General features: G+C 71.5%; 56 protein-coding genes (1 of these 56 running past the window's edge). 23 read left to right on the top strand and 33 right to left on the bottom strand.

Annotated features, from left to right (window positions below; all coding sequences use genetic code 11):
* Window positions 1-243, top strand: partial view of an SDR family NAD(P)-dependent oxidoreductase gene (locus tag DSC45_RS23230; protein ID WP_119293855.1) — the end only. Its footprint begins 537 nt before the window's first position; 243 of the gene's 780 nt are visible here — the last part of the coding sequence; its start codon lies off the left edge, out of view; it ends in the stop codon at window positions 241-243.
* A 209-nt stretch (window positions 244-452) separates the two neighbouring features.
* The gene (locus tag DSC45_RS23235; RefSeq protein ID WP_119293856.1) at window positions 453-1373 is read left to right on the top strand and encodes a LysR family transcriptional regulator; all 921 of its coding nucleotides are present in this window, start codon (window positions 453-455) and stop codon (window positions 1371-1373) included.
* Between the two features lie 178 nt (window positions 1374-1551).
* Here the strand turns inward: DSC45_RS23235 and DSC45_RS23240 are convergent, their stop codons facing one another.
* From DSC45_RS23240 to DSC45_RS23255, 4 genes are all read right to left on the bottom strand, one after another.
* Window positions 1552-2349 (bottom strand): oxidoreductase, encoded by a 798-nt coding sequence (locus DSC45_RS23240; protein ID WP_162929313.1) that lies wholly within the window; start codon window positions 2347-2349, stop codon window positions 1552-1554.
* Between the two features lie 168 nt (window positions 2350-2517).
* Window positions 2518-3399 (bottom strand): class I SAM-dependent methyltransferase, encoded by an 882-nt coding sequence (locus DSC45_RS23245; RefSeq protein ID WP_119293857.1) that lies wholly within the window; start codon window positions 3397-3399, stop codon window positions 2518-2520.
* On the bottom strand, window positions 3396-3776 hold the full coding sequence (locus DSC45_RS23250; RefSeq protein WP_119293858.1) for a VOC family protein: 381 nt from the start codon (window positions 3774-3776) through the stop codon (window positions 3396-3398). Before DSC45_RS23250 ends, DSC45_RS23245 begins: the two co-directional genes overlap by 4 nt.
* A 1-nt stretch (window position 3777) precedes the next feature.
* On the bottom strand, window positions 3778-4005 hold the full coding sequence (locus DSC45_RS23255; protein ID WP_119293859.1) for a ribbon-helix-helix domain-containing protein: 228 nt from the start codon (window positions 4003-4005) through the stop codon (window positions 3778-3780).
* Window positions 4006-4137: 132 nt separating this feature from the next.
* On the opposite strand from DSC45_RS23255, the gene DSC45_RS23260 reads away from it, so the two are divergent.
* Window positions 4138-4764, top strand: coding sequence for a TetR family transcriptional regulator (locus DSC45_RS23260; RefSeq protein ID WP_119293860.1), 627 nt, complete (start codon window positions 4138-4140; stop codon window positions 4762-4764).
* On the top strand, window positions 4761-5198 hold the full coding sequence (locus DSC45_RS23265) for a DUF6069 family protein (RefSeq protein ID WP_240434793.1): 438 nt from the start codon (window positions 4761-4763) through the stop codon (window positions 5196-5198). The genes DSC45_RS23260 and DSC45_RS23265 overlap by 4 nt, the downstream gene beginning before the upstream one ends.
* 272 nt (window positions 5199-5470) lie before the next feature.
* Here DSC45_RS23265 and DSC45_RS23270 read toward each other — a convergent pair whose 3' ends face one another.
* Entirely contained in the window at window positions 5471-5821 is a 351-nt protein-coding gene (locus DSC45_RS23270; RefSeq protein ID WP_119293861.1) for a winged helix-turn-helix transcriptional regulator, read from the bottom strand.
* A 49-nt stretch (window positions 5822-5870) separates the two neighbouring features.
* On the opposite strand from DSC45_RS23270, the gene DSC45_RS23275 reads away from it, so the two are divergent.
* Window positions 5871-6803 (top strand): NAD(P)-dependent oxidoreductase, encoded by a 933-nt coding sequence (locus DSC45_RS23275; protein WP_119293862.1) that lies wholly within the window; start codon window positions 5871-5873, stop codon window positions 6801-6803.
* 196 nt (window positions 6804-6999) lie between these two features.
* Entirely contained in the window at window positions 7000-9399 is a 2400-nt protein-coding gene (locus tag DSC45_RS23280) for an ATP-binding cassette domain-containing protein (RefSeq protein ID WP_119293863.1), read from the top strand.
* A 63-nt stretch (window positions 9400-9462) separates the two neighbouring features.
* On the opposite strand, the gene DSC45_RS23285 is transcribed toward DSC45_RS23280, so the two are convergent.
* Window positions 9463-9912: a nuclear transport factor 2 family protein gene (locus DSC45_RS23285; RefSeq protein ID WP_119293864.1), complete on the bottom strand. Its 450-nt coding sequence runs from the start codon at window positions 9910-9912 to the stop codon at window positions 9463-9465.
* A 199-nt stretch (window positions 9913-10111) separates the two neighbouring features.
* On the opposite strand from DSC45_RS23285, the gene DSC45_RS23290 reads away from it, so the two are divergent.
* Both DSC45_RS23290 and DSC45_RS23295 read left to right on the top strand, forming a co-directional pair.
* A complete protein-coding gene (locus DSC45_RS23290; RefSeq protein WP_119293865.1) occupies window positions 10112-10681 on the top strand; it encodes a PadR family transcriptional regulator in 570 nt (189 codons plus the stop codon).
* Window positions 10668-11447 carry an SGNH/GDSL hydrolase family protein gene (locus DSC45_RS23295; RefSeq protein WP_119293866.1) on the top strand — a complete coding sequence of 260 codons (780 nt, stop codon included), beginning with the start codon at window positions 10668-10670 and terminating at the stop codon, window positions 11445-11447. Before DSC45_RS23290 ends, DSC45_RS23295 begins: the two co-directional genes overlap by 14 nt.
* Before the next feature lie 25 nt (window positions 11448-11472).
* On the opposite strand, the gene DSC45_RS23300 is transcribed toward DSC45_RS23295, so the two are convergent.
* From DSC45_RS23300 to DSC45_RS23310, 3 genes are read right to left on the bottom strand one after another with little or no spacing between them, the layout of a single operon-like run.
* Window positions 11473-11979 (bottom strand): cupin domain-containing protein, encoded by a 507-nt coding sequence (locus DSC45_RS23300; protein WP_119293867.1) that lies wholly within the window; start codon window positions 11977-11979, stop codon window positions 11473-11475.
* A gap of 44 nt (window positions 11980-12023) precedes the next feature.
* Window positions 12024-12275, bottom strand: a complete 252-nt coding sequence (locus DSC45_RS23305; RefSeq protein WP_119293868.1) for a hypothetical protein — start codon at window positions 12273-12275, stop codon at window positions 12024-12026.
* Window positions 12276-12315: 40 nt separating this feature from the next.
* Window positions 12316-12993, bottom strand: a complete 678-nt coding sequence (locus DSC45_RS23310) for a TNT domain-containing protein (protein WP_240434794.1) — start codon at window positions 12991-12993, stop codon at window positions 12316-12318.
* A gap of 163 nt (window positions 12994-13156) precedes the next feature.
* Here DSC45_RS23310 and DSC45_RS23315 point away from each other — a divergent pair, with 163 nt between their 5' ends.
* Window positions 13157-13963 carry a hypothetical protein gene (locus tag DSC45_RS23315; RefSeq protein WP_162929314.1) on the top strand — a complete coding sequence of 269 codons (807 nt, stop codon included), beginning with the start codon at window positions 13157-13159 and terminating at the stop codon, window positions 13961-13963.
* 157 nt (window positions 13964-14120) lie between these two features.
* Here DSC45_RS23315 and DSC45_RS23320 read toward each other — a convergent pair whose 3' ends face one another.
* Window positions 14121-14669, bottom strand: a complete 549-nt coding sequence (locus tag DSC45_RS23320) for a GreA/GreB family elongation factor (RefSeq protein ID WP_346426673.1) — start codon at window positions 14667-14669, stop codon at window positions 14121-14123.
* A 385-nt stretch (window positions 14670-15054) separates the two neighbouring features.
* The gene (locus DSC45_RS23330) at window positions 15055-15621 is read right to left on the bottom strand and encodes a YdeI/OmpD-associated family protein (RefSeq protein ID WP_119293872.1); all 567 of its coding nucleotides are present in this window, start codon (window positions 15619-15621) and stop codon (window positions 15055-15057) included.
* 685 nt (window positions 15622-16306) lie between these two features.
* Between DSC45_RS23330 and DSC45_RS36945 the strand changes: the two genes are divergently transcribed.
* Window positions 16307-16723 carry a hypothetical protein gene (locus DSC45_RS36945; RefSeq protein WP_346426674.1) on the top strand — a complete coding sequence of 139 codons (417 nt, stop codon included), beginning with the start codon at window positions 16307-16309 and terminating at the stop codon, window positions 16721-16723.
* Between the two features lie 52 nt (window positions 16724-16775).
* On the opposite strand, the gene DSC45_RS23340 is transcribed toward DSC45_RS36945, so the two are convergent.
* A complete protein-coding gene (locus tag DSC45_RS23340) occupies window positions 16776-17573 on the bottom strand; it encodes a TetR/AcrR family transcriptional regulator (RefSeq protein ID WP_346426675.1) in 798 nt (265 codons plus the stop codon).
* A gap of 303 nt (window positions 17574-17876) precedes the next feature.
* Between DSC45_RS23340 and DSC45_RS23345 the strand changes: the two genes are divergently transcribed.
* A complete protein-coding gene (locus DSC45_RS23345) occupies window positions 17877-18905 on the top strand; it encodes an ABC transporter ATP-binding protein (protein ID WP_119293873.1) in 1029 nt (342 codons plus the stop codon).
* A complete protein-coding gene (locus DSC45_RS23350) occupies window positions 18895-19641 on the top strand; it encodes an ABC transporter permease (protein WP_119293874.1) in 747 nt (248 codons plus the stop codon). The genes DSC45_RS23345 and DSC45_RS23350 overlap by 11 nt, the downstream gene beginning before the upstream one ends.
* A gap of 57 nt (window positions 19642-19698) precedes the next feature.
* Here the strand turns inward: DSC45_RS23350 and DSC45_RS23355 are convergent, their stop codons facing one another.
* Both DSC45_RS23355 and DSC45_RS23360 read right to left on the bottom strand, forming a co-directional pair.
* Entirely contained in the window at window positions 19699-20616 is a 918-nt protein-coding gene (locus DSC45_RS23355) for a GntR family transcriptional regulator (RefSeq protein WP_119293875.1), read from the bottom strand.
* Window positions 20617-20838: 222 nt separating this feature from the next.
* Window positions 20839-21552, bottom strand: coding sequence for an HAD family hydrolase (locus tag DSC45_RS23360; RefSeq protein WP_346426676.1), 714 nt, complete (start codon window positions 21550-21552; stop codon window positions 20839-20841).
* A 224-nt stretch (window positions 21553-21776) separates the two neighbouring features.
* Here DSC45_RS23360 and DSC45_RS23365 point away from each other — a divergent pair, with 224 nt between their 5' ends.
* A complete protein-coding gene (locus tag DSC45_RS23365) occupies window positions 21777-21965 on the top strand; it encodes a hypothetical protein (protein ID WP_119293954.1) in 189 nt (62 codons plus the stop codon).
* Window positions 21966-22009: 44 nt separating this feature from the next.
* Here DSC45_RS23365 and DSC45_RS23370 read toward each other — a convergent pair whose 3' ends face one another.
* The 3 genes from DSC45_RS23370 to DSC45_RS23380 all read right to left on the bottom strand — a co-directional run bounded on the left by DSC45_RS23370 (window position 22010) and on the right by DSC45_RS23380 (window position 25006).
* On the bottom strand, window positions 22010-23257 hold the full coding sequence (locus DSC45_RS23370; protein ID WP_119293876.1) for a GNAT family N-acetyltransferase: 1248 nt from the start codon (window positions 23255-23257) through the stop codon (window positions 22010-22012).
* Between the two features lie 71 nt (window positions 23258-23328).
* Window positions 23329-24330 carry an asparaginase gene (locus tag DSC45_RS23375; RefSeq protein ID WP_119293877.1) on the bottom strand — a complete coding sequence of 334 codons (1002 nt, stop codon included), beginning with the start codon at window positions 24328-24330 and terminating at the stop codon, window positions 23329-23331.
* Window positions 24331-24394: 64 nt separating this feature from the next.
* A complete protein-coding gene (locus DSC45_RS23380; protein ID WP_119293878.1) occupies window positions 24395-25006 on the bottom strand; it encodes an RsiG family protein in 612 nt (203 codons plus the stop codon).
* A 185-nt stretch (window positions 25007-25191) separates the two neighbouring features.
* On the opposite strand from DSC45_RS23380, the gene dtd reads away from it, so the two are divergent.
* The gene (dtd, locus tag DSC45_RS23385; RefSeq protein ID WP_119293879.1) at window positions 25192-25653 is read left to right on the top strand and encodes a D-aminoacyl-tRNA deacylase; all 462 of its coding nucleotides are present in this window, start codon (window positions 25192-25194) and stop codon (window positions 25651-25653) included.
* 51 nt (window positions 25654-25704) lie between these two features.
* Here dtd and DSC45_RS23390 read toward each other — a convergent pair whose 3' ends face one another.
* The 3 genes from DSC45_RS23390 to DSC45_RS23400 form a co-directional block, all read right to left on the bottom strand.
* Complete coding sequence (locus tag DSC45_RS23390) at window positions 25705-26691, bottom strand: CAF17-like 4Fe-4S cluster assembly/insertion protein YgfZ (RefSeq protein ID WP_119293880.1); 987 nt, start codon at window positions 26689-26691, stop codon at window positions 25705-25707.
* A 68-nt stretch (window positions 26692-26759) separates the two neighbouring features.
* Complete coding sequence (locus DSC45_RS23395) at window positions 26760-27215, bottom strand: Fur family transcriptional regulator (protein ID WP_119293881.1); 456 nt, start codon at window positions 27213-27215, stop codon at window positions 26760-26762.
* A gap of 120 nt (window positions 27216-27335) precedes the next feature.
* On the bottom strand, window positions 27336-27908 hold the full coding sequence (locus DSC45_RS23400; protein WP_119293882.1) for a heme-binding beta-barrel domain-containing protein: 573 nt from the start codon (window positions 27906-27908) through the stop codon (window positions 27336-27338).
* 299 nt (window positions 27909-28207) lie between these two features.
* On the opposite strand from DSC45_RS23400, the gene DSC45_RS23410 reads away from it, so the two are divergent.
* A complete protein-coding gene (locus DSC45_RS23410; RefSeq protein ID WP_119293884.1) occupies window positions 28208-28570 on the top strand; it encodes a DsrE family protein in 363 nt (120 codons plus the stop codon).
* An 89-nt stretch (window positions 28571-28659) separates the two neighbouring features.
* A complete protein-coding gene (locus DSC45_RS23415) occupies window positions 28660-29223 on the top strand; it encodes a dihydrofolate reductase family protein (RefSeq protein WP_119293885.1) in 564 nt (187 codons plus the stop codon).
* A 30-nt stretch (window positions 29224-29253) separates the two neighbouring features.
* Here the strand turns inward: DSC45_RS23415 and DSC45_RS23420 are convergent, their stop codons facing one another.
* From DSC45_RS23420 to DSC45_RS23450, 7 genes are all read right to left on the bottom strand, one after another.
* Window positions 29254-29514 carry a DUF3099 domain-containing protein gene (locus tag DSC45_RS23420; RefSeq protein WP_119293955.1) on the bottom strand — a complete coding sequence of 87 codons (261 nt, stop codon included), beginning with the start codon at window positions 29512-29514 and terminating at the stop codon, window positions 29254-29256.
* Between the two features lie 121 nt (window positions 29515-29635).
* On the bottom strand, window positions 29636-29926 hold the full coding sequence (locus DSC45_RS23425) for a DUF1416 domain-containing protein (RefSeq protein ID WP_119293886.1): 291 nt from the start codon (window positions 29924-29926) through the stop codon (window positions 29636-29638).
* 28 nt (window positions 29927-29954) lie between these two features.
* The gene (locus tag DSC45_RS23430; RefSeq protein ID WP_119293887.1) at window positions 29955-30791 is read right to left on the bottom strand and encodes a sulfurtransferase; all 837 of its coding nucleotides are present in this window, start codon (window positions 30789-30791) and stop codon (window positions 29955-29957) included.
* Window positions 30792-31280: 489 nt separating this feature from the next.
* Complete coding sequence (locus tag DSC45_RS23435) at window positions 31281-32009, bottom strand: LmeA family phospholipid-binding protein (RefSeq protein ID WP_119293888.1); 729 nt, start codon at window positions 32007-32009, stop codon at window positions 31281-31283.
* 116 nt (window positions 32010-32125) lie between these two features.
* Window positions 32126-33580 (bottom strand): hypothetical protein, encoded by a 1455-nt coding sequence (locus tag DSC45_RS23440; RefSeq protein ID WP_119293889.1) that lies wholly within the window; start codon window positions 33578-33580, stop codon window positions 32126-32128.
* A gap of 10 nt (window positions 33581-33590) precedes the next feature.
* On the bottom strand, window positions 33591-33845 hold the full coding sequence (locus DSC45_RS23445) for a MoaD/ThiS family protein (protein WP_119293890.1): 255 nt from the start codon (window positions 33843-33845) through the stop codon (window positions 33591-33593).
* Between the two features lie 125 nt (window positions 33846-33970).
* Entirely contained in the window at window positions 33971-34885 is a 915-nt protein-coding gene (locus tag DSC45_RS23450) for an alpha/beta hydrolase (protein ID WP_119293891.1), read from the bottom strand.
* Window positions 34886-35202: 317 nt separating this feature from the next.
* Between DSC45_RS23450 and DSC45_RS23455 the strand changes: the two genes are divergently transcribed.
* From DSC45_RS23455 to DSC45_RS23470, 4 genes are all read left to right on the top strand, one after another.
* Window positions 35203-36021, top strand: coding sequence for a winged helix-turn-helix transcriptional regulator (locus DSC45_RS23455; RefSeq protein ID WP_119293892.1), 819 nt, complete (start codon window positions 35203-35205; stop codon window positions 36019-36021).
* Between the two features lie 242 nt (window positions 36022-36263).
* Complete coding sequence (locus tag DSC45_RS23460; RefSeq protein ID WP_119293893.1) at window positions 36264-37286, top strand: LacI family DNA-binding transcriptional regulator; 1023 nt, start codon at window positions 36264-36266, stop codon at window positions 37284-37286.
* A gap of 176 nt (window positions 37287-37462) precedes the next feature.
* A complete protein-coding gene (locus DSC45_RS23465) occupies window positions 37463-38455 on the top strand; it encodes a S1C family serine protease (RefSeq protein WP_119293894.1) in 993 nt (330 codons plus the stop codon).
* Between the two features lie 145 nt (window positions 38456-38600).
* Window positions 38601-39815: an FAD-dependent monooxygenase gene (locus DSC45_RS23470; RefSeq protein WP_119293895.1), complete on the top strand. Its 1215-nt coding sequence runs from the start codon at window positions 38601-38603 to the stop codon at window positions 39813-39815.
* A 61-nt stretch (window positions 39816-39876) separates the two neighbouring features.
* On the opposite strand, the gene DSC45_RS23475 is transcribed toward DSC45_RS23470, so the two are convergent.
* The 6 genes from DSC45_RS23475 to DSC45_RS23500 form a co-directional block, all read right to left on the bottom strand.
* A complete protein-coding gene (locus tag DSC45_RS23475) occupies window positions 39877-40605 on the bottom strand; it encodes an ABC transporter ATP-binding protein (RefSeq protein ID WP_119293896.1) in 729 nt (242 codons plus the stop codon).
* Window positions 40605-41390 carry an ABC transporter ATP-binding protein gene (locus tag DSC45_RS23480; protein ID WP_119293897.1) on the bottom strand — a complete coding sequence of 262 codons (786 nt, stop codon included), beginning with the start codon at window positions 41388-41390 and terminating at the stop codon, window positions 40605-40607. The genes DSC45_RS23475 and DSC45_RS23480 overlap by 1 nt, the downstream gene beginning before the upstream one ends.
* Window positions 41387-43450 carry a branched-chain amino acid ABC transporter permease gene (locus DSC45_RS23485; protein ID WP_119293898.1) on the bottom strand — a complete coding sequence of 688 codons (2064 nt, stop codon included), beginning with the start codon at window positions 43448-43450 and terminating at the stop codon, window positions 41387-41389. The genes DSC45_RS23480 and DSC45_RS23485 overlap by 4 nt, the downstream gene beginning before the upstream one ends.
* Window positions 43451-43455: 5 nt before the next feature.
* Complete coding sequence (locus DSC45_RS23490; protein WP_240434795.1) at window positions 43456-44673, bottom strand: ABC transporter substrate-binding protein; 1218 nt, start codon at window positions 44671-44673, stop codon at window positions 43456-43458.
* A 101-nt stretch (window positions 44674-44774) separates the two neighbouring features.
* A complete protein-coding gene (locus DSC45_RS23495) occupies window positions 44775-45176 on the bottom strand; it encodes a roadblock/LC7 domain-containing protein (protein ID WP_119293899.1) in 402 nt (133 codons plus the stop codon).
* A complete protein-coding gene (locus tag DSC45_RS23500; RefSeq protein WP_119293900.1) occupies window positions 45176-47614 on the bottom strand; it encodes a sensor histidine kinase in 2439 nt (812 codons plus the stop codon). The genes DSC45_RS23495 and DSC45_RS23500 overlap by 1 nt, the downstream gene beginning before the upstream one ends.
* Before the next feature lie 428 nt (window positions 47615-48042).
* On the opposite strand from DSC45_RS23500, the gene DSC45_RS23505 reads away from it, so the two are divergent.
* The 3 genes from DSC45_RS23505 to DSC45_RS23515 all read left to right on the top strand — a co-directional run.
* Entirely contained in the window at window positions 48043-48771 is a 729-nt protein-coding gene (locus tag DSC45_RS23505) for a response regulator transcription factor (protein ID WP_119293901.1), read from the top strand.
* A 23-nt stretch (window positions 48772-48794) separates the two neighbouring features.
* Window positions 48795-50219, top strand: a complete 1425-nt coding sequence (locus tag DSC45_RS23510) for a HAMP domain-containing sensor histidine kinase (RefSeq protein ID WP_119293957.1) — start codon at window positions 48795-48797, stop codon at window positions 50217-50219.
* Window positions 50220-50256: 37 nt separating this feature from the next.
* On the top strand, window positions 50257-50721 hold a 465-nt coding region (locus DSC45_RS23515), incomplete at its 3' end, for an NUDIX hydrolase (RefSeq protein WP_119293902.1).

Raw genomic sequence — 50721 nt, forward strand, 5'->3', positions numbered from 1 at the left:
GTGGTGTGCCCCGGAGTCGTGGCCACCGAGTTCCACTCCTCGCAGGGTCTGGACCTGAGCGCCGTACCCCGGATGAGCCCGGAGGACGTCGTCAGCGGCGCGCTGCGCGGACTGGAACTCGGCGAAACCGTCAGCGCCCCCGGCGTCGAGGACCGCCGGCTCCTCGACGACGTCTTCGCCGCCGACCTGGCGGCCTTCGCTGGCCAGAGCCCTGAACTCGCGGCCCGCTACCGGGTCGGCTGACCCGGCCGGGAATCCCCGGGGGCCGGACCGGGTTACGTGCTCTACGGAAGTTCTCCCACGAGCTCTGCCGAAGCTCTCCCGCGAGTGCCGCGGAAGCTCTCCCGCAAGCTCCGCGGAGCCTCCCGCAAGGACTACGGCAGTTCTCCCGCGAGGACCACGACTACTACCGCCGGTGAGCCCCGGTCCACCGCGGTGAGGGGACCGGGCCGATGAGCCTTCGCCAGTACGAGTACGCCCTGGCCGTCGCCGAACAGGGCTCGGTGACGGCGGCGGCGGAGCTGCTGCACGTCGCACAGCCGTCGGTGTCCCAGCAGATCCGCAGCCTGGAGCGGGAACTGGGCGTCGAGCTCTTCGCCCGCACACCGGGCGGACTGGTACCCACGGTGGTCGGTCGCGCGTTCCTGCGGGAGGCGGAGCTCGCGGTGAGCGCGTCCCGCAGGGCGCGGGCGACGGCCCGGGCGGGGGCCGACGAGCTGGTCGGTGAGCTGGTCGTCGCGGTGCAGATGGGCTTCGGCGCACGCCAGTTGCCGCGTGCGCTCGGTTCGCTGCGGCGCCGCTTCCCGCGTCTCGAGGTCACCGTCTTCGAGGAACCGAGCTCCGCCGAACTGGAGCAGCTCGGACGCCGGGGCGTCCTCGACCTCGTCCTGATGGCGGCGTGCGAGCGCAGCCCCGCCGACGCACACCGGCTCGGCAACGAGGAGTTCGTCGTGGTCCTTCCCGCCGAGCATCCTCAACTCGCCATGGAGCGCGTCGAGTTGAAGGCTCTGCAGGGAGAGCCCTGGGTACGGTTCGACCGCGACAGTGCACTCGACGGCGTACTGCTCGAGGTGTTGCGGGAACACGAACCGGCCCCGACCACGGTCGCCCGCGTCTCCCAGACAGCCACGGCCGTGCGCTGGGCCGCCCACGGGCTGGGGGCGACACTCGTCCCGGCCTCCGCGGTGCCCCGCGACCAGGTGCACCTCGCGCGCCCGGTCTCCCCGCTCGTGTCCCAGCCCGTGATCGCCGCGCTGCGGACCCACGCCGGCCCGGCGGAGACGGCGCTCCTCGAATTCCTGCGCCGGGAGACCTGGTCCGGATCGGCCGACTGCTCGCATGCGCGGGCACCGGCACCGGCACCGGTCTTCTGAAGCTTCGGATTCGGAGGGTTCGGCTGAATCCGAGGGTACGGCGGATTCGGAGCGTTCGGCGGATTCGGAGGTTCGGAAATCCGGGCGGCGCGCGAATTGCTGCCGCCCGGGGAAAATCCCTCCGCAGGACCTCCGAATACCCGCCGACATCGGCATGCATGCCCGAATTTCCCGCGGATCACTTCCTGGGGAATTCGCCCCCGTCCACCACAAGATTGCTCCCGGTCAGCCAGCCCGCCCCGCCGGACACCAGGAAGAGCACCGCGTGCGCGATGTCGTCGGGCTGCCCCTCGCGCCCGAGCGGCGGGGTGTCGGCGGCGTTGGTCTGGGCCGGCGCCTCGCCCGCACGTGCGGAGACCTCGGCCCACTGCTCCCGGGTCGTCGCGCCGCCAGGGGTGGCGACGCGGCCGGGAGTGACCGTGTTGACCCGGATCCCGTGCGGGGCCAGCTCGAGGGACTGCCCACGGCTGTACGTCTCGAGGGCCGCCTTCGCCGCCACGTAGTGCAGGAACTGCCCGACCGGGGTGAGGACCGCGGCCGACGAGACGTGCACGATCGCCCCCGAACCGCGCTCCCGCATGCCCGGCACGAGCAGCGAGTCGAGGCGCACCGACGCCAGGAAGTTCAGGTCGAGGGCGTCCCGCCACTCCTCGTCGGGGATGGCCGCGGCCGACTCGTGCGGCCGCGCTCCCCCCACGTTGTGCACCACGATGTCCACCCCGCCGAACCTGTCCTGCACGGCCGCGGCGACCTCCTCGGCACCGGCCCGCGTGCTGACGTCGGCCGTCACGAACTCCGCCCCTTCGGGCACCGTGGTCGCTGCCGACCTTGCGGTCGTGAGCACTTCGGCCCCGGCGTCCAGGAGCCGGCGCACCACGGCCGCTCCGATTCCGCGGGAACCGCCCGTGACGAGTGCCCGCTTCCCCTTGAGTTCCTGAATTCCCGAACCGTTCTCGACCCCGGTAATTGTGGTCATGCCACCGCCCCTCTCGATCGCGTAATCAAGCGCCCGTTTCCCGAGCCGTTTCACCGTACGTACGCGAAATGAGGCGGGGCAAAGACCAAATATGAGCAGGACCTATAGGGGATTCCTATGCGGCGGGCCGGAGGGTGCCCGCAGCCGCTACTGCTCCCGGCGGTGCGGTCAGGCGGTGGCCAGCAGCAGATCCTCGCCGCTCGACGGGCGCAGGCCGTCGGTCCGCCCCGCGAAGTAGCGCTCGCCGAGCGAACCTCCCGAGACATGCCGGACGTCCGCGAAGCCCGCTTCGCTCGCGAGCGCGAGCATCTCGGTCGGTGTGTAGAAGCTGACGAACGGTGTCCCCGACGCCTGCGCACCCTCCTCGCTCCGGCGCAGACCGGGGCGATCGGCGGCTTCCAGCAGTTCCGGCGGCAGCAGGAAGGTCATCGCGAGCAGCGACCCGGGCGCGAGTCCGGCGACCTGGCGCAGGGTGGCCGCGGTGGCGTCCTTGGTGAGGTACATCGTGACGCCGGTGGAGACGACCACCGCAGGCCGGCCCGGATCGAATCCGGCCGCCGCCAGCTTCCGCAGCCAGTCCTCGTTCCGCTCGAAGTCGACGGGTACCAGGTGCAGCCAGTCCGGGATGCCGAGTCCGAGTTCGTCCAGGCGGCGGCGCTTCCAGGCCTGTGGACCCGGCTGGTCGACCTCGAAGACCCCCAGGCGGGAGGCGACTTCGGGCCGGCGCTGGGCGAACGTGTCCAGGCCGGCGCCGAGCACGACGTACTGCGTGATGCCGCCGTCGGCCTGCTCGACGATCAGATCCTCGATGAACCGGGCGCGGGCCACGATCGACGCCCGGAACCCGCTGGTGGCTCCCGGATCCATGTCCGGGCGCCGCAACCAGTCGGCCCCGGGGTCCACGAGACTGAGCCCGACCTCGTCCTCGAGTACGTGGGGCGGTCGGTCGACGCGGAGGTGCGCGGCGCGCCAAAGGGCCGTCCGCACCGCGGTGTTGTCGGGCTCCCCGGCCAGGGGCGCGTCCTGCGCTCCGGCCCCCTCCCCCGTCATGACGCGTCCGTCGCGGCCGGTGCCTGCAGGCTCCACACGCGCCCGTCGGGGTCGCGTACGGTCATCTCCCGGGTGCCGAAGTGGGTGTCCTCGAACGGCGTGACCACCTCGACGCCCGGGCCCGGCCGGAAGGCCTCCGCGTCCGGCACTCGCATCACGATCTGCGTCCGGGGCTCCTGATCCTCGGGAACCTCGGCGATGAAGAGGTACGGGCCGTCGCCGTTGCGGAGCCGCCCGGAGTTGTGGTCGGTCTCGAGATCGAGGTCGTAGCCGAGGCCCTGGAAGAACTTCGCGGCGCTGCCCCAGTTGTGCGTGGTGAGGAAGACCGCCTCGATCCCTTCGGTTCCTGCCGTGCCGTCGCTTTCTGCGGGGGCCATGTCAGCTCTCCTTCTCACTGTCGCTGTCGCTGTCGCTGTCGTCCTCGTCCTCGTTCCCGCTCTCGTCGGGGTGCTCCTGCCGCCCGGGAGTGTCGTCGAGATAGGCGCGCAGAGCGTCGGCGACCAGCGCCGACAGCGACGAACCCGACTCGATGGCGCGGTACTTGACCTGCTTGATCAGCCCGATCGGCAGGTACACGTTGAACTGCTTGACCTCGTCACCAGCCATGAGGCAATGCTAGCAATCTAGCAAGCTATATACGACAGCACCACGCGATCCGCCCGACCCAGAGCCCGGAGTGAGGATTCACTCCGCTTCATCCATTGACGGAGTGAGTACTCACTCCGTAGCGTCGGTGGCATGACGAAGACACCTGCACCCCGTCGCCGCGCCCCCGGCATGAACCCCGGGCAGCGGCGCGAAATGATCATCCAGGCCGCCATCCCCCTGATCGGCGAATACGGAGCGGCCGTCACCACCAGCAAGATCGCGGCCGCCGCGGGGATCGGCGAGGCCACGATCTTCCGGGTGTTCGCGGACAAGGACGAGTTGCTCGCCGCCTGCGTCGCCGCGGCCGTACGACCGGATCACGCGGAGAGCCAACTGGCCTCCATCTCCCTCGAACAACCGCTGGCCGACCGCCTGGCCGAGGCCGCCGAGGCCCTGCAGGCTCACCTCGCCCGCATCGGCATGGTGGTCGGCTCCCTGCACGCCTCCGGTCATCGCCGGCGCGAGCGGTCGTCCGGCGAACAGCCCAGAGGCGCGGGCCGCGACGAGTCCCTGGCCGCCCTCCGCGCCTCGGTGGCCGAACTCCTGGCCCCCGACCGGGACTCGCTGCGCCTGCCTGCCGAACAGATCGCCGCACTCTTCCTCGGCCTGCTCTTCACCCAGCCACGCCAGGACGACGAACCCCAGCTCACCGCACCGGAGTTGGTCGACGTCTTCCTCAACGGCGCTCTCACCGCACGCCCGGGTGAGTCCTCATGACGGCGGACACGGGGACCGTCGCCACGTCCACCCGTCGTCGGCGCCGGGCGGGGGTCGTGCTCGCCGCGACGGGCGCCGCACTGGCCGGCCGGCTGCTCGCGGACCCGCTCCTCGGGCAGGACTTACGGATCACCGAGGGTGAGGGGTCATCTCAACAGGTCCTGGAAATAGGCCTGTTCCCGGTGATCGTGGCGTCCCTGCTCATCGGCGCGGCAGGCTGGGCGGCGCTCGCGGCGCTCGAACGGTTCACCCGGCGGGCACGTCCGGTGTGGACCGGGGTGGCCCTGCTCGTGCTCGTCGCCTCGTTCCTGCCGCTCACCGGCACCGGCATGTCCGGCGGCACCCGCGCCTCGCTGGCCCTGCTGCACCTCGCGGTGGCCGCGGTCCTCATACCGGGGCTGCTGGGCCGCCTGCCTCGATCGTCCACCGGGTAGCCGAACTACCGGCAAGCCGAACAACCGGACAGCCGGACGCGATCCTGCTCGCGAGGCGCCGCCCCGTAGCCGCTCTCAGGGTCCCGGGCCCCGGGCCCCGCCCCATGTAGCCACTTTTTTGTGGGTACTTGGCGGCGGCTCCCGGCCGGGGGACGCTTACGGGGCGGCCGACGAAGCGAGCGGGACGCAGCGACGGGACGTGCCGGCACCGCAACGGAGAGAGGGGAAGCGAACGGTGAACCGCGGCAGGACCGACCGGACCGCGGCCGGAGTCACGAGGTCCCGGTCGCCCCGGCGAGTCGCTCCAGACGCCGGTGGCCCCAGTCCGAGACAGGGGCCAGAAGCACGGAGAGCTCCCGGCCGGAGTCCGTCAGGGAGTACTCGGTCTTGAGCGGAAGTACGTCGTGGACCTCGCGGTGTACGAGCCCGTCGCCCTCCATCTCGCGCAGCGCCTGAGTCAGCACCTTCTCGCTGAGCCCGGGCAGCTGCCGGCGCAGCTCGCTGGGACGGCACGGGCCCGACTCCAGGATCCAGAGCAGCGCCGTCTTCCACTTCCCGTCGACCACGGCGATCGCGGCGGTCACCCCGCACACGTCCGGGTCCTGGGCTCGACCGCGCGTCATTGCTGCCCCTTTCATCACCAATTGCCTTATATTTTACGGGAGTTGCATCATGCCATCGCACGAGCACGAGCCCCAGCCCCAGCCCCGTCCGGGCTCCGCACCGCCCGACGCCCGCCCCTCCACCGTCACGGTACTGGGGCTCGGTCCGATGGGCCGGGCGCTCGCGGCCGCCTTCCTGGACGCCGGCCTCGACGTCACCGTCTGGAACCGGACACCGGGCCGTGACCGCGAGCTCGTCGAGCGCGGAGCGACCGGGGCGGACAGCGCGGAGGCAGCGGTCGCGGCGAGCGGGCTGACCGTCGTCTGCGTGGTCGACTACGACGCCGCGGACGCCGTGCTGCGCCGCGCCCCGGTCGCCGACGCGCTGAAGGGCCGTACGGTCGTCAATCTCTGCGCCGACACCCCGGGCCGGGCACGGGACACCGCCGTCTGGGCGGCCGAGCACGGTGTGCGCTACCTGGACGGCGCGATCATGACACCGACCACGACCATCGGAACGCCGCACGCCGTGTTCCTGCACAGCGGCCCCCGCGAGCTCTACGACGAGCACCGCGCCGTCCTCGACCTCCTCGGCGGCACCCACACCCACCTCGGCACCGACATCGGCCGGGCGGCGGCGTACGACGTGGCGCTGCTCGACATCTTCTGGACCGCGATGTCCGGGTACGCCCACGCGCTGGCGCTCGCGAAGGCGGAGGGGGTGAGCGCGCGCGAGCTGGCCCCGTTCGCCCAGGGCATCGGTGCGATCCTGCCGCCGCTCTTCGAGGAGCTGGCGACGGACGTCGACGACGGCTCCTTCTCCGGCGAGGGCAACCCGATCACCTCGGCGGTGTCGACCATGGCGCACGTCGTGAGCCTGTCCGAGGCCCACGGCATCGACGCGGCCGTGATGCGTGCCGCGGAGGGCCAGGCCCGGCGGGCGATCGGCCGAGGCCACGCCACGGACGGGTTCAGCCGCGTCACGCAGATCGTGGCTCGCTGACCTCCGGACCGCCCCGGAACCCCGTCCCGAGCCCCTCTCCCCTTCGATCACGAATCGAGAAGCGCACCCCACCCGTGCCCGCATACCGTGTGGAGCACGGGCAGCACCACGCGCCCGCGGCGCCGTCCAGGCGCCGCGGGGGCCCGGGGACACGTCCGCGAGCGCGGACCGCACGACACAGGGAGAGACAACGCGCATGGCCAAGAGGACGGACATCCAGTCGCCCGCGACGCACGCCGCCGACCGCCACGACCTGATCCGCGTGCACGGAGCGCGTGAGAACAACCTGAAGGACGTGAACATCGAGATCCCCAAGCGCCGTCTGACGGTGTTCACGGGCGTCTCCGGCTCGGGCAAGAGCTCGCTGGTGTTCGACACGGTCGCCGCCGAGTCCCAGCGGCTGATCAACGAGACGTACAGCAGCTTCGTGCAGGGCTTCATGCCGAACGTGGGCCGGCCCGAGGTGGACGTACTCGACGGCCTGACCACGGCGATCGTCGTCGACCAGCAGCCGATGGGCGCCGATCCGCGCTCCACGGTCGGCACCGCCACCGACACCAACGCGATGCTGCGCATCCTCTACAGCCGGCTCGGCAAGCCGCACATCGGCGGGCCCGGCGCGTTCGCGTTCAACGTCCCGTCGGTGAAGGCGGCGGGCGCGATCACTGTCGAGAAGGGCAACAAGAAGGCGGTCAAGGCGACCTTCTCGCGCACCGGCGGCATGTGTCCGCGCTGCGAGGGCCGCGGCTCGGTCTCCGACATCGACCTGAGCCAGCTCTACGACGACTCCAAGTCGCTCGCCGAGGGCGCCTTCACCATCCCCGGCTGGAAGTCGGACAGCTTCTGGACCGTGCGGGTGTACGCCGAGTCCGGCTTCGTCGACCCGGACAAGCCGATCGCCAAGTACACCAAGAAGGAGCTGGACGACTTCCTCTACCACGAGGCGGTCAAGGTCAAGGTCGACGGCGTCAATCTGACGTACGAAGGCCTGATCCCGAAGGTGCAGAAGTCGTTCTTCTCCAAGGACCGGGACGCGCTGCAGCCGCACATCCGGGCCTTCGTCGACCGGGCGGCGACCTTCACCGAATGCCCCGAGTGCGACGGCACCCGGCTCGCCGAGGGCGCCCGGTCCTCGAAGATCAAGCGCAAGAGCATCGCGGACCTGTGCCGGATGGAGATCAGGGACCTGGCCGAATGGGTGCGCGGACTCGACGAGCCGTCCGTGGAGCCGCTGCTCAACGCGCTGCGGCACAGCCTCGACTCGTTCGTGGAGATCGGGCTCGGTTACCTCTCCCTCGACCGGCCGACCGGCACCCTCTCCGGCGGCGAGGCGCAGCGCGTCAAGCTGATCCAGCACCTGGGATCCTCGCTCACCGACGTCACGTACGTCTTCGACGAGCCGACGATCGGACTGCACCCGCACGACATCCAGCGGATGAACAACCTGCTCCTGCGCCTGCGCGACAAGGGCAACACGGTCCTCGTCGTCGAGCACAAGCCGGAGACGATCGCCATCGCCGACCATGTGGTCGACCTCGGCCCCGGCGCGGGTACCGAGGGCGGCACCGTCTGCTACGAGGGCGCCCTCGACGGCCTGCGCACCGCGGGCACGGTCACCGGCCGCCACCTCGACGACCGCGCCACGCTCAAGGACAGCGTGCGCAAGGCCGAGGGACAGCTGCCGATCCGCGGCGCGAAGACCCACAACCTGCGCGGCGTGAACGTCGACATCCCGCTCGGCGTGCTCTGCGTGGTCACCGGCGTCGCGGGCTCGGGCAAGAGCTCGCTCGTGCACGGTTCGCTCGTCAAGGACCCGGCCGCGGCCGAGGCGGGTGTGGTGTCGATCGACCAGAGTGCGATCCGCGGTTCGCGGCGCAGCAATCCGGCTACGTACACGGGGCTGCTCGAGCCGATCCGCAAGGCGTTCGCCAAGGCCAACGGGGTCAAGCCGGCCCTGTTCAGCGCCAACTCCGAGGGCGCCTGCCCGAATTGCAACGGCGCCGGGGTGACGTTCACCGACCTCGGCTTCATGCAGAGCGTGTCCAGCCCCTGCGAGGAGTGCGAGGGGAAGCGGTTCCAGGCCTCGGTCCTCGAGTACCACCTGGGCGGGCGGGACATCAGTGAGGTGCTCTCGATGTCGGTGGACGAGGCGGAGGAGTTCTTCGGGGACGGCGAGACACGGCTGCCCGCCGCGCACCGGATCCTGCGGCGCCTCTCGGACGTCGGCCTCGGCTACCTCACGCTCGGACAGCCGCTCACCACGCTGTCCGGCGGCGAGCGCCAGCGTCTCAAGCTGGCCACGCACATGGGCGAGAAGGGCGGCGTCTACATCCTGGACGAGCCCACCACCGGCCTGCACCTCGCCGACGTGGATCAGCTGCTCGGCCTGCTCGACCGGCTGGTCGACTCCGGGAAGTCGGTGATCGTCGTGGAGCACCACCAGGCCGTCATGGCGCACGCCGACTGGATCATCGACCTCGGTCCCGGCGCGGGCCACGACGGCGGGAAGATCGTCTTCGAGGGCACGCCGGCCGAGCTGATCGAGGACGGCTCGACGCTGACGGGCGAGCACCTCGCGGAGTACGTGAAGAGCTGAACCCGCACGACCGCCGCGGTCCCCGGGGGAGCTCGCCTCGGGACCGTATCCGTGCGGCAGGAGTCAGTTGCGGGGCTCCGGGGCCGGTGCGAGTCCGTCCGCGACCAGCCCCGCGAGGACCGCCTGACCGAGTGCCTGGACGGCGGACTGCGGGCGGACCATGACCGTGAACTCCTTGATGAGGCCTGCCTCGTCGAACTGGAGCAGGTCCATGCCGTGGATCTGTTTCCCTTCCACCGTCGCCCTGAAGATCAGGATCTCCGACGGCGTCGTACTGCCGTCGTGGCTCGTCTCCGCGGAGCCCTCGAACTCGCCGACGTACCGGAAGTCCTCGAAGGTGCGAAGCAGTACGCCGAAGAGGCCGAGCACGGCCGGCCTGCCGTCGAACGGGGTGAACTTCACCGGGCTGTAGAGCCGCACGTCCTCGGTGAACAGGTCCTCGAGCGCGCCGAGTTCCCGCTTCTCGACCGCGGTGCGGAAACGCGCGGCGGTGGTCCTGGCGCTGTCGTCCATGATCCGGTTCTCCCTCGCTCGTGCTTGGCGTGCCCGTACTCGCTACGGGGTGCCCGTACTCGGCGGGCCCGTGCTTGGCTCGTACGCGGCTTGTACTCAAGGAATTGAATAGTCAGATTCTTGAGTATGATGCATGGGAAGGCCCGGAAGGGAAAGGGCCCGCGTCACCGAGCACACCCCGACACCGAGGAGCCGCCCGATGGCCCTGCGACATGCCGTGCTCGCGGCACTCGTCGACGGCGAGTTCAGCGGATACCAGCTGGCCAAGGCGTTCGACATCGGCGTCGCGAACTTCTGGCACGCCCTGCCCCAGCAGCTCTACGCCGAGCTGACCAAGCTGGAGAAGGAAGGCCTGGTCACCGGCCGGCAGGTGGTCCAGGAGACCCGGCCCAACAAGCGCGTCTTCCGGGTCACCGACACCGGTCTCGCCGAGTTGGAGAGCTTCGCCGAGGCCGCGGCGAAGCCCTCGTTCATCCGCGACGACCTGCTCGTCAAGATCTACGCGGCCGACCGCATCGACAGCGGCACCCTCATCGAGCAGCTGGCGGAACGGGCGTCCGCCGCCGAGGCCAAGGCCGCCCTTCTGAACTCGCTGCTCCTGCAGATGCGCGGCGCCCAGGACGAGGACGAGTTCCTGCGCTCCGGTCCCCGCATCGGCCCCTACCTGACCTGCCTGCGCGGCCTCGCCTTCGAACGCGAGCACCGCGACTGGTGCCTGCGGACCGCCGCGGTCCTGAGCGAGAGGCGGACGACCCGTGCCGAACACTGACTACCTGCGCTACGTCGCCCTCGGAGACAGCCAGACCGAAGGGCTCGGCGACGGCGACGAGACCACCGGCCTGCGCGGCTGGGCCGACCGCCTGGCCGAACACCTAGCCGCCACCAACCCCGGTCTGCAGTACGCGAACCTGGCCGTACGAGGACGGGTCGCGGCCCAGATCCGCGCGGAGCAGCTCGGTCCGGCTCTCGACCTGCGTCCCGACCTCGCGAGTGTCGTCGCCGGGGTGAACGACCTGCTGCGCCCCCGGTTCGACGCGGCCGAGGTGGTCGGGCAGGTGGAGGAGATGTTCGCCGCCCTGACCGGTGCAGGGGCCCGGGTGGTGACCCTGACCTTCCCCGACGTGACGCGCATCGCGCCGCTGGCCCGGCCGGTGCGCTCCCGGGTCCTGGACTACAACGCCCACGTCCGCGCGGCCGCCGCCCGCCACGGGGTCCTGGTCGCCGAGACCGCGCTGCATCCCGCCGCCGCCGACCGGCGGCTGTGGAGCCCGGACCGCCTGCACCCGGGCCCGCTCGGCCACGAGCGGATCGCCGCGGCAGCCGCGCACGCGCTCGGCCTGCCCGGCAGCGACGACTCCTGGACCCTGCCGCTGCCGCCACTGCCGGCGCCTGCGGCACGGCAGGTGGTGGCGGCGGAGCTGCGGTGGGTGGCGACGTTCCTCGGGCCTTGGCTGGGGCGGCGGGTACGCGGCCGCTCCTCCGGCGACGACCTCCTCGCGAAGCGTCCGCAGCTGCTGCCGATGGACGTTCGCTAGGTCGGGACCTGCGGGGCGGCCCGGGTCAGGTCCGGTCCGCAGCTCTCGCCTCGGCCCAAGTGGCGCTCTGGAGAAAGTAGTTGTCGTAGATCTCCTGGACCTCGAGCAGGCTCTCCGGGGTGACCTCGCCCAGTGCGATGCGCTGCAAGTGGCGGAAGTACTCGAAGCGTTCGACACCCGGGGTGATCACGATCAGCAGGTCGGCATCGCAGCCGGGGGCGGCGGCGAAGGCGTGCGGCAGGCCCGGCGGCACCACGACGAGGTTCCCGCGCTCGGCCGTGACGACCTCGTCGCCGGCGAGCAACTGGGCCTCGCCGTCGAGGAGGTAGAACATCTCGGCGGAGTTCTCGTGCCGGTGCGGGCTCGCCCCGTCCGCACCGCCCTCGAGGGTGACCCGCTGAGTGGAGAGCGCGCCTCCTGTCGCACTGCTGTCGGCCAGCAGCCGGACAGTGGTGGGCGCGCGTCCGATCACCTCCGCATCGCTCGAGCGGACGATCACGGACGCATCGAAGTCCGGAACCACCAGTGACATATCGGCTCGTACTCCCTTCTGTTGCCGCACGCCCTCACGTGCGCTCACTCGGCGGCCGGGGGCCCCAGCAGAGTCCACAGATGGCCGCAGGCCGCGGCCTGTGTGGCGTGTTCGGCGACGGGCTGGTGGGTGCCGCGTTCGTAGACGCCGGTTTCCCAGCCGCCGTCCGGCAAGGATCGGAGGTAGACGAAATCGGTTGGAGTGGGGGCGGGTTCATGGACGCCCTCGATCCAGTAGTGCCCGGCGGGCACCCCGGCCTCCCGGAGTGCCCGCGCGAGTGTGCCGCGGTCGGTCATGACGTGCTGCAGCGCTCGGCCCCGCGGCGGACGGCGACGGTCATGCGGTGGGTACGCGGGTGAGGTAGCCGTGCTCGAGCAGCCACTTGACGTTGAGCCGCTCGCCGTCGCCCGGGTCGAGGAAGGCCGCGTCGAGCTTGATCTGCCGACCGCCGCCCGGCTGCTCGAACCAGGGCGCGATGGAGCCCTCCCAGACAACGAACGGCCGGGTCACCCGGTACACGTGATAGTCGCAAGGGAAGCCCGCCTCCCGGGTGTTGAGGTTCTGCGGCGGCAGCGCGCGCTTCGCGTACGGGTCGCCGGCCGGCGCGAGGTAGCCACCGTACTCGGAGCCGAAGCGGTCCAGGCGCTCGCCGGGCGCGAGGACCTCGGGTGCCTTGTCCACAGTGCCGTTGACCTCGGCGAAGCCGTCGTTCGGCGGGTACTTCCAGCCACCGCCGGCGGCCGGACCCTCCCAGTACTTGTCGAGGAACGCCGCGGACGACAGACCGCCGGTGCGGTCGTAGCGGTCGACCAGCGGACCGACCGGCCGCTGCCACTTCTCCGGCAGCCGCTCCGGACCGAGCCGCTGATCGCCCTCGAACTCGCCCGTGCAGAAGGGCGCGGGGGCGGACGTGGACTCGGCGGCATCGACGGCCGGGGCCGCCGCGAGAGTCGCGGCCACGCCCAGGGTGGCGAGTACGGCGCGGATCCTCAGGTCGGTACGCGGCTGGTTCACTCAGGTCTCCTCATCAGGGCTGGGTGCGCGCACGCAGGGGCAGGCGCGCGAGCACACAGTAATGAATCGACCACGCACAGCAGTGATCGCTGGTTGGCGGCGCGGCGCCGACGCGGAGTGCGGGGTACGCGGTGCGCCGGGGTGACCATGTGACGGTTCGTCCATGACCCCAGCGCACAGCGGCACATCCGGCGGAGTGGGAAGCGGAACGGACATCGAGGTGCCCGGCGGCGAGGAACCGGGCTCCGGCAGAGGGCTGACCCTCGCGTCAGCCGCACTCCTCTTCCTCCTCCTGCGCCTGTTCGCCGTCTCCGACTACGACTGGCACACCGCCTTCGCCGTACTGCACACCATCGACCTGGGCGACAGCATGGGCATCGTGGTCAGCACCCTGATGGCCAACTCCCTTGCGGCCTGCGTCTTTCTGGCCCTGCTGCTCCCGGTCTCGGTGCTGCGGGTGACCGACGGCATGCGTGGCACCGTCGCGGCGCGGCGACGTCAGGCGGCGCGCGGTTCGCGGGGGCGTGACACCGTGCCGCCGGCCGAACTACGGCGCGAGCGGCCCGACTTGACGGCCGCCGTGCTCCTGGCGATCACCCTGGTCGCGGTCATCACCTACGTACGCAGCTTCGACGCCTGGTGGCTGCCCGTACTCGCCTGCGCGGTCGCGGCGCTCCTGTTCGCCCTGGCGTACGGCGCCCGCGCGGGCGCAAGGCCGCGACAGGCCGCGCTCTGGGCGAGCCACCATCTGGGCGCGCTGATCGTCCTGGGGATGCTGCTCGGCGCGGCCACACTCAGTACGCCGTGGGTCCCCCTGGAGCGCATCGGCGTACGCGGCGAGCAGCCCGTACGCGGCTACGTCCTGGAAGCGGAACCGGGCTTCGTCAAGCTGCTCACGGCCGAGAACCGCCACTTCCGCATCGTCCCGGACGTCCGGGTGACTTCGCGGGTGGAGCTTGGGGGGCACTGACCGAGGGAGCTGCTCGAGGGGCGGCTCCGGGGAGGCGGCTCGGGGGCGGGTGACGGCACTCGCGCCGGCAGCTCGGGCGTTCCCGAGCTGCCGGCGCGTTGCCAGCGCGAGCGGACCACGGCGGGCGCCGGGCCACCACAGGTCGCCCGTCAGCCGCTCACCCCGGCCTCCCTGCGGACGTGTCACCGATGGCCACCACGGTCACCGATGAACGGCCCCCCGGACTGCGGTAGTTGACGGTGTCACCGGTGTGTCCGCCGAGCAGCGCCCGGCCCAGCGGGCTGTCGACGGTGACCAGGTCCGGCGTGAGCCCTCCGGCCACCTCGGTGACCTCGAGCGTCTGCTCCGCGCCGTCCGGGAAACGCACCGTGACCGTACTGCCCACGCCCACCGCCTCGGTCGGCGGCGGACCTTGGGCGACGCCCTCCTGGAGTCGCCGGGTGAGTTCCTCGATGCGGTTGTCCAGGCGGTCGAGCGCGTCGGCACGCTGGACCTCGTCGGCGGCGTCGCCACGATCGCCGACCGCGTCGTCGGAGTCCTCGAGGGTCGCCGCGACCTTCGAGCGTTCCTCGCGAAGGGCGCTCAGCTCCTGCTCCAAGCCCTGCCGGGCCACCTCACTGATCGGCGCGGGTCCGCCGGTGGCAGGCGTCGGTTCACCGGCCATACGGACCTCCCGGTGCCCACGGGCCCGCTTCGTCCTGCGCATCGAGCGGCTCCTGCGCGTCGGCCGCTTCCTCCGCCCCTGCGACCAGCCCTGCTTCCCGGCGGTCCTCCTCCGTGCGCCTCTCGAGTTCCCGCTCGTCGGGGCGACGGGGCATGCCCCGTCCGTGACCCGTTTCCGGATCCCCGTCGACGGCCCGGTTCGACTTGTGGTGGTGCCCCATGGCTGCTCCCTGCCGGATCAGCCGGCACGGCCGACGATCCTCGCTGGCCCCCTCGGAGCCGTCCGGGTACCCGGGGAACCCGAGGGGACGGAGACTCTCCCACTGAAACGCGATGCCCCGGACACCGCAACAGGAGCGAAAAATCGGCCCCACTCCGCCCGCGCTCCGCGGCCGCTCCGGACCGTACGGCGGCACGGGGCCCGGCCCTCAGGAACTCCTCAGGAGCCGCAGGATCCTCGCGAGACGCTCGCTCCGGGCGTCGGGGGTGAGGGCCTGCAGCAGCGGCAGCATGACGAGGTACCGGCCCGTCCGGTCGAGCCGGTCGAACGCCGCAGCCGCCACGGGATCGGCCTCCAGCTCGGCGGCCAGCTCGGGCGGCGTCGTCGCCGTTCGCTGCGACTCGTAGGCGGCGTCCCACCGCCCGTCCTCCTGCGCCCTGCGCACCTCGGCGAGGCCGGGCTCCCGCATCCGGCCCGCGGCCGTCAGCATCGCGACCTTCTCCACGTTGACCCGCGACCAGAGACTGCGGCGCCGACGCGGCACGTACTTCTGCAGGTAGTACTGCTCGTCGAGGGCCCGCCGCTGACCCGAGATCCAGCCGTAGCAGAGGCCGATGTCGACCAGTTCGTCCTCGGTCACCGAGGGGATACCGGACTTCTTCTTCGCCATCCGAATCCACACCCCCTCCTGGAGCGTGTAGTTCCGGGCAACCCACCGCTCGAACGCATCCGCGTCCCCGAAGGCAACAACCTCCACCCCGTCGATCTCATCCATCCCCTCAGGCTACGGCGCCACCCGCCCGCCGACCCGCGAACAGCCTTGCCCCCGTGGGCAGTCGAGCTTCGTGCGAGGCCAGGACTCGAACGATCGATCACAGCCCTCGGACGAAAGCACCCGCCCTCGAACGAGTGAACCCACGTCAGGCAAACGTCCCTGCTCAACCTCCCCGTCCATAGCGTCCGATCCATGGTCACCTCACGCCACGAGGCCGCCCACCGGATCTTCCGGGAACGTCCGGGGCTGCTCGCCCCGTCTTCCGGATCCTCGGCGTACCGCTCCCGTCCGGAGCCGCGGTCGATGTACTGACCGCGGACGCAACCGAGTTACGCCCCTGGAGCGCCGCGTCGACAGCGTCCTGCGCATCGGCCCGTCCGGCTCCGACCCCGACGGCCCCTTCCTCCTCGCCTTCGAGGCCCAGGGCCGCCGCGACCCCGACAAGCCGGTCAGCTGGGCGTACTACCTGTCGCACCTCAAGGCGAAGTACGGCTGCCCAGCCCTGCTCCTGGTCGTGTGCCACGACGACGCCACGGCTCGCTGGACTGCGGGGCCCTTCCAGTTGGGCAGGGAGCGTCACGCCTCACTCTCGGTCCGTCCGCTGGTCCTCGGACCCGAGAACGTGCCGCTGATCACGGACCCGCGGGAGGCAGCCCGCGATCTCACTCTGGCGACCTTCTCAGCCATGACGCATGGCGACGAGTGGCGCGCCCCGGCCATACCGGAAGCCCTCTCCCGCGCCTTGATGACCACCGGCCCCGAATCCGTCCAGTACTACTCGGAACTGTCGGAGATCGGCCTGGGCGACAGCCCGGCTCGAGACACCTGGAGGAAGCTGATGCGCCCACCCACCTACTTCCCCGGCCGCGGCACCCTCTTCGAGGAGACCTATCTGGAGGGCAAAGCCGACGGTGAGGCGCGAGGACGTGCCGAGGAGCGGGCTCAGCTGATCCTGAAAGTGCTCACCAACCGAGGTGTCTCCGTCTCCGAAGAGAGCAACCAACGCATAGTCTCTTGCAGCGACTTGGACACCCTTGCCCACTGGCTGGACCGCGCCCTGAACGTCGCCACCGAACACGAAATCTTCGCCGACACCCCCTGACCTCCCCGGTCGTCCCGACCCGGCAGCCGGACGTGTCCGCCACGCGTCCGGCTCAGACCTCCCGAGTACGCCGTTCCACCAGCGCCGCAACCCCGTCGAGCACGCGCTCGAGGCCGAAGTGGAAGTCGGTGTCGGCGTCCTCGTCCGGACCTGCCGCGTAGGCGAAGACGTCCGAGTTCAGGAGGCGGGTGACGGCGGGGTTGCGCTCAGGGGTGGTGAGGTGGGTGAGGGTGCGGGCGTAGCGGCGCAGCACGACGTCGGGCGTGAGGCCGTTCGCCGTGTACGCCGCGTCCAGGTCGGACATCAGGGTCGCCTCCTGGCGGACGTAACCACTGAGCAGGGTGACCACGCCGAGCCGTTCGGCCTCGTCGAGCCCGCTGCCGTCCAGGGCGGCGAGTCCGTACTCCATCCACGCCACCGACTGCGGGCTGGCCGGGGGCCCGGAGAGCGGGATCCGCAGCATCCAGAGATGGCTGTGGTACATCGCCCGCAGGCCGATCACCCAGCGGGTGAGACCGGCCCGCCAGCCGCCCTCGGCGGGCGGCAGGGACGGGGGGTCGTCGGAGGCGGCGTCCTGCATGAGCAGGTACAACTCGCCCTTGGTGTCCACGTAGCGGTACAGGGACATGGTGGAGGCGCCGAGCTCCTTGGCGACCCGGCCCATGGAGACCGCGCCGAGACCCTCCGCCTCGGCGAGCGCGACCGCCGCGGCCACGATGCGCTCCAGGGTGAGCCCCGGCTTCGGGCCCTTGACCGGGCGCTCCCGCAACCCCCAGGCCCGTTCGAGACTCACCGGCAGACCGCTCGCCGTCTCCTCGCCGCCGCCAGGTCCGGACTCCTTGCGCACCACGCCCCACCGCCTCCTTCAGGCCTCATCGACAAGCCTAGTGATGCGTACCCCATAAGCAGAACCAGGCCGCTCCCCGTTCGTACTGCTTGACGAGCACGCTCTTTCTGCGTAACTATTACACAGTAACGCGTATGACATACGCAATAAGGCGGGCGCGACAGCCAACGGGCCGACGCACCACGCGATACGGGCTACGCAGTAGGCACTACGCAGTAGGCACTACGCAGTACGAGCCGGCGCCCGTCTCGCCCACCCCGCCGCCACGTCAGAGCAAGCCGACCCACCCCGGGAAGTGAGCCCTCCATGCCCGAGCAGCCCGCCATCGCGGCCACCGGACTGCGCAAGGCCTACGGCAGCGGAACCCGCACCATCGAAGTCCTGCGTGGCGTCGACCTCACCGTGCCGCGCGGCACGGTGCACGCCCTGCTCGGGCCGAACGGCGCCGGCAAGACGACCGCCGTACGCATCCTGGCCACCCTCTCCACCGCCGACGCCGGCACCGCACGCGTCGCCGGCCACGACGTCCGCACCGAACGCTCCGCCGTACGCCGGTCGATCAGCCTCACCGGACAGTTCGCGGCCGTCGACGAACGGCAGACCGGCGAGGAGAACCTGCGGATGATGGCCCGCCTCGTGCGCCAGTCCCGCGCCCGCGCACGCGACCGCGCCCGACAACTGCTCGAACGCTTCGGGCTCAGCGACGCGGGGGACCGACTCGTCAACACTTACTCCGGCGGTATGCGCCGCCGCCTCGACCTCGCGGCATCACTCGTCGGCGATCCGGAAGTGATCTTCCTGGACGAGCCGACGACCGGTCTCGACCCGCGCAGCCGCCAGGAACTCTGGTCCGTCGTACGAGAACTCGCCGACCAGGGCACCACGGTGTTCCTCACCACCCAGTACCTCGAGGAGGCCGACCGGCTCGCCGACCGCATCGGCGTGCTGCACGCCGGACGGCTCGTCGCCGAAGGCACCGCGGCGGACCTCAAGCGCACGGTCGCGGACCACCGCCTCGACCTCGAACTCCACGATCCGGCCGACTACCTGAGGCTCACCGGGCGCGCCGTCCACCACGCGCCGGACACCCTGACCCTCGGCATCCCGACAGACGGCACGGCCCGCGACGTACGCGCACTGCTCGACGAACTCGACCCGGACGGCACCGTGGTGGAGCGGTTCAGCCTGCGCACCGCCTCACTCGACGACGTCTTCCTCGCCCTCACCGGCAGCCCCACACCCGCCCCCTCGGACGAGGCGCCCCACCGACGCGACGGCTCCCCGGAGAGCAACCCCGTCCCCACCCGTCCCAAGGAGACCGGCCATGTCCGCTGACGCACTCGTCCTGACCGGCCGCTCGGTGCGCCTGAGCAGGCGCAACATCGACGCCCTCATCACCGCGGTCGCCCTGCCGGTGATCCTGCTCCTGATCTTCGTCTACTTCTTCGGCGGGGCGATCAACACCGGTACGCGGTACGTGACTTACGTCGTCCCGGGCGTCCTGCTCCTCTGTGCCGGATACGGCTCGGCCAACACGGCGATGGCGGTCACCGAGGATCTCAAGGGCGGCATCATCGACCGTTTCCGTTCCATGGACATCGGCGGCACGGCGATCCTGACCGGCCACGTACTCGCCTCGGCGGCCCGCAATCTCGCCGCGACCTCCCTGGTCTTCGCACTCGCCTTCGCGATCGGCTTCCGGCCGGCGGCCTCGGCCGCGGCCTGGTTCGCCGCGATCGGCGTCCTGGTCGCGTACATCCTGGCCATCTCCTGGCTCGCGGCGACGGCCGGCCTGATCGCCAAGTCACCTGAAGCGGCGGGCGGGTTCACGTTCTTCATGAGCTTCCTGCCCTACCCGAGCCCGGCGTTCGTCCCCACTCACACCCTGCCGTCCTGGCTCCAGGGATTCGCCGAGCATCAGCCGGTCGCCCCTGTGATCGAATCCCTCCGCGGGCTCCTGCTCGGCCAACAGGTCGGCCACACGCCGTGGGTGGCGCTCGCCTGGTGTGCGGGCATCGCCGCGGCGGCCATCGCAGGAGCAGCCCTTCTCTTCCGCCGCCGCACGGACTGACCCACCGCGAGAACCACCCCCGCCCGCACCCGGCCCCGCTGGCAACGGCCGCCACCCTCAGCCCAATTGGACCGACGGTGGCGGCCGGTCCGCGTCCTCCTGCACGGACACGAACCGCCACAGCGACTCGAACCACGCCTGCGTACTGCGCACGAACACCGACCCCTCCGACTGCGGATCGTCGTCCGTCACGTAATGCGTCAGCGTGGAGCCCACGCCGAGCACGTCGAGCGCCTCGATCTGCTCGCCCGAATCGAGCCGGATCGGCCGTTCCACCACCTCGTACGGCCCCTGCAGGGCCTCGACGCCGTTGAACAGATAGACCTTGAACGTCGGCGCGAGCTCCACCCGGCGCACCTCCATCCGCACGGTGGGCACGAAGCCCTGGGCCTGCAGATTGTCGAGCGCGTCGCGCAGCGCCGCGAGGTACCGGCGGCTGATGGTGTGCAGCCGCTCCTGCAGGCGCAGATCGTCCCGGTCGTGCAGGGGCCGCGGATACGGCAGGCGCAAGGTCTGTGCGGGGAGCAGCATCCGCACCGAGATCCGCTCGGGGGCGGCGACCGCGCCCGAGCGGATGTTCTCGGCCTGGATCCGGACGTGTGCGTCGAGCGACTCGGACGTCAACGTGAAGACGTCCAGGGTCACTTCGGGCTGCGCGAACGCCTCCGCGACGAGCGACCCGAGCGTCACCCGGCCGGCCTTGCCGGAGCGTTGCGCGGGGGGCGACTGGATCCGCTGCCCCTTGACCACCCGCGAGCCGCTGCCCTGCCGGGACTCGATCCACCCCTCGTCCGCCATGTCGCGCAGGACGCGCTGCACCGTGTCGCGGCTGACGCCGAACTCGTCGGCCAGCTCCCGCTGCCCCGGCAGCCGTGCGCCCACCCGGTACGTACCGTCGGCCAGTCGAGACCTCAGCGCGTCCGAAACGCGCTGGAACTCCTTGCCGCCACCGTCTCCGGCTCTCCCCTTGGACACACCGCGACCGTACCGCCACGAACGGTGCGGCAAACCGCTTTCAGTCAAATTGGGCCGCTACAAACGAACTTACGGGAAGTGGTTAAGGGATCTACTACTGCGGGGACAACCAATTCACGTCAACCAGCCCAATTGGCAGAGCAGTTGGGCGCTTGAAGGTGATTGGCAGGTGAATGCCCGATGTCGCACCACTCCCGGCCGCAACCGCACCCCCGGCCCCCACTACGCCCGCGGCTCCCGCTCGAGCCCTCGCACGACTCCGAGCACCGGAGCCAACGAACTCACCACGCATCCGGCGCCCGCCTCCCGCAGCCTTCGCTCGTGCGGCTCGTCCCGGCCGTAGCCGAGGAAGGCGACACCGGCCGAGCGGGCCGCCAGCAGGTCGTTCGGGGAGTCACCGATCATCAGGGCCGTCCCCGCACCGTGTCCCAGCGCGGCCAGCGCCCGGTGCAGACAGTCCGGGTCCGGCTTGAGCAGCTGCGGACGTCCGCCCCGGCCGTGGATTCCTCCGACGAAGCACTCCAGGAGGTCGCGGCTCTCCAGGTAACGGAACACCGCCTCGGGCGAGTTGTTACTGGCGACGGCCAGCCGCACCCCGGCGGCGTGCCACTCCCGGACGAGCCTGTCGACGTACGGGGTGGGCGCGGCCGATTTCGCGGCGAGCGCCTCCTCGTCGGACAGCCGGTTCTCCAGGGATGCCACCAGGGCACTGTCGGGGAACGCGCGGCCCGCTGCCGTCAGGATCGCGTGCGGATCCCCGCCCCGGCGTTCCGCTCCGGTCAGGAACGCGGTCTGCGCACGGTCGTCGAGCCAGTCGAGGAGACCGTCCGCCACGTCCTCGGCGGGATGTCCCGCGAAGAGCCGGCAGAGAGGTCCGTCGAAGTCGAAGAGGACGCTCTCCGCACCGCCGACCAAGTTCCGGAGAACGTCTTCCACTTGGGCCGCCCATAGGTTCCGCCTGCCGCCCGGGACCGCCCGGACGAGCCGCGTGTCGAGGCTACTGGTGTGCTGCCACCGCGCATTGAACCAGTTCCGCGTCCCGGTGACGAATGACCGGCCGCAGGCCGTGCCGCACCCGTTCCACCTCCGAACACCCGTACCGACGAACGGACTTCACCAAGCGCCCGCATCAGCGCACACTCACCCACAAGGAGACCGTCATGCCCGTCATCGCCTTCCTCGCCGCCGTCCTGGTGATCGGGTTCGAACAGCTCGTGCAGTGGCGCTACGGCCCCATGGGGGTCGTGGGCCTGCTGCTGCTCACCATCGGGGTCAAGGCCCGCAGTGCGACCTGCAGTTCGATGGGCGCGGTGGTCCTCACCCTGCTCGTCGCGCGGCCCACCCTCTGACCCGCAGGGACCCACACCGGGACCCGCACCGGGACCCGCACAGGTCAGAACTGGTCGGGGCACCAGGCCCTCCTGGACGTACGGAACAGGGCGTCGGCAACGGCGGCGGCGCCCGGCCTCAGCTCCACCACCCTGTCGACCTCGGCGAGCCGCACCGCCGACTCACCGCCCAGCCACAGCGACCCCAACTCGCCGACACTCAGGGCGAGTTCAGCCGCATCCTCGGTCGGCACGCAGCGCACACCCGCCGGCGTCACATCGAGCCGGAACCGTCCGCCGGCCAGTCCCTGCCGGTCCTCCACCTCCAGGATCAGTGCCCCCGTACCGGAGTACGTCCGCGCCTCGAGCGCCGCCGGTACGTCCAGAAGCCGCACCCACAGCCAGTCGGAGAGCGTCAGGATCCGCGCGGCCCGCGGGTCCGGGAGCACGGCGAGCAGCAGATCGTCCGGCGCGCGGCGTCCGGTACGCACCTTCGTGATCCAGTCGACCGAACACAGATAGCGCCACAGGGCCCGCTCCGCCGCCGGGCTCGCCGCGACCAGATCGAGCACCTGGACCGTGCCGGACGGCTGCTTGGTCGCGCCCCAGTCGCTGTCCGCGGTGTAGGCGACCAGGCCTTCGACCTCGCCGCCGGCCGAGTGGTACACCGCATGGAAAGGCTCGGTCCAGGCGCCGGGCGCGCGCACCCCCGCGACCCCGGTGGCCGCACGCCACCAGCGGTCGTCGCGGTCCACGGCGCCGTGCTGCCGGCCGCGCAGCCGCTCGTGCAGTGCCGGGCCGATCCGGCGTACCTCGGCGCCGTCCACCAGGTCGATCCGGCCGCCGTCGTCAGGGCCCGGCCGCTGCCGGTCGAACCCCGCACGCTGGACGTCGATCTCCCACTCCGCGATCCACGCCCCGGGCCCGAACCCGTACCGGCCGTAGATCTGGTACTCGGCGGCGATCAGCGTGGCCACCACCTCGCCGCGCTCCTTGGCGGCCGCGAGATCGGCGGCCACCATGCGGCCGAGCAGACCGCGGCGACGGTGCGTGGGCGACACGGTGACGTTCGAGATGGCGTCGGCCGCGACCGTACGGCCGCCGACGGCGGTGAGCTGCTGCGGGAACGAACGGAATGTGGCCACGCAGCGCCCGTCGTCGAAGGCGCCCAGCGTGCGGTCGAGGAGCGTGAAGGTGAGGCGGTCGGCGACATCCTCGTCGGTGGCCACCGGGGGCCGCAGAAACCCCGTGTTCAGGGCGCGCAGCCAGTCGGGATAGTCGGATTCGGCGAGCGTACGGACATCAACGGTCATGCTGGTCACGCTAGGACGGGCTTCCCCCACCCGCACCGCAATTTCCCGGCGCCCCACCGGCACCTCGCCCCTCAGAACGCCGCCCGCACCTCGCCCACCTCGTGCCCGCCGCCGAGCAGCGGCGTCCGGCCGATGCGGTCGAGGACGGGCGAGTCCACGCCGAGCAGGTCGAGCGCCCGGGCGAGTACCGGCCCGAGCGTGCGCAGGGCACCGTCGTCGACCTTGAACGCCAGCGCCCGCCCGTCCGGCAGCGCGACCGCCTGCACCGCCTCGGCGCCCATCTTCGACAGCGAGCCGGGCACCTCCCGCATGAGCCAGGTGTCGGGCCGCCGGGTGCCGGCCACGTACTCGGGATGTGCGCGCATCGCGTCCGCGACCCGTCGCCCGGGCGTACCTGGCGCCGCGAGCACCAGCTGCCGGAACGCCCGCGCGAGTCCGACCAGCGGTATCGCCATCAGCGGCGCACCGCAGCCGTCGGTACCGGTGGCCACCACTCGCTCCCCGGACGTCTCCTCGACCACGTCGTGCACCAGACGCTGCAGCGGATGGTCAGGGGCCAGGTAGTCGTCGGTGGACCAGCCGGCCCGCAGACAGGCGCCCAGCATCGCGGCGTGCTTGCCGGAGCAGTTCATGCTGATCCGGTCGCGGCCGCCGCCCGAGGCGAGGCGCGCCTCGCCCTCCACCGGGTCGAGCGGCAGGTCGGCCGGGCACTGCAGAGCCGTCTCGTCGATGCCGTACTCGGCGAGCATCTTGCGTACGAGGTCGAGGTGGAAGCGTTCTCCGGAGTGGCTGGCGGCGGCGAGAGCCAGCCGTTCACCGGCCAGTTCGAGGCCGCTGCGCAGGACGGCCACCGCCTGCAGCGGTTTGTTCGAGGAGCGCGGGAAGACCGGCGCGCGCACATCTCCGTAGGCCGCCTGCACGGTGCCGTCCGCCGCCAGCAGCACGAGCGATCCACGGTGCCGGCCCTCGACGAAACCGGAACGTACGACCTCGGCGAGCACCGGGGCCGGGCCGGGCGCCGGGGCGCTGGATATCGCGGACGCGTCGTTGCTGCCGGCGGCGGGGGACGTCATGGGCGGGCCTTCCGTGGTGCGGCGACCGCGCCGGCCCCCGCGGTGCACGGACCGCGGCAGGGCGTCAGGCGAGCAGGTCGTCTACTTGCGCTTCGCCTTCACGGTACCTGCGGGCGATCTCCGCACTGCAATCGTCGGCTGTGCGCTGCAGCTGCTGCCGATTGCGCGAGACATGCTTCTCGTACGCCGCGAGCCGGCCCATCGCCGCGTGCAACTCGTCGTCGGTACGGGCCGCGAGGTCGGAGAGCTGGATCTCGGCGAGCATCTCGGCGGCGAGCACCCGGTACTGCTCGCCGTGCGGCGTACCGAGCGTCACGTGCCGGGCCGAGCTGCGGTGCCGAGAGGGAGTGTCCGTGAGGATCTCCGGCAGCCGCTCCACCAGGTCCTCCTCGGGCAGCGGGGAGGCGGGGCCGCGGCGCCGGGCCAGCTCCGCGCGCAGGATGTCGACGCGGCCCTGGATCAGCCGGCGTACGTAGCTCAGATCGGCCTCGTCCTGCTGCGAGGTGCGGCGCAGTGAGCGCAGTTCGGGCAGCCGGAGCAGTCCGAGATCGTGCTCGGGCACCTCCGGCAGCGGACTGTCCGTGCGCTGGGCGGGCGGCCGCGCGGCACGGGCCACCGCCCCGGTGACCACCGGTACGGAGCCCGGGGGCTGCCCGGTGCTGGGTGTGCTGCTCATCTGGAACCGTCCCCTCGGCCCGTGCGGCGCACGGCATACCTGCATCGTGCCACCCCATCTGCCCGGGATGTGCCGGAGTGCACAGAATCTGCGGCCGAACAGGGCATGGCGTTAGGTGGCGGATTCCTCCGAAGGCAGGTCGGGGTGGGCCGAACGACCTGCCGGGCGCACGGCATGATGGGCCCATGCGAGCGGTGGTACAGCGAGTGGACGGCGCGAGCGTCGTCGTCGAGGACGAGGCGGAGCGTACGGGCGACGCGGCGGGCGCGGAGACCGTCGTCGGCGGGATCTCCGGCGAGGGCCTGTGCGTCCTGGTGGGCGTCACACACAAGGACACCAAGGAGAAGGCGGCCCAACTGGCCCGCAAACTCTGGAGTCTGCGGATCCTCTCCGAGGAGCGGTCCTGCTCCGACATCGGCGCCCCGCTCCTGGTCGTCAGCCAGTTCACGCTCTACGGCGATGCGCGCAAGGGGCGCCGGCCCACCTGGAACGCGGCCGCGCCGGGCCCCGTCGCCGAGCCCTTGGTCGACGAGGTGGTCGCCCAACTGCGCGCACTCGGCGCGGAGGTGGCGACCGGGCGCTTCGGGGCGAAGATGCGGGTGTCGCTCACCAACGACGGGCCGTTCACGGTGCTCCTGGAGCTTTGACAGCCGTCGGCCGCGCCTCGCCCCTTCCCGGAACTCCCGCAGGGGGGCCGGTCAGGGCTCGACGACTGTCTCCTGCGCCGCGGCCGTCGTACCCGCCAGGAGGTCCGCGTCCGTCGCGACGTTCCGCTTGATCACGGCGAGTGCGATCGGGCCGAGTTCGTGGTGGCGGGCGGACGTGGTCACCACGCCGACCTTGCGGCCCTCCGGGCCGTCCGCCGCGAGCCGGATCTCCGTACCGTGCCCGGGCAGATGCACCTCGCTGCCGTCCAGGTGCAGGAAGACCAGGCGCCGCGGCGGCTTGCCGAGGTTGTGCACCCGGGCGACCGTCTCCTGCCCGCGGTAGCAGCCCTTCTGCAGATGCACCGCCGTCCCGATCCAGCCCAACTCGTGCGGGATCGTACGGTGGTCGGTCTCGAAGCCGAGTCGTGGCCGGTGCGCCTCGACGCGGAGCGCCTCGTGGGCGAGGATGCCGATCGCCGGGCCGTTGCCCGCGGCGAAGGACTCCAGGTCCTCCCGGGGCAGGAAGACGTCACGACCGTAGGCGGTCTCGCGTACGGCGGCACCGTCCGGGACCGTCGCGATGGAACCGGCCGGCAGGTTCACCACGGCGAACTCGGCTGTACGGTCGGCGACTTCGACCCGGTAGAAGAACTTCATGGACTCCAGGTACGCGATCAGCGCCTCCTGGGTGCCGGGCTCCACATGCGCCCAGACCGTCTCGCCGTCGTCGACGAGGTAGAGCGCATGCTCGATGTGGCCGTTCGCCGTCAGGACCAGGGCCTCGGTCGCCTGTCCGGTCGGCAGCTCGCTGACGTGCTGGGTGAGCAGCAGGTGGAGCCAGCTCAGCCGGTCGTCGCCACTGACCGTCACGACCCCGCGGTGCGACAGGTCGACGAAACCGGTGCCGTCGGCCAGAGCCCGTTGCTCACGGAAGAGCTCGCCGTAGTGCGCGGCGACGCCGTCGTCCGCGCCCTCGGCCGGGACGGCGCCCGGCAGGGTCAGCAAGGGGCTGCTGCTGTGCTTCGCGTGCTGCTGCATATCCACTCACAGTACGACCCGGGGACGCTTCGCCTTATTCCCCGGGTCGATTCCTTCACGGGATGGCTTCATTTCGCTGAGCGGTGCTCGGAGCGGTCCGCCGGGCAGTCCTCGGAGCAGTCCTTGCACCGGCCGAAGATCGCGAAATGCTTCATATCGGTGTCGAACCCGAAGGTGTCGAGCAGCTTGGCCCGGAAGTCGGCGGCGACCTCGACGTCGGCCTCGACGACGTTCGTGCAGTCCCGGCACACCAGGTGCAGATGGTGGTGCCGGTCGGCGAGGTGGTACGTGGGCGCCCCGTGCCCCAGGTGGGCGTGCGAGACCAGACCGAGCTCCTCGAGGAGCTCGAGGGTGCGGTAGACGGTGGAGATGTTGACCCCGGACGCGGTTTTGCGGACCTCGGCGAGGAGGTCGTCGGGGGTCGCGTGCTCCAGGGCGTCGACGGCCTCGAGCACGAGCTGACGCTGCGGCGTCAGACGGTAACCGCGCTGCCGCAGATCGCTTTTCCAGTCGGTGCCCACCACGGGGCCAGTGTAAGCCGCCCCCGCAAACGCCTGACGCCCCGCGGAGAGCGGGGCGTCAGGGAAAAGCGCGCGTCCTGCCCGGAGCAGATCCGGGACGGCCTGCTCGAAGAACGGGACGGCCTACTTGAAGAAGGCGATCCCGTCGTCGGGCAGATCGCCCAGGTCCTTGGCCCAGGACTGGACGTCCTCGGGCGAGACGACCTTCTTCAGCTGCGCGGACATGTAGGGCCGCAGCGGCACCTCGGGCGTCTGCTTCTCGCCGACCCACATCAGGTCGCTCTTGACGTATCCGTACAACCGCTTGCCGCCGCTGTACGGCCCAGAGGCGGCGGTCCGTGCGACCGCGTCCGTGGCCAGGTCGATCTGCGGCTTCTGGTCCGCCAGCTCGCCGTACCAGACCTCGACCACGCCGTCGTCGCGGACCATCACGACCTCGACCTTGCGCTCGGCGTCGATGCGCCAGAAGCCGGACTCGTTCTCCAGCGGCTTGACCTTGTTGCCCTCGGCATCCAGGACCCAGGTGCGGGAGCGGTACTCGAGGAAGTCGCGGCCGTCGTGGCTGAAGCTGACCTCCTGCCCGAAGTTGCACTTCTCGGCACCCGGGAAGTCGGATACGCCCGCGCCCGCCCAGTCGCCCAGCAGGAAGGCGAGAGGCACGAGGGCCGGATTGAGGTCGGACGGGATCTCGATCATCAGCGACTCAGTCGATCTGTTCTAGGCGGCATGGGGGTGCGGCAGGGGGTGAGGCCGGCACGCTCGGTCAGCGCTGACCCTGGTAGAGCTTCTTCACGGCCAGTCCGGCGAAGGCGAGAACGCCGACGGCGACCAGAACCAGCAGGGCTGAGAAGAATGCCTCGAGCACGGGATTGCCCTTCGATGAGCGATGACGACGAAACGGACCGCCTACCACCTTAGTCGGCCACCGAGCACCGCTCTCGGCGAGGTGGGCGACGGCCGCGTGGCCCGGCGGCGGCGTTGATTACAGTGCAGGCATGGCGAAGAAGCTCGTGATCAAGGTGACCGCCGGGGCCGACGCACCCGAGCGCTGCTCGCAGGCCTTCACGGTGGCGGCCGTGGCCGCGGCCAGCGGGGTGGAGATCTCGCTGTGGCTGACCGGTGAGTCCGCCTGGTTCGCGCTGCCGGGCCGGGCGGCCGAGTTCGAACTGCCGCACGCGGCGCCGCTGCCCGACCTGCTCGAGTCCGTCCTGGCGGCCGGCTCGGTCACCTTGTGCACCCAGTGCGCGGCCCGCCGGGACATCGGCGAGGACGACGTACTGGACGGCATCCGCATCGCGGGCGCGCAGGTGTTCGTCGGAGAGATCACGAAGGACGACGTCCAGGCCCTCGTGTACTGAGTCGCGCGCACCCGCTCGCCGGGTACCGATGAGCCTGGCCCTGCGCGGGAGTCACCACAGGTGTACGCGAATCCCACGGAGGCGGCGACATGCGCACCCTTGCCCTGACGCAGAACATCACCCTCGACGGCGCCGTCGAGATGATCACCGACTGGTTCAGTCCGTCCCCGGACAGCCCGACGCACGACGACGAAGCGCTCGCCGAGAACAACCGCCTGGCCGAGTCCTGCGACACAGTGCTGCTCGGCCGCCGGACGTTCGAGGACTTCCGCGGCTACTGGCCGCTGCAGACCGACGACGAGACCGGCATCACGGCGTACCTCGACCAGGTGCAGAAGTACGTGGTGTCGGGCTCGCTCAAGGACCCCGAGTGGCAGAACTCGACGGTCCTGTCGGGGGACGTGGTCGACGAGGTGACCGCGCTCAAGGCGCGTGAGGGCACCCAGGACATCGTCGTCACCGGCAGCATCACCCTGTCGCACACCCTCATCGAGGCAGGTCTCGTCGACGAGTACCGCCTGTCCGTGTACCCCTCGGTCCAGGGCCGCGGCCGCCGGCTCTTCCCGGACGGCCTGGAGATCCCGCGCCTGCGGCTGATCGACGCGAAGGCGTTCGGCAACGGCGTCGTCCTGCAGCGTTACGCACCGGCCTGAGCGGACGGGACGAGGAGGCCGCGCGGCCCGTCACCGGCGGCGTCGCTTGCCGTCCAGCTCGTCCCACCACGCGTCGGACTGAGGGTCGCCGGAGTCGTCGTCCCACCAACGGTCGTCCGGGCCACGGCGGTTGGCGACGATCGCGGCGAGCGGCGGGATGACCATCGCCACCACGCACATCCCCACCGCGACCGGCACGGACCACAGCCGTACGAACGCGCAGGCGGAGACGAAGAGCACCAGGCACGTCCCCATCATCACGAAGTACACGTGGCGCCGACGGGCGTACATACATCCAGCGTAGAACCAAAAGAGCCGGAGGACCGCGCCCATGTCCTGGTAAGCGTCCAACCCCCAGGGGCACGGCCCTCCGGCCGTATCTGACCGTACGCGACGGCCGGGTCGCCGTCGGTCAGACGGCGATGGCGACGTCCGCCGGTGCGCCCTGCTGCGCGACGACCGTACGGTCGGCCGTCGCACCCGGCACCAGCGCGCGCAGCGTCCAGGTGCCCGGAGCCGCGAAGAACCGGAACTGTCCGGTCGCCGAGGTCGGGACCTCGGCGGTGAACTCACCACCGCCGTCGAGCAGCCGCACGTAGCCGGAGACGGGCTCGCCGTCACGTGTCACGGAACCCTGGATGATCGTCTCGCTCGCCACGTCGACCCCTGCCAGGTCCGGTCCGCCGGTCTTCGCTCCACACATGCTCAAGTCCTCCTGATGGTCGGGGTGTTCAGTTCGAGCCGAGCTCGATCGGGACGCCGACCAGGGAGCCGTACTCGGTCCACGAGCCGTCGTAGTTCTTCACGTTCTCCACGCCGAGCAGCTCGTGCAGGACGAACCAGGTCAGCGCGGAGCGCTCGCCGATCCTGCAGTACGCGATGGTGTCCTTGGCGAGGTCCACCTGCTCGTCGGCGTAGAGCTCCTTGAGCTGGTCGTCCGACTTGAAGGTGCCGTCGTCGTTGGCGTTCTTGGACCACGGGATGTTGCGGGCGCTCGGCACGTGGCCGGGGCGCTGCGACTGCTCCTGCGGCAGGTGCGCGGGGGCGAGGAGCTTGCCGCTGAACTCGTCGGGGGAGCGCACGTCGACGAGGTTCTCGTTGCCGATCGCCTTGACGACGTCCTCGCGGAAGGCGCGGATCGCGGTGTTCTGCGCCTTGGCCTTGTACTCGGTGGCGGGGCGCGCGGGGACCTCGGCGACGAGGTCGCGGGAGTCGAGCTCCCACTTCTTGCGGCCGCCGTCGAGGAGCTTCACGGAGTCGTGGCCGTAGAGCTTGAAGTACCAGTAGGCGTAGGACGCGAACCAGTTGTTGTTGCCGCCGTAGAGGATCACGGTGTCGTCGTTGGCGATGCCGCGCGCCGAGAGGAGCTTCTCGAAGCCCTCCTGGTCGACGAAGTCGCGGCGGACCGGGTCCTGCAGGTCGGTCTTCCAGTCGATCTTGACGGCGTTCTTGATGTGGTTCTTGTCGTACGCCGAGGTGTCCTCGTCGACCTCGACGATGACGACCTTCGGGTTGTCGAGGTTGGCCTCGACCCAGTCTGCGTCGACCAGGACGTCGCTGCGGCTCATGCTGTTTCTCCTCCGGGGCAGTTACGGCGGGGATGTCGCCAGGCAAAAAGGGGCGTGCGGGCACGCGGTCGGATACCGATGCGTACTCGGCGCGAGAGAGGGGACGGGCCGGGATGTCGCCCGGAGGCGTCAGGGGCCTGGGGGATGCGGGGGTGTCGAGATCCCGCTCAGCAGGCGCGACAGAGCATGGCGGCGACGCGGCACAGGTCCACTGCCCGCCGCTTCGTGAGATCCGCCTGTCGCTTCATGACCCCGATCGTAAGGAGGTAGCGCCGGGGATGTCACCGTTGTGTCGGATAATGAGACGCGATCGTCCGCATTGCGGGAATGTGAACGCGAGATCTCCGGGGAACCGGCTCCGTACGAGCGACGGATGCCGCATGTCATCTACAGTCCGGACGCGCCTGTCTCGCCCTTCGGACCAACGGCCTCGCGCGGACCGTTCCGCGGCCCCCCGGCGGAGTCGGCCGCGCGGTGCCAACTGCCCCTCTACCCGGCGAGCTTGACGCCTGAACCCTTCACCGTGATCGAGACCCCGTCCTTCTGCGCCTTGACCTTGTCCAGGTCGATCCCGGTCGGCAGCTCGTCGATCTTCTGCTGGAAGTCGGTGATCTCCCGCATCTTCTTGTCGGCTATCGGGACGGCGCCGAGCTTCGGCAGCGCGTCGGCGTGCACCCGCACCGTGTTGCCGTCCGTCACGTCCGCCGAGCTGAGGACCTCGGCGGGGATCTTCTGACCGAGCACGGTCCCCTCGACGGTCACCTTGATCTTCCCGTCGCCGCCGTCGGAGAGCCCGACCACCTGGGCGGTCACTCCGGGAGCGATCTCCACCGGCTTGACCTTCGCGGCCTTGAGCAGCTCGTCGTACGAGATACGCGCCGAACCGGTCGCCTCGGCGGCGGTCGCGGAGCTGTAGTCGCTGGAGAACTCGACGCCGCTCATCTTGGCCTTCAACTCGTCGATACGGACCGACTCGCCGTCCTGCGAGGCGTTCAGGCCGTCGATGCCGACCTCGACGTCGTCCAGTTCACCGCTGACGACCTGAGTGAGGAAGGGGAATCCGTTGATCGAGACGTCCGGCGCCTTGTCCAGACCCTCGCTGCTGCGCAGCTGGTCGGCGGCCTTGTCCTCGGCGAAGCCGACCAGGAGTCGGTCGGCCAGAACGAACAGGCCTCCCAGGACGACGACAATGACCAGAATTATTCGCAACGCGCGCATGCTCGGAAATTCCCCCCACCTAAGCGGTCGATGAGCGCGAGCCTAAACGACGGATCCCCCGCCGCTGACCTCGGCGGGGGACCTGTCGACCAGCTGTGACATGCCGTCGGCCGAGGTCAGCCGACCACCCTGCCGAGCAGGTAGACGGCAGGGGCGGCCGCGGCGAGCGGCAGGGCGACGCCCGCGGTCATGTGCACGAACCGGGACGGGTAGTCGTAGCTCGCCACCCGGTGGCCGATCAGCGCGCAGACGCCGGCACCGGCGCCGAGCAGCGCACCGCCGGACCCGATGTCGGTGAGCAGCCCCACCAGGAGCCCCGCGCCGGCCGCCGCGACGACCCCGGCGAGCAGGGAACCCACCGCCGGCAGCGGCAACGCCCGGCCCACCAGCGCGGCGGCCACCGCGACACCGCCGACGCACGCGGCGTCCGGGAGCGCAGCGAGGTGACCGGCCGCGACGATCGCCAGTGCCGACGAGGCGACGGTCGCCATCAGACCGGCCATCCGCTCGTCGGCGTCGGCGCGGCTGCGCAGCTGGAGTACGAGGGTGAGCAGCACCCAGATGCCGAGGGTGCCGAGGATCGCGGCAGGACCGTGGTCGCGGCCGGCCGCGAGCAGTGCGGCGTCGGCGGCGAGGCCGCCCGCGAGGGCCAGGGCGATGCCCTGCCGTGCGGGCCACATCCCGTTCAGCCGGAACCAGCCGGCCGCGGTGAGCGCCTGCAGGACCACCAGCGGTACGAGCAGCCCGTACGTGCCGACCGCGGCACCACCGGCGATCAGCACCCCGAGGCCGGCGGTGAGCAGCGCGGGCTGCATGCCCGGCGCTATCACCGGCGACCGGCCCTCGGCGCGGGCGCGCTGGGCGTCGGTGATCCGGGCGTTGCCGGTCGTGGTGGCGGGGCCGTAGTCCGGGGCGGCTTCGGGGTCGGATTCCGGGGGCGCGGACGGCGGGGGCGTCGGGGCGTTCGCGGCGGGGCCCGCGGGGGCGGGGGCGCCGGGTGGCGGAGTGCCGGCCGGGTCGGGAGTGCCGTACTGCTGCGGGGTGCCGTACTGCCCCGAGGCGCCGTACTGCTCGGGTGGGCCGTCGTAGCTCTGCGAGGGCAGATACGCGGTCTCGGTGGTGCTGGGCACCGACTGCACCGCATGCACCTGGGTGTCCCAGGTCTGCCCGTGCCAGGTCTGCGTGAACTGCTGCGGGTCCTCGGGCCCGGGCGAACCCTCGGGCCAGTGCTGCTGCGCCTGCTGCGGGTACACCCCCGGGTCGCCGGCCTGCGACGGGTACGGGTCCTGCGCCTGCTGCTGCCCGTACGCACCGGGCGCCTGCTGTCCGCCGTGGGGCGGGATCCCCTGGTACGAGCCGTCGGGGGCCTGGTACGCGGAGGTGTGCGGCGCACCGTGGGAGCCGTAGGGGTCGTACGAGCCGTACGACTCCCCGGCTGCGGGAGCGGCGTCCTGCCGATACGGGTCGTAGGGCTCGTACGGCTGAGGCTGCTGCTGGTTCGGGTCGTACGGCTGGTTCGGGTCGTACGGCTGGCGGTGCGGCTGGTTCGGGTCGTACGGCTGATTGCTCATCGCTCTCGGGTCACCCTCCTGCGAACGGCGGGAGCACCTCGACCGTGCCGCCCTCGGCCAGCCGTACGGTCTCATGCCCACGGGTCCCCACGGGGTCGCCGTCGACGAGGAAGGAGCATCGCTCGAGGACGCGCACCAGCTCGCCGGGGTGCCGTTCACGGGCCGCGGTGAGTGCCTGGGCGAGGCTCTCGGCCTCGTAACGCTCCTCGGCCACGCCCGCGGCGGACTTGGCCGCGGCCCAGTAGCGGATCGTGCCCGCTGCCATCTGCGGCTCCCTTCCTTGCTCCGCTGCTCCGCGCGGTCACGCGGACTTCTCGCCTCCGTACGGCCGGGAAGGCGCGGGCCGCAGCCACGACCGCCGTGCCCCACCGCGCGAAGGAACGTCTCAGGTTAGCCGGGGCCCTCGGACCGCCCGGCCGGTGATCCGCCCCCGGCCGCGGCTCTGCCGACCGCCCAGTCGGCGATCCGGGCGAGCAGGGCGTCGTCCGCCGCGTGTTCGGCGTGGCCCATGCCGGGCTCGAGCCACAGCTCGGTGTCCTGGCCGCCGGCGGCGGCCAGCATCCGCGGATGGTCGACCGGGAAGTACGGATCGCGGTCCCCGTGCACGATCAGCAGCGGCGTCGGCGCGATCCGCGGCACCGCCTCGACCGGCGACAGGGGCACCGGGTCCCAGTCGCGGTGGTGGATCCGGGTGCGCATCACATGCCGCCCCACCACCCGGCCCACCGGCCGCGTGATCAGCCAGTGCAGCCGGCGCATCGGTGCCGTCCCCCGGTAGTACCAGCGCGCGGGGGCGCTCACGGCGACGACGGCGTCCGCCCATGCCTGAGTGCGCCCCTCTTCTCCCGTGCACCCCTCGTGCACCCCATCGGGTTCGGGGCGGTGCAGAGCGCCGTGCCGCAGGACCACCGAACCGCCCATCGAGAAGCCGACGGTGACCACGCGCGCGTGGCCGAGGAGACGTGCCCACGCCACCGCCGCCGCCAGATCGAGCACCTCGCGGTCGCCCACCGTGGAGTGCCCCGAGGACCGTCCGTGCCCGCGGAAGGTGAAGGTGACCACGGCCGTACGCAGGCCGAACACCTCCGCGGCCCGCCGCACGTGCGGCCGCTCCAGGTCGCCGGTGAACCCGTGCGCGACGACGATCACGGGCCCGTCCGTGCCGTGCGGCCCCGGCTCGTACGAGGCGTCGATCCGCACCCCGTCCGCCGTACCCAACGTGGTCCGGCGGGAGCGTTCGGTGACGGCTTGCGTGACGGGCTGCACAGAGGAACGCGGCTCGCGGCCTGCCGCACGGGAAGTCATGTGGGCTATTCTCCTGGGTGAAGGATCCGGGCGACGCAGCCCCCGGGTCCTTTTGTGCTTTCCGGCAGGGTTCGTATACGGCCAGTTCGTGTACCAGCAGGTTCGTGTAGGAGCCCCGGTGGCAGGCGCAAAGGGTGTCGCAGACATCCGCGGGCCCCCGGGGCGCGGGGACCCGCACCGTACGAAGCAGTGCCGCAGACTCCCGCAACCGTCCACGCGGACGGGGGAGGTGCCCCACGCAGGGACCGAGGAGGAACCGACGTAATGGGCGAGCGAAACACGCAACATCACAGTCCGACCCGGGCAGGTGGGCGGCGATGAGTTCTCTGCTGCTCCTCACCAACGCCCTTCAGCCGTCGACGGAGGTGCTGCCCGCTCTCGGCCTACTGCTGCACAACGTGCGGGTGGCACCGGCGGAGGGCCCCGCCCTCGTCGACACCCCCGGCGCCGACGTCATCATGATCGACGGCCGTCGTGACCTCCCGCAGGTCCGCAGCCTCTGTCAGCTGCTCCGTTCCACCGGGCCCGGCTGTCCGCTGGTCCTGGTGGTCACCGAGGGCGGCCTGGCCGCCGTCACCGCCGACTGGGGCATCGACGACGTCCTGCTCGACACCGCGGGCCCCGCCGAGGTCGAGGCCCGTCTCCGGCTCGCCATGGGCCGTCAGCAGATCACCGGCGACGACTCCCCCATGGAGATCCGCAACGGTGACCTGTCGGTGGACGAGGCGACCTACAGCGCCAAACTCAAGGGCCGGGTCCTCGACCTGACCTTCAAGGAATTCGAGCTTCTGAAGTACCTGGCGCAGCACCCGGGCCGCGTCTTCACCCGCGCCCAGCTCCTCCAGGAGGTCTGGGGCTACGACTACTTCGGCGGTACGCGCACGGTCGATGTGCACGTACGACGGCTGCGGGCGAAGCTCGGGCCCGAGCACGAGGCCCTGATCGGCACCGTGCGCAACGTCGGCTACCGCTTCGTCATGCCGGAGAAGTCCGAACGTCCCTCCGAGGCCAAGGCCAAGGCGGAGCGCTCGGAGGCCGAGCGCGAGCGGGCTCGCAACGCGCAGGGCACAGGCGGTGCCGGAGGCGTGGGAGGTGCTCCGTCGGGGACGGGGCGGCCGGAGGCCACGCGCGCGTAAAGCACGCAGCCGGGTATCTGCCGTCCACGCGCGCGTGGTGACCGAAAACGTCACCCCGCGCGCGTGGACGGCGGATTCGGGGTCCACGCGCGCGCGTCCGGTACCGGTGGTACTGCACCGGCCGGTACCGCTTCGTCCCGCCGCGGTGGCCGCGGCGACGTACATAACACTTCGGCCACCCGCCCCGAAGAAGGTCCTGTAGGGCCTGCTCAGGGGGCGCTCTGCACGCGTAGACTTCCGGCGTGGCCAAGGTGACGCGGGACGATGTGGCGCGGCTGGCGGGTACTTCGACCGCGGTCGTCAGTTACGTCATCAACAACGGACCCAGGCCGGTCGCCCCGGCCACGCGCGAGCGTGTACTCGCCGCGATCAAGGAGCTGGGGTACCGGCCGGACCGGGTCGCGCAGGCCATGGCCTCGCGGCGTACCGACCTGATCGGGATGATCGTGCCGGACGCCCGGCAGCCGTTCTTCGCGGAGATGGCGCACGCGGTCGAACAGGCCGCGTCCGAACGCGAGAAGATGGTCCTGGTCGGCAACTCCGACTACCTCGACGAGCGCGAGGTCCACTACCTGCGGGCCTTCCTCGGCATGCGGGTCTCGGGCCTGATCCTGGTCAGCCAGGGCCCGAGCGAGCACGCGGCCGCGGAGATCGACGCCTGGGACGCCCGCGTGGTGCTCCTGCACCGGCGGCCCGACGCCATCGAGGACGTCGCGGTCGTCACGGACGACGTGGGCGGTTCGCAGCTCGCGACCCGGCACCTCCTCGAGCACGGTCACCCCTACGTCGCCTGTCTCGGCGGCGTCGAGTCCACGCCGACCTCCGGCGACCCGGTGCACGACCACGTCGAAGGCTGGCGGCGCGCGATGAGCGAGTCCGGGCGGCCGACAGAGGGCCGCCTCTTCTCGGCCCCGTACAACCGCTACGACGCCTACCAGGTCGCCCTCGGCCTGCTGGCCGGGCCCGACCGGCCGCCGGCCATCGTGTGCGCGACGGACGACCAGGCGATCGGTGTGCTGCGGGCCGCGCGGGAGCTGCGGATCGATGTGCCGGGTGAGCTGGCGGTGGTCGGCTTCGACGACGTGAAGGAGGCGGCGCTCACGGATCCGCCGCTGACCACGGTGTTCTCGGACCGGCCGGCGATGGCGCGTGCGGCGGTCGACCTCGTCCTCGACGACGGCCTCCGCGTCGTCGGCTCCCGCCGCGAACGCCTGCGCCTCTTCCCGTCCCGCCTGGTCATCCGCCAGTCGTGCGGGTGCGCCTGACCGGCGGGGTTCCGGTTCGGCCCCTCCGGTGCTGAGCGCCTCGTCCTCGCTCTCCCCGGACTTCGTGCGCGGAGGGACCCCGGGGCGCCGGCCGCCTCTGCAGCGCGGTCCGAGTTCTACGGGGCTTCTCAGGCCGCCCTCAGCCCTCTCTCATGCAGCGTGGCAACGCTGTACGTATGACCGACAACTACCGCCAGTACGGCGCATACCCGCAGCAGCAGCCGACGTCCTACCCGCCCCTCCCGAGCGATCCGCCGGCCCCGCCGACCCCGCACCGGGCCAAGCGCCCCGTCGCCCTGCTCGCCGCCGTGGCGCTCGCCGCAGCCGCGGTCGGCGGCGGTACGGCGTACGCGGCGCAGGAGTTGTTCGGCACCCAGGAGACCACCGCCTCGGCCGGCGTCAGCGGTACGAACGCCTCCGCGGCCGGCACCGGCACGGTGCGCGGGGTCGCCAACTCCGTCAGTCCGAGCATCGTGGAGATCAGCGCCACCTCGTCCGCGGGCCAGTCCACCGGGTCCGGCGTCATCACCACCGAGGACGGCGAGATCATCACCAACAACCACGTGGTCTCCGGCGCCTCCACGGTCAAGGTGACCACCGACGACGGCAAGAGCTACACCGCCGATGTACTCGGCACGGACGCCTCCAAGGACCTGGCGATGATCAAGCTGAAGAACGCCTCGGGTCTGCAGGCCGCCAAGCTCGGCGACTCGAGCAAGGTGGGCGTCGGTGACGAGGTCGTGGCGATCGGCTCCCCCGAGGGCCTGACCGGCACCGTCACCAGCGGCATCGTCTCCGCGCTCGACCGCGACGTCACGGTCTCCACGGACGGTGACCAGGACCAGCAGGGCCAGGGACAGGGACAGGGCGACGGCGGCCAGGACGGCGGACAGGGCCCCGGCGAGTGGCCGTTCGAGTTCGACGGCCGGCAGTTCAACGGTGACACCGGCTCGTCGAAGACCACGTACAAGGCGATCCAGACCGACGCCTCGCTCAACCCCGGCAACTCCGGCGGCGCCCTGATCAACATGAACGGCGAGATCATCGGCATCAACTCCGCGATGTACTCCCCGAGTTCCACCACCGGCTCCACCGCGGGCAGCGTCGGCCTCGGCTTCGCCATCCCCGCCAACACCGTCAAGTCGGTCCTGGACGACCTGCGCGACTAGCCGACTCCAGTACCTGAAAAGGCACTTGACGGCCCCTCATGGACTGTCTCGGACAGAACATGCGTATGCCCCTCGCTCGTACCTCTGGAACAATGCGCCCCGACAGCAGAACAGAGATCAACTGCGGGCCGGAGGAGCGGAGTTCATGCAGGGAGGCAACGTCGCCGTAGTGGGCGGCAGCATCGCGGGATGCGCGGTGGCCCTGGCGGCAGCGCGCGGGGGCGCGGATAAGGTCAGCGTCCTGGAGAGAACCACCGGTGAACTCCGGTCGCGAGGCGTGGGTATCGCCATACAGAGCGACCGTTTCACGGAGCTGGAGTCCGCCGGGTACGTCCATGAGGACATGCCGTGGAGGCGGATGAACCGACGGGACTGGGTGGTACGGGACGGCGAGTCGGCGCGCGGGCGCACCATCGCCGAGCAGGCCCCCTTCAACTTCCGTGCCTACAACTGGGGTTCGCTCTGGAACGAACTGCGGCGCCGGGTCCCCGAGGACATCGACTACCGCTCGGGCACCGCCGTCACCTCGGTGGAGCCGGAGGCCGACGGTGTCGTCCTCGGCCTGACGGACGGGCGCAAGGAGCGCTTCGACATCGTGATCGGTGCGGACGGATACCGCTCCCTGATCCGCGACACGATGTTCCCCGACCTGAGCCCCGGCTACGCGGGCTACCTCGGCTGGCGCGGCACCTCACCCGGCGCGCTCACCGAGAGCGGCTCGACGGAGCTGAGCGAGGCCGCCACCGTGGTCGGGTTCCCCGGCGGCCACTGCATGATCTACACGATCCCCGACGCCTCGGGCGGGCACCGTACGAACTGGGTGCTCTACACCGTGCCGCCGGGCGACGCCACGGACGGACCGCAGGGGCCGCCCGCCGAACTCACCCCCGAACTCACCGAGTCGCTCCGCTCGTTGGTGGCCAAGCACTTCCCGCCGTACTGGGCGCAGGCGGTCCTCGACACGCCTCCCGACGAGACGCTGATGCAGCCGATCTACGACCTCGAGGTGCCGCACTACGCCACCGGCCGGCTGCTGCTCGCCGGTGACGCGGCCACCGTGGTCCGGCCGCACGTGGGCGGCGGCGCCGTGAAGGCCCTGCAGGACGCGCTCGTGCTGGAGCGTGCCTGGCACTCCGGAAACACCTGGGACGAGGTCCTGGCGGCCTACGAGCGCGACCGGACCGCCGTCGGCTCCGCGATGGTCGGCCTCGCCCGGCGGCTCGGGCGCCATCAGGTCGAGAGGACGCCGGACTGGGCGTCCATGGGGCAGCCGGAGTTCGACGCCTGGTGGCGCGAGCAGAACCAGGGCTCCGACCGGAACAGCGGTTTCGGCGGCCACGCGCTGCGGCGCGGAGACTGATCCCTGGGCCGGGCGCCTCCTCAGGGGGCGCCCGGCCCGTGGTCGGCCGGGCGCGGGCCCGTCAGCCGGCCGTCGGTGCGAGGGCGAGTGCCCCGTGCAGTTCGGCCGGGTCGGCGCGTACGGCTGTGCCGTCCAGGCGGGTCGTGATGCGGCCCGAGGTGAGCACCGAGACGGTGTCGGCGCAGCCCGCGGCGAGCGCCGGGCTCGGGGACACCAGCAGCACGGCGATGCCCTCGCCGGCGAGGGTGCCGATCAACTCGTGGATCTGCCGCACCAGTACGGGTGCGAGGCCTTCCGTGGGTTCGTCGAGGAGCAGCACGCGCGGTGTGCTGAGCAGGGCGCGGGCCAGGGCCAGCATCTGCTGTTCGCCGCCGGACAGGTCGGCGCCGCGGTGGGTGCGGCGTTCGGCGAGGCGGGGCAGCAGCTCGAGAGTGCGTTCCGGGGTCCAGGGCCGGGCCCCGTCCTCCTTCGCGGTGGCCGGTGGCCGGTACGAGAGGCGCAGATGCTCGTCCACGGTGAGGCCGGCGAAGACACGGCGGCCCTGCGGTACGAGCCCGACCCCGGCGCGGGCGATGCGGTGCGCCGCGCGGCCGGCGACCTCGGCGCCGTCCAGACGTACGGAACCCGCCGTGGGCCGCAGCAGTCCGGCGACGGCGTGCACCAGGGTGCTCTTGCCGGCGCCGTTGTGGCCGACGACGGCGTGCACGGTGCCGGGCGGCACGGTGAGGTCGACGCCGTGCAGGACGGTGCCGCCGTGGTAGCCCGCGGTCAGCCCCTTCAGTTCGAGCATCAGTGGGTCTCCGCTGTGGTGGTCCCGAGGTAGGCCTCGCGAACGGCGGGGTGGTCGAGGGCGGTGCGTACCGGACCGGTGACCAGGGTGCGGCCGTCCACGAGGACGGTCACGGCGTCGGCGATCCGCGCGACGACCTCGGTGTGGTGCTCGACCAGGAGCAGGGCGACGGCGTCGTCGACCCCGTCGAGTACGTCGAGCAGCCGGCCGATGTCACGGTCCGTCAGTCCGGCGGCCGGCTCGTCGAGCAGCAGGACCCGGGGGCGGGCGGACAGGGCGGCGGCGATGTCGAGGAGTCTGCGCCGGCCGTGGGACAGCCTGGCGGCGGGTTCGTCGGCGACGTCCGCGAGGCCGACTTCGGCCAGCTGGTCGTACGCGGTGGCGGTGCGGTGCCGTGCGCGGCGTCCGAGCAGCGGGAGGCCGGAGCCCTCCGGCCACCTCTGGTGGCGCCAGGCCGCGAGCACCAGGTTGTCCAGGACGGTCAGTTCGGGGATCACGGACGGCTGCTGGAAGCTGCGGGCGATACCGCGGCGGGCCCGTCGTGCGGGTGCGGTGCGGGTGAGGTCGCGGCCGTCCAGGACGACGGTGCCGCGGTCGGGGATCTCGGTGCCGGCGATCAGGTTGAGCAGGGTGGTCTTCCCGGCGCCGTTGGGTCCGATGACGGCGTGCCGTGCGCCGGTGGCCAGAGTGAGGCCGACGTCGTCGAGCGCGGTGAGGCTGCCGTAGCGGCGGGTGAGGCCGGTGAGGGCGAGGGCCGGACGGTCGGGGGGATCGGTGGGGGTCATGGGGTGGCCTCGATCGTCCGGTCGGTGGCGTCCTTGGTCTCCGTACGGTGCGCCGGTAGGGAGGAAGCGGCTTGCGGTGAGCCGCTTCCCGGACCGTCCGTGGAACCGCTCGCCGACGGGTCCTGGGTGCGCGGCAGCCGCAGTCCGGCGAGTCCGCGCGGCAGCAGGTAGACGGCCAGGACGAACAGGATGCCGAGCAGCAGCGACCCGTGACCGGGCCAGATCCCGGCCAGCCAGTCCCGGGTGACGACGATCAGGCCGACGCCGAACAGCGCGCCGACGACGGATGTCGCTCCGCCGATGACGACCGCGAGCAGCGCGAGCGCGGCGATCTCGAAGCCCGCGTCGGCCGGCGAGACGTACTCCTGGATCGTGACGAGCAGCGAGCCGCCGATCCCGGCGAGCGCGCCCGCGCCCACGTAAGCGAGCATCAGGTACCGGGCCACCGGGTGGCCGGACGCCCGCATCCGCTCCTCCGCTCCCCGGGTGCCGGTCAGCAGTTTCCCGGCGGACGAGCGCAGGAACAGCCAGGTGGCGGCCACGGCGAGGGCGGCGACGGTCAACACGTAGACGTAGGCGCTGCGTTCGTCGGCCAGCGGCCCGCTCCCCCAGAACGGTTCGGTCGCGGGGAAGCCGTACAGGCCGTCGGTGCCGCCGGTGACCGACTTCGCCTGGCCGATGACGGTGCTGGTGAGTTCCCCGACGGCGAGCGTGATCATCAGCACCGTGGTGCCGCGTGCCCGGATCACCGCGGGCCCGGTGACCAGCGCGAAGACGGCCGCCGCGAGTGCCGCCAGTGTCACCTGGACCGGCCCGACGGTGATGCCCCCGTCGGCGAGGAGCGCCGTTGCGTAGGCGCCCACCGCGAACGGCGCGGTCTGCCCGAGCGTCGGGAGCCCGGCGTAGCCGGTCAGGACGGTGACGCTGACGGCGACCAGGCCGAGCGCGAGCCCGTAGCCGACGAGCGAGACGCTGTACGCGTCGAGCAGCGACGGCACCGCCGCCAGGAGCCCGAGCAGCACGGCATACGGCAGGATCCGCCGCATCGTCCGGGCCCGCGGCCCTCGGCTCGCGAACCGCGGCAGCGCGCCACGTGCCCGGACCGCCCTGGCCGTGGCCGCAGCGATCCGGGCACGCAGCCGGCTCAGCGCCTCCTTCCGGCCGCCGGACGCAGCGGCGAGTTCCGGCCCGCCGCCCTCCGCGGCCATCGCCCCGCCCCGCCGTAGTACGAGCACCGCGGCCATCGACGCGAACAGCAGATACGGCGCCCAGTCCGGCGCCACCGACACCCCGAGGGTCTGCACCTGTCCGACGCCGATCGCCGCGAACAGCACACCCCACAGCGAACGGAGTCCGCCGAGCACCACGATGACGAGCGACAGCATCAGCACGGTGTCGGCCGTGTCGGGGCCGGGCCCGATGATCGGCGCACCGAGCACACCGGCCGCGCCCGCGAGCGCACCGGCCGCGGCGAGCACCCCGGCGTGCACGGCCTTCGGGTTGATCCCGGTCGCGGCGAGCATCTGCGGGTCGTCCGCGGACGCCCGTACCGCCGCGCCCGCCCGGGTCCGGGTCAGCACCCAGGTCCCGGCCGCCGCGAGCAGTACTGCCATGCCGATGAACGTCAGGCGGTACGCGGGATAGCGGTGCCCGAACAGGGAGACCGACGCGTCGAGCGCGCCGGGCACCCGCACCGGCAGTTCGTCCGCCCCGTAGATCGCCACCAGGAGATCGCCCACCACCAGTGCCAGGCCGAAGGTGAGCAAGGCTTGTGCGAGATGCCCGCGCCCGGCGAGCGGGGCCGTGGCGACCGAGAGCAGTGCTCCGGCCGCGCAGGCCGCCGCTGTTCCGGCGGCGAGACCGAGCAGCATTCCGGCCCAGGTGCCGTCGCTCAGCTCGGCGCCGAGGTAGGCGCCGATGGCGTAGAGCGCTCCGTGCGACAGGTTGAGCACTCCGGCCGTGCCGAAGGCGAGACTGAGGCCCGCGGCGACGACGAACAGGAGCAGCCCGTAGGCCACGCCGTCGATCGCGGGCACCAGATGGGCGTCGAGGACCGGCAAGGTGGTCAGCCTCCGATGGTGGCCAGGTCCTGGACCATGACGTTGGTGAGCTTCTTGCCGTCGGGCCGGACCTGGCGCAGGTACCACTTCTGCACCGGCGAGTGGTCCTTGCTGAACTCCCAGGTTCCGCGGGGGCTTTCGATCTGTCCGAGGCCGTCGATGGCCTCGTTGATGGCGTCCGGGGTGACGTCCTTGCCGTCCTTGGTGAGGCTGGCGATCGCCTTGTCGAGCACGGCGCCGGAGTCGTAGCCCGACATCGCGTACGACGTGGGCTGGCTGTTGTGCTTGGCCGTCCAGTCCGCGGTGAACTTCCGGTTGGCCTCGTTGTCCAGGTCCGGGGCGTAGTTCAGGACCGAGTAGATGTCCTTGGCGGCCTTGCCCTGGGCGTCGAGGACGCTGCCTTCGGTGAGGAAGGCGGAGTACAGCGGCAGGTGCGAGGCGTCCGACTGGGCGTACTGCTTCGCGAAGTCGATCGCCGCCTTGCCGGCGTAGAAGCAGTAGACCGCCTTGGCGTCGGTCTTCGCGATCTTCGAGAGGTACGGCAGGAAGTTGGTGGTCTCGGGGAACGGCGTCCAGGTGGTCTTGCCGTCCGGGTTGGCCAGCTTGCCGCCGATCTTCTTGAACGTGTCGGTGAAGCCGCCGAGTTCGTCGTAGCCGCCCTGGTAGTCCGGGCCGATGGCGTAGACCGGGCCGTCGACCTTGTCCTTGACGTAGGGGGCGATGGCCTCGCCCGGCTCGTTCGAGAGGAACGAGGTGTGCCAGAGCCCTTCGACGCTCTTCAGTTCGGGCCGGCCGTTGGAGGAGACCAGCGGCACCTTGGCCTTCTTCACCAGCGGCAGGACGGCGTTGTACGAACCGTTGGCGACGATACCGGTCAGTACGTCGACCTTGTCCTTCTTGAGCAGCTTGGTGGCGGCCGGGACGGCGGTGGGCGGGCCGTCGCCCTCGTCGCCGACGGTCAGCTTGACCTTCTTGCCGCCGAGCTTGTTGTCGTGCGTGTCCAGATACAGCTCGAGGCCCTTGCGCATGTCGGTGCCGACCGGCTTGTAGGTGCCCGAGAGGGAGGCGAGGAAGCCGATGTCGACGGTGTCGTCACCGCTCTCCGCGCTGCCGCCGCCGCTGCACGCCGTGACCCCGACCAGGGTGAGCGTGAGGGCCGCGGCGCCCACCGCCCGGTGCTTTCTCGGCAGCGCGGACGACCGTATGCGTGTTCTGACTGTCACGAAGTGCTCCAACTTGAGGGGGAGTTGCTCGGAGGGGCTCAGGGGTGCCCGGGGAGAGGTGCCTTCGAGGCGGCGCGAAGGCCGGGAGTGATCGCTCAGTGCTACGAGGTCATCTCGCGGGTCTCGGGAGTGAGTGCGTCCCCGACCTGGTTGATCAGCTCGGCCATCATGTAGCTGACCTCGCCGATGTCCGCGTCCCTCGTGGTGGCCACGAGCAGCGAGGCGCCGCTGGAGACCGCCATGGAGAAGAGATAGCCGCCCTCCATCGCGGTCAGGCTGTGTTCCACGGGGTCACTGCCGAGCTGTTGTGCCGCACCGGACAGCAGGTTGACGACGCCCGACGCGATGGCTGCGAGACGGTCGGCGTCGTCGCGCTCCAGGCCGGCGTAGGCGAGCGCGAGCCCGTCCACCGAGATGGCGATCACCTGGGTGACCTCCGGCGTACGGCGAGCGAAGTCGCTCAGCAGCCAGCTCAGTGAACTGGCGGTCGGTGGGGTGGTCATCACGTGCTCCGTTGTGTCGTGTCGTCGGGCGATGTGCTCGCTGCCGCGGCGGAGGCGCCACGGCTGTCCGTGCTCCTGCTGATGCCCTGGGCGTAGGCGGCCAGTACGTCGGACACCTGCCGCGAGTCACGGCGGGTGGGCGCCTTCCTGGCGGCGGCCGCGGGGCGGGCCTGGGGCCGGCCGGGCGCGGTCCCGTCGCCGGGCGTGCGGCGTTTGCGTACCGGCAGTCCGGCGGCGCTGACGCCGGACACCTGCGGCTGGGTCGGGATGCGGGGGCCGGTGGCGGGTGCCGCGGGCGTCGGTGCCCGGTCGCGGCCCGCGTCCCCGCCTTCGGCGGCCGAGGCGCCGTGTTCCCGGGCCGGTTCGCCACCCGGTCCCTGGATGCTCGGCGGCTGCAGCGCGGCGCCGATGCGCGAGCGGCCGGAGATGCTTCCCCTGACCGCGGCCGGCCTGGCACGCTCGACGACCGGCTTCGCCTCCCGCTCGTCCTCGGCCGTCCGCTCCGCGCTGCCGGCCTCGTCGCGGGTGGACGGCGCGGGCGGCTCGTACCGCGGGACGGTGGTGAGTACCTCTTTCGGCAGCGTGACCTCGACGATCGTGCCGGGCCCCGAAGAGGCCCGCATCTCCACGACGATGCCGTGCCGCGCGGCCAGCCGGGCCGCCACCTGGACGCCCATGGACCGGACGCCGCCGATGTCCGCCTGCGGCGCCGCGAGCTTGGCGTTCAGCTCGGCCCGCCGTCCGTCGCTCATGCCCACGCCGTCGTCGACGATCTGCACCACGGCGCGGTCCCACAACTGCCAGGCAGCGACCCCGACTTGAGTGTCGGGGGCCGAGAACCGGGTGGCGTTGTCGAGCAGTTCGGCAAGCAGGTGCGCGATGTCGTCGACGGCGCGTGCGGCGATGCCGATGGTGGGGTCGACGTGGCCGAGGCTGACCCTGCTGAAGCGTTCGATCTGCTGGGCGGCCGCGTAGATCACGGAGGTGCAGGGCTGGTTCGCCGTACGCACCCGGCCGCGGCCGTAACCGCCCAGTACCAGCAGGTTGTTGGCGTTGCGCTCCATGCGGATGGCGAGGTGGTCCAGGGCGAACAGGACCTCCATGCGGGACGGGTCCAGCTCCTCGCGCTGCACCGTGCTCAGCTCGTTGGTCATGACCGTGGTCAGCTGTGCGCCGCGCCGGGCCACGCCGACCAGGGTCTCGGCGAACCGCTCGTGTGCTTCGGCCTGTTGGGCCGCGAGCCGGACGGCCGCACGGTGCACCGCGTTGAAGGCGTCACCGACCTCGCCGATCTCGTCGTCGGTGATCGCCGGCAGCGGTTTCGCGGTCTTCGCGGCGATCTCGTCGGGGTTGGTGCCGGCGAGAGCGCCCGGCTGCGCCAGTTCCGTGACCTCGCGCGGCAGTCGCTCGTGGGCGACCTCGTGCGCCGCGTTCCGCAGGTGCCGCAGCCTGGCGACCATCTCCTTGCCGAGCCGGACGGCGATCAGGACCGCCACCACAAGGGCGAGCACGATGATCGCCAACTCGCCTGCGGCCCACCACATCTGACTGGTGCGCTCGCTCTTGACGGTGGCGAGAACGTCGTCGTCCACCCGGCTCTCCACCGAGCGCAGCAGCGCGAGGCGGTCGGACGACGCCTTCTGCCACGCCGACGGCGACAGGTCGAGTTTCTGTCCCGGCGTAGTGCGGGCGGCCTCGTCGGCGAGCTGCTGGGCGGCCATCGCCTTCGGACCGGCCAGCGTACGTTCGAGCCAGGTGCGCCACTGGGAGGGGCCGAGGGAGAAGACCACGGCGGTCGACTCGGTGTAGCCCAACTCGGTCTCGCCGAACGAGTTCTGAGTGGCGGGAGTGAACCCGCCGTCGGCCATCGCGCGGGCCACGGTCACCTGCTGCTGGCCCACCCATTCCCGGGACTTGGACAGGGCGGCGGCGGCCCGGATGTGGTCGGCGACGTCCGCGGGCACGCCGTCGGCCTGCGCGATGCCGTCGCGGTACGCGATGAGGTCGGCGACGACGATGCGGTAGCCGAAGGCCATCGCCGAGAGCGCGCCGGAGCCGGAGAGCGCCTGAGCACGCAGCGACGAGAGTTCGTCGAGGTCACGGTCGATCCGTTCGAGGGCGGACGCCGAGGCGGCGGGCACCTGGGACAGGCCGTCCCGGTGCCGCTGGTAGCGGGCGATGCTCTCGTCGGTGGCCTTGACGAGCTCCTGTAACTGATCCGGGTCGCCCTGCGAGGCCTGCAGTCCCGCGGCCGCGGCGCGTTCGCGCTGCAGGTGGTAGGTCAGTTCACCGGCTTGCGCGGCGGTCTGCACCATCTCGGTCAGCCGGCCGGCCTCGACGACCTGGCCGGTGGCGGGCATGAGGGCGCGCGCCGCGAAGGCGACAGCCACAAGGAGTGGGACGGCGACGAGCAGGATGAGCCGGCGGGTGATCCGCACGGCACGCGCACCTTGCTCAGGCCCTCGGCCGACGGGTAGCCGGGGTTTACGCAACACGTTGACACCTGACTTGCAGTTTGGTCGGGACAGCAGGTCGGCATCTGGTGGCCACAGTGACTGATGTGACGGGTGGCACCCCCTGATGCGCGCCCATGCTATGGCGCCTCACGTCCGAATGCGACAACTTCGGTACTACACGGGTTCGTTGCCGCACATTCTCGTTCACAAGAAGGGCGCTTACGTACGCGAAACCGACACTTCCGCCTGTGTGCGCACCCCCGGGGCGACGCCCGGGAAGCGGCGACGGCACCGTGCCCGGACACCCGCGAGCACCGGCCGCCCACAGCGCGCGTTCACGCGCAACAGATCCCCCGAGTGGGACCCTGGAGGCCGCCCCACCCTGTGCGCCGCCCCGGAGGACCACCCACATGCCCGTCGCCGAAGACGCCCGCGACCCGAGAATCCTGATCGTCGACGACGAGCCCGCCGTGCGGGAGGCACTGCAGCGCAGCCTCGCCTTCGAGGGGTACGGCACCGCCGTCGCCGAGGACGGCTTCGAGGCCCTGGAGAAGTTCGCCTCGTACCAGCCCGATCTGCTGATCCTCGACATCCAGATGCCCCGTATGGACGGCCTGACCGCCGCCCGTCGGCTGCGCGCCACCGGTTCGACGACACCGATCCTGATGCTCACCGCACGCGACACCGTCGGCGACCGCGTCACGGGCCTGGACGCGGGCGCCGACGACTACCTGGTCAAGCCCTTCGAGCTGGACGAGCTCTTCGCCCGCATCCGGGCCCTGCTGCGCCGCAGCTCGTACGCGGCGGCCGCGATCGGCGCCGAGGACGACGACGTGCTCGAGTTCGCGGACCTGCGGATGAATCTGGCCACCCGCGAGGTCTTCCGCGGCAAGCGTGCCGTGGACCTGACCCGCACCGAGTTCACGCTGCTCGAGATGTTCCTGGCCCACCCGCGCCAAGTGCTCACCCGCGAGCAGATCCTCAAGTCCGTCTGGGGCTTCGACTTCGAGCCGAGCTCCAACTCCCTCGACGTGTACGTCATGTACCTGCGCCGCAAGACCGAGGCCGGCGGCGAGCCCCGCCTCGTGCACACCGTGCGCGGCGTCGGCTACGCCCTGCGCCCCGGCGGCGCGGAGTGAACGCTGTGCCGGAAGGGCGCACCGTGCCCGCCCGCGTCCGCTCGCTCCCGCTCCGCTCCCGGCTCGCGCTGCTGGTCGCGGCGACGGCCGCCGTCGCGGTCGCTGCCGCGGCGGTGGCCTGCTGGTTCGTGGTGCGCGGCGCGCTGTACGACTCGCTCGACCAGTCCCTCAGGGAGAACCAGGTACAGCCACGGACCGTGGTCGACCTGATCGACAAATACGGCTGCCAGGCCTCGGCCCCCGACATCCCGGACAACCCCGGCGCCCCCGTCGTGCGCCTGACCATCCAGGTGGTCAATCCGCAGAGCAAGGCCTGTGTCATCCAGGGCGAGCAGCTGGACGTGACGACAGCGGACACGGCCGTCGCGGAGGGCCGCTCCCACACGGCGACGCACAACGCGGAGCGGGCCGACGGCACCGAGTACCGCGTAGTCACCTACCCGCTCACCGGCTGGAACGGCGCGGTGTCGGTGGCCCGCCCGCTCACCGAGGTCGAGTCGACCCTGCAGGACCTGACGCTGCTGCTCGTCCTGGTCGCCGGCATCGGCGTACTCGGCGCGGGTGCGGCCGGCCTGTGGGTGGCGCGTACGGGACTGCGGCCGGTGGACGAACTCGCCGGCGCCGTCGAGCACGTGGCCCGCACCGAGGATCTGACGGTCCGCATCCCCGTCGAGGGCGAGGACGAGATCGCCCGGCTCTCGCGGTCGTTCAACGCGATGACCGCCGCACTCGCCAGCTCCCGCGATCTCCAGGCCCAGCTGATCGCGGACGCGGGCCACGAACTGCGTACGCCGCTGACCTCGCTGCGGACCAACATCGAGCTGCTCGCCCGCAGTGAGGACACCGGCCGGGCCATCCCGCCCGATGACCGCAAGGCACTGCTCACCTCGGTGAAGGCGCAGATGACCGAGCTGGCCGCGCTGATCGGCGATCTGCAGGAACTGGCCCGCCCGGAGGCGGGGCCCGGCGCGCGCGTCCAGGTGGTCTCGTTGCACGAGGTGACCCGGCACGCCCTCGAACGCGCCCGGCTCCGGGGCCCCGAGCTGACCGTGACGTCCGAGCTCGCCCCCTGGTACGTCCGCGCGGAGCCGGCCGCCCTCGAGCGGGCGATCGTCAACGTCCTGGACAACGCGGTGAAGTTCAGCCCGCCGGGCGGCACGATCGAGGTCCGCCTCGACCGGGGCACACTCACCGTCCGCGACCACGGCCCCGGCGTCTCCGCCGACGAACTCCCGCACGTCTTCGACCGCTTCTGGCGCTCCCCCTCGGCCCGTGCACTGCCGGGCTCGGGCCTCGGCCTGTCGATCGTGGCACGCACGGTCCAGCAGTCCGGCGGCGAGGTCACGCTCCGCCCGGCGGACGACGGAGCGGGCGGCACCCTGGCGACGATCCGCCTCCCGGGCGCACCGACGCCCCCACCGGAGGCGACGGAGGCGCCAGAACTCTGAGCGGCTTACTGCGTACTAGGTGCGCAACGATGGCCCGATGAGGCCGAGCCGAAGCAGTACTGACGACCGCGCGACGGGGCACGCGGGGACCTTCCGCCTGGCGGCGTACGCCGTGTGCATCGAGGACGGACGAGTCCTGCTGGCCCACCACTTCTCCCGGACCTGGACGCTCCCGGGCGGCCGGGTCGAGCACGGGGAGGACCCGTTCGACACGGTGGTCAGGGAGTTCGCCGAGGAGACCGGCTGCGACGTGGTGGTCGAACGCATCCTCGGCGTGGACTCACGCCTGATCCCCGCGGCCACCGCCCACGCCGGCGTCGAGCACCAGAACGTGGGCATCTTCTACCGCGTCCGCATCACCGGCGGCCACCTCCGCCCCGAACCCAACGGCGAAACCCTCAAATCCACCTGGACCCCACTCGCCGACGTCCCCACCCTCCGCCGCTCGTCCCTGGTCGACACCGCCCTCACCCTCGCCCACACCCTGCCCCCCACCGGCCCC

The organism is Streptomyces sp. YIM 130001, assembly GCF_003574445.1.
In the GTDB taxonomy this organism is placed as follows: domain Bacteria; phylum Actinomycetota; class Actinomycetes; order Streptomycetales; family Streptomycetaceae; genus Streptomyces.

Excerpts from the sequence above, each read along its gene's own strand:
- DSC45_RS23235 (WP_119293856.1), top strand. The coding sequence starts at position 453 with ATGAGCCTTCGCCAGTACGAGTACGCCCTGGCCGTCGCCGAACAGGGC.
- DSC45_RS23240 (WP_162929313.1), bottom strand. The coding sequence starts at position 2,349 with ATGACCACAATTACCGGGGTCGAGAACGGTTCGGGAATTCAGGAACTC.
- DSC45_RS23245 (WP_119293857.1), bottom strand. The coding sequence starts at position 3,399 with ATGACGGGGGAGGGGGCCGGAGCGCAGGACGCGCCCCTGGCCGGGGAG.
- DSC45_RS23250 (WP_119293858.1), bottom strand. The coding sequence starts at position 3,776 with ATGGCCCCCGCAGAAAGCGACGGCACGGCAGGAACCGAAGGGATCGAG.
- DSC45_RS23255 (WP_119293859.1), bottom strand. The coding sequence starts at position 4,005 with ATGGCTGGTGACGAGGTCAAGCAGTTCAACGTGTACCTGCCGATCGGG.
- DSC45_RS23260 (WP_119293860.1), top strand. The coding sequence starts at position 4,138 with ATGACGAAGACACCTGCACCCCGTCGCCGCGCCCCCGGCATGAACCCC.
- DSC45_RS23265 (WP_240434793.1), top strand. The coding sequence starts at position 4,761 with ATGACGGCGGACACGGGGACCGTCGCCACGTCCACCCGTCGTCGGCGC.
- DSC45_RS23270 (WP_119293861.1), bottom strand. The coding sequence starts at position 5,821 with ATGACGCGCGGTCGAGCCCAGGACCCGGACGTGTGCGGGGTGACCGCC.
- DSC45_RS23275 (WP_119293862.1), top strand. The coding sequence starts at position 5,871 with ATGCCATCGCACGAGCACGAGCCCCAGCCCCAGCCCCGTCCGGGCTCC.
- DSC45_RS23280 (WP_119293863.1), top strand. The coding sequence starts at position 7,000 with ATGGCCAAGAGGACGGACATCCAGTCGCCCGCGACGCACGCCGCCGAC.
- DSC45_RS23285 (WP_119293864.1), bottom strand. The coding sequence starts at position 9,912 with ATGGACGACAGCGCCAGGACCACCGCCGCGCGTTTCCGCACCGCGGTC.
- DSC45_RS23290 (WP_119293865.1), top strand. The coding sequence starts at position 10,112 with ATGGCCCTGCGACATGCCGTGCTCGCGGCACTCGTCGACGGCGAGTTC.
- DSC45_RS23300 (WP_119293867.1), bottom strand. The coding sequence starts at position 11,979 with ATGTCACTGGTGGTTCCGGACTTCGATGCGTCCGTGATCGTCCGCTCG.
- DSC45_RS23305 (WP_119293868.1), bottom strand. The coding sequence starts at position 12,275 with ATGACCGACCGCGGCACACTCGCGCGGGCACTCCGGGAGGCCGGGGTG.
- DSC45_RS23315 (WP_162929314.1), top strand. The coding sequence starts at position 13,157 with ATGACCCCAGCGCACAGCGGCACATCCGGCGGAGTGGGAAGCGGAACG.
- DSC45_RS23320 (WP_346426673.1), bottom strand. The coding sequence starts at position 14,669 with ATGCGCAGGACGAAGCGGGCCCGTGGGCACCGGGAGGTCCGTATGGCC.
- DSC45_RS23330 (WP_119293872.1), bottom strand. The coding sequence starts at position 15,621 with ATGGATGAGATCGACGGGGTGGAGGTTGTTGCCTTCGGGGACGCGGAT.
- DSC45_RS36945 (WP_346426674.1), top strand. The coding sequence starts at position 16,307 with ATGACGCATGGCGACGAGTGGCGCGCCCCGGCCATACCGGAAGCCCTC.
- DSC45_RS23345 (WP_119293873.1), top strand. The coding sequence starts at position 17,877 with ATGCCCGAGCAGCCCGCCATCGCGGCCACCGGACTGCGCAAGGCCTAC.
- DSC45_RS23350 (WP_119293874.1), top strand. The coding sequence starts at position 18,895 with ATGTCCGCTGACGCACTCGTCCTGACCGGCCGCTCGGTGCGCCTGAGC.
- DSC45_RS23365 (WP_119293954.1), top strand. The coding sequence starts at position 21,777 with ATGCCCGTCATCGCCTTCCTCGCCGCCGTCCTGGTGATCGGGTTCGAA.
- DSC45_RS23370 (WP_119293876.1), bottom strand. The coding sequence starts at position 23,257 with ATGACCGTTGATGTCCGTACGCTCGCCGAATCCGACTATCCCGACTGG.
- DSC45_RS23375 (WP_119293877.1), bottom strand. The coding sequence starts at position 24,330 with ATGACGTCCCCCGCCGCCGGCAGCAACGACGCGTCCGCGATATCCAGC.
- DSC45_RS23380 (WP_119293878.1), bottom strand. The coding sequence starts at position 25,006 with ATGAGCAGCACACCCAGCACCGGGCAGCCCCCGGGCTCCGTACCGGTG.
- dtd (WP_119293879.1), top strand. The coding sequence starts at position 25,192 with ATGCGAGCGGTGGTACAGCGAGTGGACGGCGCGAGCGTCGTCGTCGAG.
- DSC45_RS23390 (WP_119293880.1), bottom strand. The coding sequence starts at position 26,691 with ATGCAGCAGCACGCGAAGCACAGCAGCAGCCCCTTGCTGACCCTGCCG.
- DSC45_RS23400 (WP_119293882.1), bottom strand. The coding sequence starts at position 27,908 with ATGATCGAGATCCCGTCCGACCTCAATCCGGCCCTCGTGCCTCTCGCC.
- DSC45_RS23410 (WP_119293884.1), top strand. The coding sequence starts at position 28,208 with ATGGCGAAGAAGCTCGTGATCAAGGTGACCGCCGGGGCCGACGCACCC.
- DSC45_RS23415 (WP_119293885.1), top strand. The coding sequence starts at position 28,660 with ATGCGCACCCTTGCCCTGACGCAGAACATCACCCTCGACGGCGCCGTC.
- DSC45_RS23420 (WP_119293955.1), bottom strand. The coding sequence starts at position 29,514 with ATGTACGCCCGTCGGCGCCACGTGTACTTCGTGATGATGGGGACGTGC.
- DSC45_RS23425 (WP_119293886.1), bottom strand. The coding sequence starts at position 29,926 with ATGTGTGGAGCGAAGACCGGCGGACCGGACCTGGCAGGGGTCGACGTG.
- DSC45_RS23430 (WP_119293887.1), bottom strand. The coding sequence starts at position 30,791 with ATGAGCCGCAGCGACGTCCTGGTCGACGCAGACTGGGTCGAGGCCAAC.
- DSC45_RS23435 (WP_119293888.1), bottom strand. The coding sequence starts at position 32,009 with ATGCGCGCGTTGCGAATAATTCTGGTCATTGTCGTCGTCCTGGGAGGC.
- DSC45_RS23440 (WP_119293889.1), bottom strand. The coding sequence starts at position 33,580 with ATGAGCAATCAGCCGTACGACCCGAACCAGCCGCACCGCCAGCCGTAC.
- DSC45_RS23445 (WP_119293890.1), bottom strand. The coding sequence starts at position 33,845 with ATGGCAGCGGGCACGATCCGCTACTGGGCCGCGGCCAAGTCCGCCGCG.
- DSC45_RS23450 (WP_119293891.1), bottom strand. The coding sequence starts at position 34,885 with ATGACTTCCCGTGCGGCAGGCCGCGAGCCGCGTTCCTCTGTGCAGCCC.
- DSC45_RS23455 (WP_119293892.1), top strand. The coding sequence starts at position 35,203 with ATGAGTTCTCTGCTGCTCCTCACCAACGCCCTTCAGCCGTCGACGGAG.
- DSC45_RS23465 (WP_119293894.1), top strand. The coding sequence starts at position 37,463 with ATGACCGACAACTACCGCCAGTACGGCGCATACCCGCAGCAGCAGCCG.
- DSC45_RS23470 (WP_119293895.1), top strand. The coding sequence starts at position 38,601 with ATGCAGGGAGGCAACGTCGCCGTAGTGGGCGGCAGCATCGCGGGATGC.
- DSC45_RS23475 (WP_119293896.1), bottom strand. The coding sequence starts at position 40,605 with ATGCTCGAACTGAAGGGGCTGACCGCGGGCTACCACGGCGGCACCGTC.
- DSC45_RS23480 (WP_119293897.1), bottom strand. The coding sequence starts at position 41,390 with ATGACCCCCACCGATCCCCCCGACCGTCCGGCCCTCGCCCTCACCGGC.
- DSC45_RS23495 (WP_119293899.1), bottom strand. The coding sequence starts at position 45,176 with ATGACCACCCCACCGACCGCCAGTTCACTGAGCTGGCTGCTGAGCGAC.
- DSC45_RS23505 (WP_119293901.1), top strand. The coding sequence starts at position 48,043 with ATGCCCGTCGCCGAAGACGCCCGCGACCCGAGAATCCTGATCGTCGAC.